The following is a 46,843-nucleotide window of genomic DNA, read 5'->3' on the forward strand; positions in this document are numbered from 1 at the left end:
AGGATCGTAGTTCTTGTACACCCGGTGGCCGAAGCCCATCAGACGGAAGGGGTCGTCCTTGTCCTTGGCCTTGTCGAGGTACTTGTCGATCTGGCTGGCGTCGCCGATCTCCTCGAGCATGCGCAGCACCGCCTCGTTGGCTCCGCCGTGCGCCGGCCCCCACAGCGAGGCCACACCCGCGGCGATGCAGGCAAAGGGGTTGGCGCCGGAGCTGCCGACCAGGCGTACCGACGAGGTGGAGGCATTCTGCTCGTGATCGGCATGCAGGATGAACAGCAGATCCAGCGCACGCTCGGCCAGCGGGTCCACGCAATAGGCCTCGCAGGGCCGGCCAAACATCATCTGCAGGAAGTTGCCGACATAGCTCAGATCGTTGCGCGGATACATCACCCGCTCACCGACGTTGTGCTTGTAGGCCGCCGCCGCGATGGTCGGCATCTTCGCCACCAGCCGGTGCGCCGCCAGCTCGCGGTGCTGCGGGTCGTTCATGTCGATCGAGTCGTGATAGAAACCGGACAGTGAACCGACCACGCCCACCATCATGGCCATGGGATGGGCGTCGTAGTGGAAGCCCTCGAAGAACCGTAGCAGCGACTCGTTGATCATGGTGTGGTGGGTGATCTTGCAGACATAGTCGTCGAGCTGCTCGCGGGTCGGCAGCTCGCCGTACATCAGCAGGTAGGACACCTCGAGAAAGGTCGATTCCGCCGCCAGCTGCTCGATGGGATAGCCGCGATAACGCAGGATGCCCTTGTCACCGTCGATGTAGGTGATGGCGCTGCTGCAACTGGCGGTGGACAGAAAGCCGGGATCGTAGGTGAACACACCGGCATCACGGTACAGACCAGCGATGTCCACCGCGTCCGGACCCACCGTGCCGGAATGTACCGCCAGCTCGATCTTGTCCTCGCGATCGCTGAAACTCAGCCAGGCTTTCTTGTCGGCCATCTCGATCCTCCACGGTTCTTTCCGGACGGCGAAGCCTATCACAGTCCCCCGTCCCCTTCCGGGCGCCCCACCCGGCAACAAAAGCGGTAAAAGGCGTGCTCCTCAGCCACCCGGCAACGGCGGCAGGCGCTCGATGTCGGCGCGCACCCCGGCGGCCGAGGCAGCAAAGGCCGCCTGCTCCTGCGCATTCAGGCCCAGGTCCACGATATAGGTCAGTCCGCTGCGATCGAGCACGCAGGGCACTCCCATGGCGATGTCGCGCTCGCCGTACTCGCCTTCCAGAATGGCCACGCAGGGCAGCAGCCGCCGGCGGTTTCGGGCGATGGCATCGACCATCTCGGCCACGGCTGCGCCGGGCGCGTCGTAGGCGCTGGAGATCTTGCGCAGGGAAAGGATCTCGGCACCGCCGTCACGGGTGCGCTGCACGATCTCCTCGAGCCGGTCCTCTTCGAGGAAATGACTCACCGGGACACCGTTGACGGTACAGAAACGTGCCACCGGCACCATGGCATCACCATGGCCGCCGAGCACGATGGTGGTGATGTCGCGCACCGAGAAACCCGTCTCCATGGCAATGAAAGCGGCCATGCGCGAGGCATCCAGTACGCCCGCCTGGCCCAGTACCCGCGCGCGCGGCCAGCCGGTGCGCGTCCAGGCACGCCAGGTGAGCACGTCCACCGGGTTGGTGACCATGATGATGACCGCCTCGGGCGCGTACCGCAGCACATCATCGACGATGCCGTCGATGACCTTGACGTTGACCTCCAGCACGTCCGAGCGTGACATGCCCGGCTTGCGCGGCACCCCGGCGGTGATCACCACCAGGTCGGCGCCGGCCATCGCGGCCGGATCGTTGCTGCCGGTCACCCGGGTATCGAAACGGAACAGGGGCGCGGTCTGCGCGATGTCCAGCGCCACCCCCTGGGGCGCGTCCTCGCGGATGTCGATCAGCACCACTTCGCGGCAGGTCTCCTGCTCGGCGAGGATCTGCGCGGTGGTCTCGCCCACGCGTCCTGCACCCACGATGGCAACCTTCTGCATGCTGACCTCCTGCTCTTCAGACCGGCGCGACGCGCCATTTCCTTCAAATCTAGCAGGCAGTCGACAGGGCGGGATGAGATTCTTCAATGCATATCCCGGCGCGGGGACACATCGACCGCGAGGTCACGAAGCCGAAAGTTCGCGGCGGGGACGCCGCTCCTGCTGGCAGAAGGCCCGTCCTCGGGCCGAACCTTCCGCCGCGGCCACAAGCAGCGGTTATAACGCCGGGTAATACGCCGGCCAGTCGCCGCGCGCCACGCCGGTTTCGATGGCGGCACGCGCCACGGCCGGCGGGACCACCTCGCGCAGGCGCGGATCGAAGGGCTTGGGCAGGATGTAGTCAGGGCCGAACGCCAGGGAATCCAGGTCGTAGGCGTCGAGCACCGCCTGCGGCACCGGCTCGTGGGTCAGCTCGCGCAGGGCCTGGGCGGCGGCAATCTGCATGGCCTCGTTGATGCGGCTGGCGCGCACATCCAGCGCTCCACGGAAGATGAAGGGGAAGCCCAGCACATTGTTGACCTGGTTCGGGTAATCGGACCGCCCGGTGGCCATCACCAGGTCGTCGCGCACCTCGCGCGCGATCTCGGGGCGGATCTCCGGCACCGGGTTGGAGAGAGCGAACACCACCGGGCGTTCGGCCATGGAGGCGAGCATGCCGCGGGTGACCAGGTCGGGGCCAGAGACCCCGATAAACACGTCCGCCCCTTCCATGGCGTCTTCCAGGGTGCGGCGGTCGGTCTCGGCAGCGACGCCGAACTTGTAGGGATTGAGATCCTCGCGCCCGGTGTGGATCACGCCCTTGCGATCGACCACCAGGATATTGTTGCGGTGCGCGCCCATGGCGATCAGCAGGCGTACCGCAGCGATGCCGGCCGCACCCGCGCCGAGCACCACCATGCGCGCTTCGCCCAGGGACTTGCCCTGCAGTTCCAGTGCATTGAGCAGGCCGGCGGCGATGATGATGGCGGTGCCGTGCTGATCGTCGTGAAACACCGGGATGTCGAGCTGCTCGATGAGCGCCTGCTCGATCTCGAAGCAGTGCGGAGCGGCGATGTCCTCGAGGTTGATGCCGCCGAAGGTCGGCGCGATGCGGCGCACCGTGTCGATGAATTCCTGCGGGGTCTCGGCCTGGACCTCGATGTCGAACACGTCGATGTCGGCGAAGTGCTTGAACAGCACCCCCTTGCCCTCCATCACCGGCTTGCCGGCCAGGGCGCCAACCCGGCCCAGGCCCAGCACCGCGGTGCCGTCGGTGATCACGGCCACCAGGTTGCCCTTGGCGGTATAGCGATAGGCATCCTCGGGATTCTCGGCGATGCGGCGCACCGGCTCGGCCACCCCCGGGGTGTAGGCCAGCGAAAGATCGCGCGCGGTCTCGGCCGGCTTGGTCACCTCGACCGAAATCTTCCCCGGGCGGGGTTCGGCGTGATAGGTCAGCGCGGCCTGGTTGATCTCGAAATCGGCGTCTTGCGGATCGGCGGAGTGGGTCATGAGCGGGCTCCCGCAACAAAGTAAGAGGTCTGGAGAAGGCTCAGAATAGCAAAAGGCGCCGCGAGGGCGCCCTTGGCTTTATCAATGCTGCGCGCCCACCGGCAGTGGCCGGCAGGTATCGGTTCAGCGGCCGAAACGCTTCTTGAACTTGTCCACGCGGCCGGCCGTGTCCATGATCTTCTGCTGGCCCGTGTAGAAGGGGTGGCAGGCCGAACACACTTCCACGTGCAGCTCGTCCTTCTCATACGTCGAGCGCGTGCCGAAGGCGTTGCCGCAGCTGCAGGTCACCTTCACATCGTGATAATCGGGATGGATGTCCGCTTTCATTTCCGTCTCCGGCCACTCGGCCAAAACTCTGTTGCTGGGGTGTTGCCGACAGCGCCACCAAACCGGCAGGCTGGGCGAAAGGCCGCGTAATCTACTACAGTGATCGATCCCTTGCAAGGGCCTCACGCCCCGAAAGCAGGGCCGGGTTCAGTAGCGCGCCCCGCGCTGCTCGGCGACGCGCGCGAACGAAAGCACCTCGGCGCGCCGACCGCCGTCCACCTCTCGGCCCTGCAGCAGGCCACTCAGGCCATCGAGCCGGTCGCGCAAGCCTCCACGACCGAGCAGGCTGTCCCACATCATGCGCGAAAGACGCAGGCAGGCGGCCATGGGAGTGCGTGCCAGCCGGCGCTCCTGGTCGATACGCCATTGCAGGCGGCGCAGGCGGGCCTGGTGTTCATCGGGGACACTCTCGATATAGGCTTCGATGGCCGCCAGGCGCAGTTTCTCGAAGGCCGCCGGGTCTTTCTCGGCCAGCGCGACCCACTCGGCGAAGTCCTTCCCCGCGATATCTGTCGTTTTCATCCCGCTCACCCTCAAGTCTTGCCCCGGGCGGCCGATACATGGCGGTTCTGCCCGATCTCAGAGGTAAAGCTAGCACAGCAAAAGGGGGCTTGTCTTCGCGAATTAAAAGACGCGCTTCGGGACGCCGATTCCCATCATTTCCTTTGTACAATCAGCCAGTTACGTCACCAGCCTCCTGGGTGTCGGTTTTCTGGCGCCAGCAGACCCGACCAGCAGGATCAACAATCTGTCGCAAGCGGTCGAGACGTACCTCGCAGCGACCTCCGGACGTATCGAGCACCAGGTATTCGACACCATCGCGCACGCGCAGGTCCAGCAGCCGTCCCTCGCAGGCAGTCTCGCCGGCGTGCCCGAGCCAGTACACCCAACCGCGGAAGCTGTGCATCACCAACTGTTCCAGCTCACTGTGCACGGCGCAGGCGATGGGCCGATATCGGTCATTCGTCGTCACGTCGCACCTCCAGTCGCCAGTCATCGCCTTCCGGTCGCCACCACAGTTCGATGGGCCGACAGCAGACCGCACAGTCCTCGATATAGCGCTGCTCGCCGGCAGAGCGGTCCACCCACAGCTCCAGCGGCTCGCCGCAATAGGGACAGCAGATACTGGTCATCTCCAGGCCACTCATTCACCGACCTCGAACAGCAACAGCAGATCGTCGAGAAAACGCCGGCCCAGCGCGGTGGGGCGCAGCACGGCCGGATCGTCCTCCAGCAGCCCGCGGGCCCGCGCCTGCGCCAGCGGTGTCTCGATCACCGCCAGCGACAGGCCTGTGCGCTCGCGGAACAGGGTTGCAGGCACCCCCGAGTGGAGCCGCAGGGCGTTCATGAGGAACTCCAGAGGCAATTCATTTGCCGATAGTATGCGCTCACTTCCTGACGCCGCGGGGGCAGCCAGGTAATCGCGCGGATGGCGAGGGCGGCTGTAGCGCCGCACCCGGCCGTCGGGCGCGCTGAGCTTCCCGTGCGCGCCAGCGCCGATGCCCAGATAGTCACCGAAGGTCCAGTAATTGCGATTGTGCCGCGCCGCCCGCCCCGGGCGCGCATGCGCCGAGATCTCGTACTGGCGGAATCCGGCCCCGGCCAGCAGCGCCAGTCCGGCCTCCATGATGTCACCAACCGTATCGCCGTCGGGCAGCGCCGGCGGCCGGGCATGAAACAGGGTGTTGGGCTCGAGGGTGAGCTGGTACCAGGACAGGTGCTCGGGCGCCAGCGCCAGCACCGCGTCCAGGTCCGCCAGCGCGGCCTGCAGATCCTGTCCCGGCAGGCCGTACATGAGATCCAGGTTGAGGTTGTCGAAACCGGCCGCCCGCGCCCAGCCCACTGCCTGGCGGGCCTCGGCGGCATCGTGCACCCGGCCGAGCGCACGCAGACGCTGGTCGTCCAGGCTCTGCACCCCGATCGACAGGCGATTCACCCCCGCCGCCCGGTAGTCGGCGAACCGCGCCGCCTCGGCCGTGCCGGGATTGGCCTCCAGCGTGATCTCGGCAGCGTCCGTCAGATCCAGCCGCGCTGCGATCCCCTCCAGCAGCCGCCCGATCGCCGCTCCCGAGAACAGACTGGGCGTACCACCACCGATGAACACTGTCTCCACCGCACGACCCGCGACCCGCGGCGCCTGCACATCCAGATCGGCGAGCAGGGCATCGACATACTCGGCCTCTGGCACCTCGCCGCTGACCGCATGCGAATTGAAATCGCAATAGGGGCACTTGCGGAGGCACCAGGGGATGTGCACGTACAGGCCCAGCGGCGGCGGGATCACGACCCCCTCCCGGCCGCCGCCAACAGGGGACGGCCGCTGAGAAGGACTCACAGCAGGCTGAGGTTGGCGTAGGCGACTACCAGCCACTTGGCGCCGACACCTTCGAAATTGACCTGAACGCGTGCGCCGTTGCCCTGACCCTCGGCATTGAGCACCACGCCCTCGCCGAACTTCGGGTGGCTGACACGCTGGCCCAGAGCGAAGCCGGTGACCTCGCGCGCCGCATCCAGCGAACCGCCGGCCGGTCTCCAGGGACGATTCACCTGCGGGCGAGCGCGCACCTCTTCGACCAGGTCCGACGGGATCTCGCGCAGAAAGCGCGAGGGCAGGGGGTAGGTGTCATCCCCATGCAGGCGCCGGCTCTCGGCGTGGGTGAGCCAGAGCTGGCGCATGGCGCGGGTCATGCCCACGTAGCACAGGCGGCGCTCTTCCTCGAGGCGTTGCGGATCCTCGGCGGACATGCTGTGCGGGAACAGGCCCTCCTCCATGCCGCCGATGAATACCAGCGGAAACTCCAGGCCCTTGGCCGAGTGCAGGGTCATCAGCTGCACCGCGTCCTCCCACTGGTCGGCCTGGTTGTCGCCGGCCTCCAGCGAGGCGTGCGCCAGGAAGGCATCCAGTTCGCCCATCTCCGCCTCGGCCTCGGGGAGCTCGAACTGGCGCGCCGCATTGATCAGTTCCTCGCGGTTCTCGATGCGGTCCGGCCCCTTGCCGTCGCGCGACTTCTCGAAGTGCTCGCGCAGGCGCACGCGTGCGAGCAGGGTCTCGACCCGTTCGGCCAGATCGAGCATCGCCGTCTCGGCGGCGATCTCCTCGATCAGTTCCAGGAAACCGCACAGGGCACCGGCGGCACGCGTGCTCATGGCGCCGCCGCGCAGCAGGTCCTCGCTGGCCACCCACAGCGAGCAGCCGAAGTCGCGGGCATGGTTGCGGATCGCCTCCAGCGTCTTGGCGCCGATGCCGCGCGGCGGCTGGTTCACCGCACGCTCGAAGGAAGGGTCGTCGTGGCGGTTGGCCAACAGACGCAGGTAGGCGAGCGCGTCCTTGATCTCGGCACGCTCGAAGAAACGCAGACCACCATAGACACGGTACGGAATGCCGGTCTGGATCAGCGCCTCTTCGAACAAGCGTGACTGCGCGGTGGTGCGGTAGAGGATGGCGATCTCGCGTCGCGCCAGCCCCTGCTCGCTCGCTTCGGCGATGCGATCCACGACGAAGCGCGCCTCGTCGGTCTCGTTGAAGGCGGCATACACGCGGATCGGCTCGCCCTCGGCGTCCTCGGTCCACAGTTCCTTGCCCAGGCGGCCGGGGTTGTTGGCGATCACCGCATTGGCCGCGCGCAGGATGTTGCCGGTCGAACGGCAGTTCTGTTCCAGGCGGACCAGCCGGGCATTGGGGTAGTGCTTCTGGAAATCGAGGATGTTCTCCACCCGCGCGCCGCGCCAGCCATAGATGGACTGATCGTCGTCACCGACCACGAACAGCCGGTCATCAGTGCCGGCGAGCAGGCGCAGCCAGGCGTACTGGATGGCGTTGGTGTCCTGGAACTCATCGACCAGCACCGCGCCAAAACGCTCGCGGTAGTGTTGCAGGATGTCCGGCCGGTCGCGCCACAGTTCGTGCGCACGCAGCAAAAGCTCGGCAAAGTCCACCACCCCGGCACGCCGGCAGGCCGCCTCGTATTCGCGGTAGATGGCGATCAACTGACGCTGGTAGGGATCGCCTCCGTCGTCGAGGTGCTCGGCGCGCAGCCCTTCGTCCTTGTTGTGATTGATGAACCACTGTACCTGGCGCGGCGGCCATTTGTGCTCGTCGAGGTTCATCTCGCGCACGAGGCGGCGCACCAGGCGGAACTGGTCGTCGGCGTCGAGGATCTGGAAACCCTGCGGCAGGCTGGCGTCTTCCCAATGTGCACGCAGCAGGCGATGCGCCAGGCCATGGAAGGTGCCGATCCACATGCCACCGGCGGGCTGGCCGAGCAGGGACTCGATACGTCCACGCATCTCGCGCGCGGCCTTGTTGGTGAAGGTCACCGCGAGGATGTTCCAGGGCGAGAAACCCTCGACCTGCAACAACCAGGCGATACGGTGCACCAGCACCCGAGTCTTGCCCGAGCCGGCACCGGCGAGCACCAGCATACTGCCAGGCGGCGCGGTGACCGCCTCGCGCTGCGCCTCGTTGAGGCCATCGATGATGGGTGTGACATCCATGGCTTCATTGTACCGGAGCTGACTGTGGCATATCGCGCCCCACCGGGAAATCACCGGCCGTGCTCCGTGCAGCCCCGGATTGCCCGGTGGCAACTTCAAGTTTCGCCTGGTCTGGCCGATACTTTGCCGAGAAGGCGCGATAACAACGACTGGAACCAACGGAATTATGAAACACCTCCTGCCCGCGCCGAGACTGTTGATGCTGGCGCTTGTCCTGTACTCGACCAATGTCCTGGCCGCACGTTGCACCGAGACTCACCCCTGCCTGTTTGGGGTGTTTCCGCATACCGGCACGGCCCAGCTGAGGGATACCTATTCAGTAGTGGCCGAGGATCTGTCCCTCACATTGGACACCCCGGTCCATCTGGCCTCGGGCCCTGTCGGTGGTGGCTTTCGCAAAATGCTGGACCAAGGGGAATGGGATATCGCCCTGGTGGGACCGGGCAACTTCATCCTGCACGCACAACCCGCTGGTTACTTGCCCATAGCCTCCACCGGACGCCAGATCATCTATCAGCTCACAACCCTGGCAGAACGACAGATCCGGACACCGAAACAGTTGCGCGGACACCGACTCGGCACCATGCTGCCGGATTCCAGCACCTGGCTGGTCACCATGGACCTACTCGAACAATACCACCTGGCACCCGCCAGGGATGTGGAGATCGTTCATTTTTCATCTCAGCGTGGTTGCCTTCACGCCCTCGTGATCGGGCGGGTCGAAGCATGCGTACTGGCCCGCCCGATCTTTCGTATCCTGCAACAGCAATATCAGGCCCGCTTTCTCATTCTTGCCGAAACACCGGAATATGCCGGACCACTCTACGTGGTGCACCCCAATCTGTCTGAATCACTGCGCCAGCGCATTGCCGACTACCTGCAGTCCCGGCCTGGCACAGGTCCGGTCAACCTGTCCGCACTCGACCCCTACCGGGAGATTGTCCGGCGACTGGGAAGGTTGTCCCCATGAAGATCCGCTGGTGGCACTCGCTGCGCCTGCGCATCGCCCTGGTCATCTTCCTGCTCGAAGCCGTGCTGCTGATCGTGGTGCTGTGGGAGACACAATCTCATGCCCTGTTCCGGGCCCGCCAGCTGATCCAGGAACAGGACGATATCGCACTGGCCCTGCTGGCCGCGGACGCTGAGCAAGCCATGATGACCCTGGCCTACGACCATCTGACCGATCTATTTCGCCAGGCCGCCGCCAAGGCACACATCGATGATATCGTGCTCACCGATGAACGTGATATCGTCCTCGCCAGCAGCGATGCAGCGCTATTGGGACGATCCTCGCTCAGCTCGCCCGACACCCCCGGTCACTACTCAAGCGCCTTGTCATTTGAAAACCCCTGGTGGTGAAACCGGTCTGCTACGGATCGTATTTTCCGACGACCGCCTGACACAGGTCTATCGTGAATCCTTGCGTCTTGGTCTTGCTATCGGCCTCTTCGGAATGCTGATCATTGCACTGGCAGGCATCGGCCTCGGACATCTGCTCACCCGGCGTCTCGACCGCCTCACCCGGCAGGCCGAAGCGATTGCTTCAGGCCACGATATCCGACCCGTGGTAATCGACGGCGCCGACGAGATCACCGCCCTGAGTCAGGCCTTCAACCACATGGTCAGAACCCTGGACCGCCACGCCCGGCGCATGAAACGCATGGCATATCAGGACCCTCTGACCGGCCTGGCCAACCGCCGGGCCTTCCGGCAGTGCCTGGAACGCGCGCTCAGCAGCGCGCAACACTATCAGATCCGGCATACCCTGATGTACCTCGATCTCGATCACTTCAAACAGGTCAATGACCGTTGCGGCCATGAAGCTGGCGATCGCCTGCTCGCGGAGCTCTCGGCGCTTCTGCGCAAGACCCTGCGCCTGCGTGACACAGTCGCCCGGCTTGGGGGCGACGAATTCGGAATACTGCTCGATCGCACGAGCCTGGAAGAAGCCCGGCAGGTCGCCGAGAAGCTGCGGCGTGCCATTGCCAACCTCCGTTTCCGCGCCTGCGGACAGGTTTTTCGTGTGGGTGTCAGTATCGGTCTGACGGAGGTCACGAGCGACATTCAAGATATCGAGCATCTGCTCAGACTGGCCGACCAGGCCTGCTATGCCGCCAAGGAAAAAGGGCGCAATGCGATCGTCGCCGCCCATCATGGGGACACCGACACTGGCGTACAGCTGACCTGACCCCCTCCAAGCCTTGTGCCGAAGGACTGCATGTGGGCCTTTGTCCCATATTCGAGATCACGACGGACCGCAACGCCCATCGTCTGTGATCGACGTCACCGGATGTCCGTTTTCAGACTGGACTTTTGCCTGACAGGCCGTCCAGAATGAGTGGATGGACTCTAGCCAAGAAGCCACCGAAAAGGATCCACCCCTGATCCTGGTGGTCGACGACGACACCGACCACCTGATCCTGGTACAGCGCTGGCTGATCCAGGCGGGCTACCTCGTCGATGGCGCCAGCCAGGGGCGGCAGGCGCTTGCACGCATCGAGCGCCAGCGGCCCGACATGGTCATCACCGACCTGTTCATGGACGAGATGGACGGCCTGGCCCTGATCGAGCAGATCCACCAGCGCGATCCACTGCTGCCCATCATCATGGTCAGCGGACAGGCCGATATCGCACATGCCGTGGAGGCCACACGGCGTGGCGTGGTGGACTTCCTGGTCAAGCCGGTAGACCGGGAAACACTACTGACGCAGGTCGCCGAGACCCTCCAGCTCGGCGCCCCTGGCTCCATTGGGCGGTCGGACTTCTGTTCTCGCTGTATTCACCGATCGACCAGCACCAGCGAACTGCTCGAACGCGCGCGGCAGGCGGCGGCCAGCGAGACCCCCGTGCTGATTACCGGCCCCACCGGAAGCGGCAAACAGATGATCGCCGAGTGCCTGCACCATGCCAGTGCACGCGCCGACAAGCCCTTCGTGGCCCTGCGCTGTGGCGCCCTGCCCGAACGCCTGCTGGAATCCGAACTGTTCGGGCATGTCACAGGCGCCTTCACCGGGGCTACCGAAGACCATCGCGGCCTGTTGCAGACGGTCCAGGGTGGAACCCTGGTCCTCAAGGACATCGACGAGTTGCCGCTGTCGGCGCAGACCCGCCTGTTGCAAACCGTGGAAGAGATGCAGGTTCGTCCGCTCGGCGGCGACCGCGCCTTCCCCACCGACGTGCGCATCATCGCCACCACCCGGGTCGATCTCGGCGAGGCCGTGCAGAACGGACAGTTCCGCGAAGACCTCTACTACCACCTCAAGGTGATCCCGCTACAAGTGCCCAGCCTGGCCGAACGGCGTGAGGACATCCCCGCGCTGGCCGAGCACTTTCTCGACGAACTGGCCCGCGAGGGCGAGACGCCCAAGCGCTTCGCCCCGGATGCCCTGCGCCTGCTCATCGGCGCCGACTGGCCCGGCAACGTGCGCCAGCTGCAGAACGTGGTGGCGCATTGTCAGGCGATGACACCGGGCGACATCATCCCCGAGACCATGGTGACCGAAGCACTCGAGGGGCTTTCCACCACGCCACCGACTTTCGATGAGGCGCGGGCAGCCTTCGACCGGCGCTATCTCTCGAGTCTGCTGCGCGCAACCAACGGCAATGTCACCAACGCCGCCCGCCTGGCGGGCCGCAACCGCACCGAGTTCTACAAACTGCTGCGTCGTCACCGACTCGAGCCAAAGGACTACCGGCAGGGCTGAGACTTCTGCGTCGTGGAAACACAACGCTCCGCGGTCATCCTCTCGGCAAGCAATTTGCGACAATACGGCGCTTACTACCGCAATGGCACAAGGACTGCTATGAAACCGCGCATACTCATTGTCGAAGATTCCCTTTCTCAGCGCCAAACCGTTTGCCGTCAGCTGGCACGCTGCCATTTCGACCCGGTGAGCGCAGAAAACGGGCTGGAGGCCCTTCGGCTGGCGCGGATGCAGCCACCAGAACTGATCCTGATGGACATCGATATGCCTGAACTCGACGGTCTTGATACCTGTCGCGAGCTGCAACGGGATCCCTTGACCCGCCATATTCCTGTCGTCATGCTGTCGTCCTGTACCGAGAAATCCTGTCAGCTTCGCGCACTGATGCGCGGCGCCATCGCCTACCTGACCAAGCCCGTGACCCGGGCGCAGCTGTGCCATACAATGACGCGTTGCCTCTTGCAACCACCGACCTGGTTTGTCAGCGAAGCCTGACGCGAAGACCAAAGACTATGGCCAGAAAAGCAGACTCATCGCAGGAAAATACCACCAGCGCACCTGCCGATACCATGCAGCAGGTGCGCGAACTGCTGTTTGGCGAATACCAGCGGCAGGTCGAGGCCCGACTGGACAAGGTCTCCTCCGACCTGGAGCGGCTGCGACAGGACACAGAACACGAGCGTTCTGCTCTCGAGCAGCTGCTGGCGCAACGTATCGAGCAACTCGACGAGCAGACCGGCACCGACCTCGAGGCACTGGAATCTTCGCTGCGTAACGAGCTGCAGACGCTCAAGACCACTCTGGAGCAACGCATCGACGATCTCCACACCCTCATGGAATCCGAACTCCAGTGTTTCAAGGAGGAAACCCGTCAACAGCTCGACCAGTTGGAGGCCGCCAAGGTGAGCCGCAAGCAACTGGCCGGACTGATGCGGCAACTGGCCGACACTCTGGAAACCTGAAAAGCGTGAGCAGGAGCCCCTCCGCGAGCAGGCGACCCGTCACGACGGCCTCGGGTGATGAGGCGTTGCAGGCCCTCAAGTCGCTGCTGCTCGACGAGGAAAAGGCCCAGATCGAGCACCTGACCGAGCGTCTGGAAAACCCGACACTGCGCACCGAGGACGTGGCCGATGTCCTTCCCGACGCCCTCCGCCAGAGCGACCAGCAAGGCCTCGAACTCACCGAAGCCCTGACCGCACCGGTCACCCGTTGCATCGAATCGTCCATCCAGCAGAACCCCGAGGGATTCGCCAATGCCCTCTACCCGGTGATGGGGCCGGCGATCCGTCAGTCGATCACCAACACCCTGCGTGGCCTGCTCGAGAACATCAACCGCACGTTCGAGCACAGCCTGTCTATCCAGGGGTTCAAGTGGCGGCTGGAGGCCATGCGCAGCGGCATCCCCTTCGGCGAGGTGGTGCTGCGACATACCCTGGTGTACCGTGTCGAACAGGTGTTCCTGATCCAGCCGGACAGCGGACTGCTGATGCAGCACCTGACCGCCGAGACGGTGGCCGACAGCGACCCCGATGCCATCTCGGGCATGCTCACCGCCATTACCCAGTTCGTGCGCGACGCCTTCCGGGCCGAGCACGACCAGGGCCTGGAAAGCGTGGAGCTGGGCGATCATACCGTGATCCTGGCGCATGGCCCCTACGCCTACCTGGCCGCCGTGGTGCGCGGCATCGCACCCTCGAGCCTGCGCGAACACTGTCAGGGCGTGCTCGAAAAACTCCATGCTCGTTACGCTTCGCTGTTGCAGAACTTCGACGGCAACGCGCTCGCACTGGAATCGGCTCGCCCGCTGCCTGCTGTCGCAACAACGCGAGGACGACAAGCCGCGACGCGGTCTCTCGCCGGCCCTGCTCGGGCTCCTGCTCCTGCTCATCGCCGCTGGGGGCTGGTGGGCCTACGGGGCCTGGCAGGACCACCAAGCCGAGGCCCGGCGCCTGGCACTGCAACAGGCTCTGGTGGAGCGCCTGCGCACCACGCCCGGGATTATCGTCACCGACGCCCGTTTCGGTCCCACGCTGTCACTGCGCGGCCTGCGTGACCCGCTGGCTCCCGCCCTGGCGCCCCTGCTGAACGGCAGCGGCCTGGCGCCGGATGCGCTGCGGACCACCTTCGCACCCTACCTCGACCTGTCTCCCTCGCTGGTGCTGGAGCGCGCCCGCCACAAGCTCCACCCTCCCGAGGGTGTAGACCTGCACCTGCGCGGCACCACCCTCGTGGTCTCTGGCGTGGCCGATGACGCCTGGATCACGCGACTGCGCCTGCAGGCCCCCCTGTTGCCCGGTATCGACACGGTCGAGGACCAACAGCTGAAGTCCTCCTCGGCCTGGCTGATGCAACAGGTCCGTGAGCGCCTCTCTCCGCTGCCCAAGGCAGTGAAACTGCGCCTGCAGGGAAAACGGCTCGAGATCACCGGGCTGGCACCACTCGCCTGGATCGATCAGGCCACCTCCCGGCTGCAGGACCTGCCGTTGCATGACATCCGCACCCAGGGACTCGAATCCCGGGAAACCCGCCGCTTCGACATACTGCAGTCCCAGATCGACGGCACCGCTGTCTACTTCGAGGAGGGCACCCGGCTTGGTGAAGAACAGCAACGGCAGTTGCAGATCCTGGCCGGTGACCTGCGGGAACTCGCCGACCTGGGCGGGAAGCTGGCACGGCGCTTCCACCTGTTGATCGTTGGACGCGCCGACGGGGTCGGCCTGCCTGCACACAACGAAGAACTGGCAATGGCCCGTGCGCGTACGATCCGACAAAACCTGATCGAGCAGGGCGTACCGGAAGCCCTGCTGCAGACAGCGACCCGAATCGCCCCCACGCCCGGCTTCGATCCGCTGTTGCGACGCGCAGAATTTCGCATCGTTACCAAACAGGGTGACTGAAGATGCTGGCACGCAAGATCTGCATGGTCGGTGACTTTGCCGTTGGCAAGACGAGCCTGGTGGCCCGTTATGTCCACAGCACCTTCTCTTCCGAGTATCACACCACCATCGGCGTCAAGGTGGACAGCAAGGTGCTGGAGCTGCCATCGGGCGATCGCTTGAAGCTCATTCTCTGGGACATTGCCGGCACCAGCGCCCTGAGCACCGTGGAAAAGACCTATCTGCGGGGCAGCAGCGGCTACCTGCTGGTCGCCGACACCACGCGGCGCAACACCCTGGATTCCGCCATTTCCTTGCAGGAAAAGGCCGAATCCATCATCGGTCAACAGCCGTTCGTCCTGTTGCTGAACAAGATCGACCTGGAAGCCCAGTGCGAACTCGATCTGGACACGGTGCGGCAACTGAAGTCACGGGGCTGGGAGTCGGTCTACAGCAGCGCGCTGTCCGGCCAGGGCGTGGAAGAGGCCTTCGGCCGACTGGGAGAACATCTGGCAGGGATGACATGAACGATAACGTGGACCCCATCGAACGCCTTCAGGGTTACCTGCAGACTGCACGGATGCAAGGAGTAAAGCCCTTCTATTTGCTGATCGATGACGACTTCCGCCTGCGCGCGCCCCGTGGCCAGGCGCGCTTCTACGGCTTCGACGGCCTTTCTCCGGACAGCGATCTCTCCGACCAGTTGCTGTTCCTGGTGGGCCAGGACCAGGATCCCGGCGCCACCCTGCACCTGCCGATGCTGGAGCTGCCCAATGGCACCTACTGTGAACTGCACGCGATCCGCCTGAAGAACGGCTGGGGCCTGGCTTTCTGCGACGCCAGCATCCAGCAGCAGCTCCAAGCCCGTTACCAGCAGATGGCGCACGAACTGGCACTGGCCCAGTACCAGCTGAAACACCAGCACCAGCAACTGCAGGAGGCCAACGAGGCCAAGTCACGTTTCATCGCGCGCATGTCGCACGAATTCCGTACCCCACTGTCGTCCATCCTCGGCTTCACCGAGCTGGCACACGAGGACATGGGCGATCCCTGGCGACTGAATGCCGATCTCGAGGCCATCTCGCGCGGCGCCAATTACCTGCTGTCGCTGGTGGACAACCTGCTCGATCATGCCGTGCTCGAACAGGGCGAGCTGATCATCCATCCCACGTCCTGCGAACCCTATCGCCTGATTGACGACCTGGAACAGCTGTTCCAGCCGGCGGCGCACCAGAAAGGTCTGTCGCTTGCCTGGTGGCTGGATGCGGGGGTGCCCGATCACCTATGGATCGACGAGGTCAGGCTACGCCAGGTCATGGTCAACCTGATCGGCAATGCCATCAAGTTCACCCAGGAGGGCGGCATTACCGTCTCCATGGAATGGCACGACGAGCGCCTCAAGGTCCAGGTGGAAGACACCGGCAGCGGCATCTCGGAGAGCGAACAGGCCCGACTGTTCGAGGCCTTCATGCAGGCCGACGCCGGCAAGAGTGCGCGCGGCGCCGGGCTGGGACTGACCATCAGCCGCGAGATCGTGCGCCGCATGGGCGGTGACCTGACCCTGCGCTCCAGGCCCGGCAGGGGCACACGGATACGTTTTGACATCAAGGCTCCGGCACGCGCGGGCAGCGAGGCCGGCAAGGTCTCGCTGGAGGGCATGCGCATCTTGCTGCTGGAGCAGGATCCGGACATCCGCAAGCTGTTGACGATCTTCCTCAAGACCGCCGGTGCGGAGCTGCTGGAGGCCGGGGGACAACAGAAGGCCCTGGAACTGCTGTCGAAAAAACCGCAGCTCGCTCTCTGTCACCTGCTTGATCCCCCGCAACACCGCCTGCTGCTGCGGGTCCTGCGACAGGCGGGATTCCAGGGACCGGTGCTTGCCATCGGCTCGCAGGACGACCAGGACCTGCTCAACGAGATCCTGCGCGCCGGCTATGCCGATCTCATTACCACGCCCATCCGCCGTACCGAACTGCTGGCCCGCCTCACCGAGGTGCACTCCAAACAGGAAGATCGGGCCTAGCCCGGATATTCACCCGTATTCCGGGAACCGGCGGAATTCGCAGCCGGTGTGACGCCGATTTGCAGCGAACGCCACACCTGCGTCATCGCTTGAGTGAACATCCAGCCACAGCGCGCGAGAAACCGCCAGAATCAGGATTGGACAGCACCGGAAACCAGCGGCAACCGGCTACTGCCGCGCGTTCCCGAAATTGTCCTTCGAGTCATCAAGCGCTTGCCATCCGGGTGTTGTTCGACGAGCGAAACACCCAGGCCCGCGCCGTCACTCCACCGTGACCGATTTGGCCAGGTTGCGAGGCTGGTCCACGTCGGTGCCCTTGAGTACCGCCACATGATAGGCCAGCAGCTGCAGGGGCACGCTGTACACGATGGGTGCGGTGCCCGGGCAGATGTCATTCAGGGTCAGGTTCTGGTAGCGGTCGAGCGGAATCTCCACATGCCGGTCGCTGAACAGGAACAGCTCGCCACCGCGCGCGCGTACCTCCTGCAGATTGGACAGCACCTTCTCCAGCAAGGGGTCGTCGGGCAACGCGCAGACCACCGGCATGCGCTCGTCCACCAGCGCCAGCGGGCCGTGCTTGAGCTCGCCGGCGGGATAGGCCTCGGCATGAATGTAGGAGATCTCCTTGAGCTTGAGCGCGCCCTCCAGGGCCACGGGATAAAAGGCCCCGCGTCCCAGGAACAGGGCATCGTCCAGGTCGGCAAAGGCGTTGGCCATCTCCGCGATGGCATCGCTCAACTCGAGCACCACCTCGACCTGGCGCGGCAAGGCCTCGAGCTCCTCGACCATTGCCCGCTCGGCCTCGGCGTCCAGATCACGGCGCCGCGCCAGGGCGATGGTCAGCAGGCGCAGTGCCACCAGCTGGGTGGTGAAGGCCTTGGTCGAGGCCACGCCAATCTCGGGGCCTGCCCGGGTCATCAGCGCAACGTCCGATTCACGCACCAGCGAGCTCTCGGGCACGTTGCACACCACCAGGCTGCCGATGTAACCCATGTCCTTCGCCGCGCGCAGTGCGGCCAGGGTGTCGGCGGTCTCGCCCGACTGCGAGATACTCACGAACAGGCAGTCCTCGGGCACCACCACCTTGCGATAGCGGTATTCGCTGGCGACCTCGACCTGTGCCGCCACGCCGATCTCTTCCAGCCAGTATTTCGCCACCAGCCCGGCATGGTAGCTGGTGCCGCAGGCGATGATGTGTACCACGCGGGTGCGATCGAGCAGCTCCGTCGCCACGTGACCAAAGCTCTCGTCGATCAGGCGGCCCTTGTACACGCGGCCTTCGAGGGTCTCGGCGATTACCGCCGGCTGCTCGAAGATCTCCTTGAGCATGTAGTGCCGGTAAGGCCCCTTGTCCGTGGTGCTGGAGGACAGCTGCGAGAGGCGTTCCTCGCGTTCCACCCGCTTGCCTGTGGCATCGTGGATGCGTATCTCGTCGCGGGTGATCTCCGCGAGATCGCCTTCTTCGAGAAAGACGAAGCGCTGGGTCACGGGCAACAGGGCGAACACATCGGAGGCGATGAAGTTTTCACCCACGCCCAGACCGATCACCAGCGGGCTGCCGGAACGCGCCACCACCAGGCATTCGGGGTCTTGCGGATCGATCACTGCCAACGCATAGGCGCCGACCAGGCGTGTGACGCCCTGGCGCACCGCCTCGCGCACCGGCAGGCCCTGCTCCAACAGGTCGGCCAGCAGGTGGGCAATGACCTCGGTGTCGGTCTCGGAATGAAACGCGTAGCCGCGTGCCTCCAACTCGGCACGCAATTCCGCGTGGTTTTCAATGATGCCGTTGTGCACGATGGCCACGCGCTCGCCGCTCATGTGTGGGTGAGCATTGCGTTCAGCGGGTATGCCGTGGGTCGCCCAGCGGGTGTGGGCGATACCGAGGTTACCGTGCATCTCGACCCCTTCGAGCAGGCGTTCGAGCTGCGCTACCTTGCCCACCGCACGCATGCGCTGCAGGCACCCACGCTCAGGACAGAGCGCCAGGCCGGCGGAATCGTAACCGCGGTACTCGAGTCGGCGCAGGCCTTCGAGCAGGATAGGGGTGACGTCACGCTGGGCGATGGCACCGACGATGCCGCACATGGTTCCCTCCGGTTCAGCGTTTCTTCTCGGGCCGCTTCCAGCCCTCGATGGTGGTCTGACGGGCCCGGGTCAGGGTCAGGCGCTCCTCGGGGGCGTCCTTGCTGATCACCGAGCCGGCGCCGATGGTCGCCCCGCGACCGACCGAGACCGGCGCCACCAGCGCGGTGTTCGAGCCGATGAAGGCCTGGTCGCCGATGCGGGTGCGATGCTTGTTGGCCCCGTCGTAGTTGCAGGTGATGGTGCCGGCCCCGATGTTGACTCCGCGCCCGATGTCGGCATCACCGACATAGCTCAGGTGATTGACCTTGCTGCCTTCGCCGATCTCCGCGTTCTTGATCTCGACGAAGTTGCCCACGTGATTGCCGCCGGTGAGTTCGGCACCGGGGCGCAGACGCGCAAAGGGGCCGACACGAGAGCCCGTGCCGATTTTCGCCTGCTCGATCACGCAATGCGCCAGCACTTCCACACCATCATCGATGTGGCAGTCACGCAACACGCAATGCGGCCCGATGCGCACACCCTCGCCGAGCGTGACCTCACCCTCGATCACCACGTCGATGTCGATCTCGCAGTCGAGGCCATGGCGCAGGCTGCCGCGCAGATCGAAGCGCGCGGGGTCACGCAGGGTGAGCCCGGCACGCATCAGGGCCTCGGCCTGGCGGCGCTGCCAGGCGCGCTCGAGCGAGGCGAGCTGGAGGCGGTCGTTCACGCCCTCGGCCTCGACCGGCTCGGCCGGCTGCGCCACTGCCACGGCCAGACCCTCGGCCACGGCCATCGCCAGCACGTCTGTCAGATAATATTCGCCCTGGGCGTTGTCCTTGCCCAGCCGCCCCAGCCAGTCGGCCAGACGACCTCCCGGCAGAACCATGATCCCGGTGTTCACCTCGCGGATGGCCAGCTGCTGCGGCGTGGCGTCCTTCTGCTCGACGATGCACTCGACCTGGCCGGCGCCGTCGCGGCAGATGCGTCCATAGCCGGTCGGGTCCTCCAGGGTGACGGTGAGCAGACCGAAACTGTCGCCAGCCGCATCCAGCAGGCCTTGCAGGGTCTCGGTGCGGATCAACGGTACATCACCATAGAGCACCAGTACCTGATCAAGCCCGGCCAGGTGAGGCAGGGCCTGGGCCAGCGCGTGTCCGGTGCCGAGCTGCTCGGCCTGCTCGGCCCAGATCAGGTCGTCACCCGTGATGGCAGCGCGCACCTGCTCGCCGCCGTGACCGTGGACAATGACGAGGCGCGCTGGCTGGAGCGCACGCGCGGTATCGATCACGTGTTGCAGGAGGGGTCGGTCGCCCAGGTGGTGCAGCACCTTGGGGAGACGAGATTTCATGCGGGTTCCCTGTCCCGCGGCCAGTATCACGATGCCCAGTGTCATCCTTGGGCCCTCGACTTGCAGTGATTCAGTTGACGGTGGGGTGAGTCGGTGCCTGCACCGCGTGGATCCCCGAGACCTTCTCCTCCCCCGGACGCGCATCGCGCACCTCGACAATCTTCACGTGGATGGTCAGGTGCTTGCCCGCCAACGGGTGGTTGCCGTCCACGGTCAGCTTTCCGTCCTCGATCCTGGAAACGTAGAAGGTCTTCACCTCGCCGGCCTCGTTCTGCATCTGCACCTCGGCACCGACGCGACGAAACTCGGGCGGGACGTTCTCGATGTCGTCAGTAAAGGTGAGCGAGGGGTCGTGCGGACCGTAGGCATCCTCGGGCGCCAGCTGGACTTCCACCTCGTCGCCGACCTTCTTGCCCAGCACGGCACGGTCGAGGCCGCCGATCAGCTCGGTGTCGCTGCCGTAGACAAAACCGATAGGCAGGTCGTGCTGCTCGACCACGCGGCCCTCATCGTCGACGATGCTGTAGGTGATGCCGACATACTTGCCGGGCTGGATGATCTCTTCGCTCATGATGTGTTCCGGTACCAGGGATTTGCCGGTGAAGGTCGCCGATTATAGCGGATGTTCGACCCGGTGACGGGCCTCCTGCCAGCGAACGGTTCGGCCCCGGGGAAGGGAGTCCGACGTTTGCTGCGAGTCGTTCAATCCCCCAACGAGCCCCCGCAGGAGCGGCGTCCCCGCCGCGAACCACCCGCAGGCAGGGCGACAGCGGAGACCGGAAACGAAAAGACCCCGCAGCGAAGGCTGCGGGGTCCTTCCGGAGGGATCGCGACGACCGCGCGCCTACTTGCCCTTGCCCTTGCGCAAACGCTCGATGGCTCGCAGCTGGGCGATGGCCTCGGCAAGCTCGGCCTGTGCGCGGGCCAGATCCATGTCCGCGGCCTGGTTGGCCAGGGCATCCTCGGCACGGCGCTTGGCTTCCAGCGCGGCGGCCTCATCGAGGTCGACGGCACGCACGCCGGTATCGGCGAGCACCGTGACCTTGAAGGGCTGCACCTCGATCAGGCCACCGGAAACATAGAAGTGCTCCATCTCCTTGCCCTGACCGGGGTCGATCCGCACCTCGCCGGGCTTGAGCGGACTGACCAGCGGCGCGTGACGCGGCGCGATGCCGATCTCGCCCATCACCGCCGGGGCGTACACCATCTCGCCCTGGCCGCTGAAGAGCTGGCCCTCGGCGCTCACGATATCGACATGTATGGTCATAGCCATGATTCTAGCTCCTGGTGCTTGAACCGTGCGGTGCGATCGCCGCTCAGCTCATCTGCTCTGCCTTGGCCACGGCCTCGTCGATGTTGCCGCACATGTAGAAGGCCTGCTCGGGCAGGTGGTCGTACTCGCCGGCCAGGATCGCCTTGAAGTTGGCGATGGTCTCGCTCAGCGGCACGTACTTGCCGGGCGCGCCGGTGAACACCTCGGCCACGAAGAAGGGCTGCGACAGGAAGCGCTGGATCTTGCGCGCGCGCTGCACGATCATCTTGTCCTCTTCGGACAGTTCGTCCATACCAAGGATGGCGATGATGTCCTTCAGCTCCTTGTAGCGCTGCAGCACGCCCTGCACCCCGCGCGCCACCTCGTAGTGCTCCTGGCCGACCACGTGCGGGTCCAGGATGCGCGAGGTGGAGTCCAGCGGGTCCACGGCCGGGTAGATACCCAGCTCGGCGACCTGGCGCGACAGTACCAGCGTGGCGTCCAGGTGCGCGAAGGTGGTGGCCGGCGAGGGGTCGGTCAGGTCGTCCGCCGGCACGTACACGGCCTGGAAGGAGGTGATGGAACCGGTCTTGGTGGAGGTAATGCGCTCCTGCAGCACGCCCATCTCTTCGGCCAGGGTCGGCTGGTAACCCACCGCGGAGGGCATGCGGCCCAGCAGTGCGGACACCTCGGTGCCGGCCAGGGTGTAACGGTAGATGTTGTCCACGAACATCAGCACGTCGCGGCCTTCGTCACGGAAGTACTCGGCCATGGTCAGGCCGGTGAGCGCCACGCGCAGACGGTTGCCGGGCGGCTCGTTCATCTGGCCGTAGACCAGGGCCACCTTGTCGAGTACGCCACCCTCGGACATCTCGTGGTAGAAGTCGTTACCCTCACGGGTCCGCTCACCGACACCGGCGAACACCGAGAAACCGGAGTGCTCTACCGCGATGTTCCGGATCAGCTCCATCAGGGTCACGGTCTTGCCCACGCCAGCACCGCCGAACAGGCCGACCTTGCCGCCCTTCTGGATGGGCATGATGAGGTCGATGACCTTGATGCCGGTTTCGAGGATCTCGGTCTGGGTGGACTGGTCCTCGAGCTTGGGCGCAGCCCGGTGAATGGGCATGCGCTCTTCGGTGGCGATGGGGCCGGCCTCGTCCACCGGATTGCCGAGCACGTCCATGATGCGGCCCAGGGTAGCCTGGCCAACCGGTACGCTGATGGGTGCGCCGGTGTTCACCACTTCCAGACCGCGCTTGAGGCCGTCGGTGGAGCCCATGGCGATGGTCCGCACCACGCCGTCGCCCAGTTGTTGCTGGACTTCCAGGGTCAGACCCGCTGATTCGATCTTCAATGCATCGTAAATCTTCGGCATGGTATCGCGTTCGAACTGAACGTCCACCACCGCGCCGATAATCTCGACGACCTTACCCGTGCTCATTGGCGTTTCCTCTCAGTCTTCAATCTTTCGCAGTCGGACTGCGACCGATAATTCAAAATCTATGTTCACGATACCGCCGCGGCGCCGCTGACGATCTCGGAGATCTCCTGGGTGATCGCGGCCTGGCGCGCCTTGTTGTAGACCAGCTGCAGCTCGTCGATGATGTTGCCGGCATTGTCGGTGGCCGACTTCATGGCCACCATGCGCGCGGCCATCTCGCAGGCCCCGTTCTCGACCACGGCCTGATACACGACCGACTCCATGTAGCGCTGCAGGAGTGCATCGAGCACCTGCTTGGCGTCCGGCTCGTAGATGTAGTCCCAGTGATGCTTGAGTTCCTCGGCATCGTCGCCCTCGGGTAGCGGCACCAGCTTCTCGATGGTCGGTTGCTGGGTCATGGTGTTGACGAACAGGTTGTAGGCCAGACGGATCTCGTCGACCTCGCCTTCCATGTAGGCATCCAGCATGACCTTGACCGGGCCGATCAGGGCCTCCAGCTCGGGGCGGTCGCCCAGATGGGTGACCTGGGCGCGCACATTGCCACCGACACGACGGAAGAAACCCAGTGCCTTATTGCCGACCAGGCAGTAGCTGATCTCGCGACCGGCCTCGCGCTCGGCGCGGATCTCGCGCACCATCTTGCGAAACAGGTTGGTATTGAGACCGCCACACAGTCCACGGTCGGATGACACGATGATATAGCCGATGCGCTTGACCTCGCGCGCCTGCATGAAGGGGTGCCGATACTCGGGATTGGCCAGGGCCACGTGCCCGATCACCTGGCGCATCTTCTCCGCGTAGGGACGCGAGGCGTCCATGCGATCCTGTGCGCGCCGCATCTTGGACGCCGCGACCATCTCCATCGCACTGGTGATCTTCTGCGTGCTCTTGATGGAGGAGATCTTGGTGCGTATCTCTTTCGCGCCTGCCATCTGTTTTCTCGCTCGTTACCTGAAGGCCCGGGAACCGGCGGCCCGTGGGCCGCCGCCCGTGATTACCAGGTGCTGTTGGCCTTGAAATCCTTCAACACGTCGTGGAAGGCCTGTTCGATCTCGTCGTTCCAGTCGGCGGTTTCATTGACCTTGGTCATCAGGTCGGCGTAGTTGGCGTGCATGTAGGCGTGCAATGCCGCCTCGAAATCCACCACCTTGGTGACCTCGATATCGTCCAGGTAGCCTTCGTTGGCAGCGAACAGCGAAATCGCCATCTCCGCCACCGACAGCGGGCTGTACTGGGGCTGTTTCATCAGTTCGGTCACGCGCTGGCCGCGTTCAAGCTGCTTGCGGGTGGCCTCGTCCAGGTCGGAGGCGAACTGCGAGAACGCCGCCAGTTCACGGTACTGGGCCAGGGCCAGACGCACACCGCCGCCGAGTTTCTTGATGATCTTGGTCTGCGCCGCACCACCCACACGCGACACCGACAGACCGGCGTTGATGGCCGGGCGGATGTTGGCGTTGAACAGGTCCGACTCGAGGAAGATCTGGCCGTCGGTGATCGAGATCACGTTGGTCGGCACGAAGGCGGACACGTCGCCGGCCTGCGTCTCGATGATCGGCAACGCGGTGAGCGAGCCGGTCTTGCCCTTGACCTCGCCGTTGGTGAACTTCTCCACGTACTCTGCATTGACCCGGGCGGCACGCTCGAGCAGGCGCGAGTGCAGGTAGAAGACGTCACCGGGATAGGCCTCGCGGCCCGGCGGGCGACGCAGCAGCAGCGACACCTGGCGATAGGCCCAGGCCTGCTTGGTCAGGTCGTCGTAGACGATCAGCGCATCTTCGCCGCGGTCGCGGAAGTATTCGCCCATGGTGCAACCAGCATACGGTGCGATGAACTGCAGCGCAGCCGACTCGGCAGCGGGAGCGGCAACGATGATGGTGTGCTCCATGGCACCATGCTCTTCGAGCTTGCGCACCAGCGCGGCAATGGTGGAGTTCTTCTGGCCCACCGCCACGTAGATGCACTTAACGCCGGTGCCCTTCTGGTTGATGATGGTATCGATGGCAATGGCGGACTTGCCGGTCTGGCGGTCACCGATGATCAGTTCGCGCTGACCACGACCGACCGGGACCATGGCGTCGATGGCCTTGATGCCGGCCTGCACCGGCTGGTCCACCGACTGGCGAGCGATGACGCCGGGCGCGATCTGCTCGATGGGCGCAGAGCACTTGGCTTCGATCGGACCCTTGCCGTCAATGGGGTTGCCCAGGGCGTCGACCACACGACCCAGCAGTTCGGGGCCGGTGGGCACTTCGAGGATCTTGCCGGTGCACTTGACCGGGTCACCTTCGGAGATACTCTTGTAGTCGCCCAGCACCACGGCACCGACCGAGTCGCGCTCGAGGTTCAGCGCCAGGCCGTACACGCCACCGGGAAACTCCAGCATCTCGTAGGACATGGCGTCGGCCAGCCCGTGGATACGGACGATACCGTCGGTCACGCTGACCACGGTACCTTCGTTGTGAGCCTCGGCAGAAACATCGAATTTCTCGATCTTCTTCTTGATCAGCTCGCTGATTTCAGAGGGGTTCAGTTGCATGGTTGCGTACCCTGTTAAAGTCCTAATTCGTGCGCCAACTGGTTGAGCTGCCCGGCCACGGAGCTGTCGATGACCATGTCACCGGCGCGCAGGCGGAAGCCGCCGATCAGTTCGGGGTCTTCGTGGCTGGCGATGCGCACCTCGCGCCCCAGCTTCGCCTTCAGCGCGTCGGCCAGCAGTTTTTCCTGCGCCGGCTTGAGCGGGTAGGCGGTGGTCAACTCGACCTCGACGGTGCCCTCGTGCTCGGCCTTGCGCTGTGCGAACAGCGCGGCGATCTCGGGGAGCACGCCCAGGCGGTTGTTCTCGGCGAGCAGGCGGACCAGGTTCTGGCCCTCCTCGCTGAGCCGGCCGCCACCGATTTCCAGTACCAGCTCGGCCTTCTGCTCGCGGCTCAGGCCGGGACCGGCAAGCACGCCGGCCAGCGTAGGATCGGCTGCGGCGGTGGCCAGCATCTCCAGCATTTCCGACCACAGGTCGAGCTTGTCGGTCTCGACCGCGCGCTGAAACACCGCTTCGGCGTAGGGGCGGGCGGTAGTTGTTGCGTCTCCAGCCATGGCTCTGCCTTAAATCTGCTTGGCGACCGCTTCGACGATGTCCTTGTGCGCGTCGGCGTCGATCTCGCGGCGCAGGATCTTCTCGGCGCCGGCCACTGCCAGCTCCGCCACCCGGCTACGCAATTCCTCGCGCGCCCGGTTCACTTCCTGCTCGATCTCGGCCTGGGCCGCGGCCAGCTGGCGCGCGCCCTCTTCCTGGGCCTTGGTCTTTGCCTCTTCGACGATCAGGGCAGCCTGCTTCTCGGCCTTGGCGGTGATCTCGGCCGCCTGCTGCTTGGCCTCGTGCAGGTATTCCTTGGCGCGCTCGCGCGCCATTTCCTGCTCGTGCTGGCCGCGCTCGGCTGCAGCCAGACCGTCGGCGATCTTTGCCTTGCGCTCGTCCATCGCCTTGACCAGCGGGGGCCATACGAACTTCATGGTGAACCATACGAACACCGCGAAGGACACCAGCTGGGCAATCAGTGTCAGGTTGATATTCATCCCGAAACCTCGTTCAGACGAGAGTGGATTACATGTACTGCGAGGGTCGTCCTTACAGCGCGAACATCACGTACATGCCCAGGCCGACCGCGATCATGGGAACGGCGTCGGTCAGACCCATGACGATGAAGAACTGGGTACGCAGCATCGGGATGAGTTCCGGCTGACGCGCGGCGCCTTCCAGGAAGCGACCGCCGAGCACGCCGATGCCGATGGCAGCGCCGACAGCGCCGAGGCCGAGCATGATTGCAGCTGCGATGATGAGCAGGGCTTGTGCCATTTCCATGATTGTCTCCTGTAAGTATCAATCAGGTGAGTAGTTGAAGATCAGTTCGAAATCAGTGGTGTTCGGCGTGCGCCATGTCGAGGTACACGATGGTCAGCGTCATGAAGATGAACGCCTGCAGCGTGATGACCAAGATGTGGAAGATGGCCCACACCAGTTGCAGGGTCCCGCCGAAAATACCCATTACCCAGCCGGCGCTGTAGATCAGCGAGATCAGGATGAAGATCATCTCGCCGGCATACATGTTGCCGAACAGACGCAGCGACAGCGAGATGGGCTTGGCGATCAGGTTTACGCCCTCCAGGATCAGGTTGATGACCGTAGTAAAGGGTTTGAGCAGGAGATTGTTGGTCTGGAACGGCATGCCGGTCAGCTCGCCCACGAAGCCACCCACGCCCTTCATCTTGATACTGTAGAAGATGATCAGGAAGAACACACCGAAGGCCATGGCAAAGGTGACGTTGGGATCGGTGCTGGGCACCACCTTCATATAATGGATGCCGAGCGCACTGCTGATCCAGGGGATCAGATCCACAGGCACCAGGTCCATGAGATTCATCAGGAACACCCAGGCGAAGATGGTCAGCGCCAACGGGGCCACCAGGTCGTTCTTGGCACTGAAGGAGCCACGCACGCTCTCGTCGACGAACTCGACGATCATCTCGACGAAGTTCTGCAGGCCACTGGGTACACCGGCACTGGCCTTCTTTGCGGCCTTGTAGAAATAGAAGGCGAACAGCGACGCCAGGCTGATGGACCAGAAGAGGGTGTCGACATGGATGGCCCAGAAACCCATTTCCTTCGCTTCCTCGGCGGTGTGCGCCAGCATCCAGCCGTGATCCGGGTGGTTGCCGAAGGTGAGGTTGGTCAGGTGGTGCTTGATGTATTCCGCAGAGGTGATTTCGTTACCAGCCATCTTCTGTCTCTCAGCGGGCGATACGATTCGCCAGCAGCGGGGGTAAAACCTGTACGATCAAAAACGCGCCGAACACGGCCACCGGGTTGATGTCTTCCAGCCAGGCCACCGCCAGGCCGAATACCGTGGCGACAGTCAGAATCTTGGCCAGCTCGCCACCATAGAAACGTGCCACCAGCCGGCCAGGCTCCTGCGCCCGGTAGGCACCAAACACCCAGAGAGCGAACACCGCGCTACCCAGCGTGGCGGCACTGCCGCCGATCAGCACGTCCCGCGCGATCCGCCATCCCAGCAGGGCGGCAGGCCCCGCGATGACCAGCATGGCGATCGCCTGGGCCACCACCAGACGGCTGGCGCGTCGGGTATCCGTGTTGTGCATGCTGTGGTCCGCCAGGTACCCGTTCCGGCACGTCAAAGCGGGGCGCAGTATAAGCAGATGATGTAATAAGGTCAAACGATAGTTTGATAAAAAATCACATGGGTTGCGCAGTCAGGGAGCAGGGGAGGCCCGACGCCGGAGAACAGGATGAGATGTTGCGGTCGTCCGCATTCCCGCCCTGAGAGGGTTGGCGACCCTGTCAGGGTGCAGCAAGAAGCACTCCGAGGCACGGCGTCATCGCCCCGAGGGGTTCGACCCGGGGAGGGGTCTCCTACTTGATGTGAGCGAGGATGCCCTCGAGCTCGTCGAGGCTGTTGTAGGCGATCTCGAGACGGCCCTTGCCGCCCTTGCCTTGCTTGAGGGTGACCCGCGCGCCCAGGCGTTCGGTGAGGTCGTCGAGCAGGCGGCGGATGTCGGGATCTTCCTTGGCCGGCGCGGCCGTGGTTTTTTTCGGCGGGTCGTTCAACCGCCGCACCAGGGCTTCGGTCTCGCGCACCGACAGGCCCTTGCACGCCACCTCACGCGCCGCCTGCAGTTGCACTGCCTCGTCCTTGAGCGCCAGCAGGGCGCGGGCATGGCCCATCTCGAGCTCGCCCTGTTCGACCAGCTCCTTGACACCGGGCGCCAACTCCAGCAGGCGAAGCAGGTTGGTCACGGTGGTGCGCGACTTGCCGACCGCCTGCGCCACCAGCTGATGGGTCAGACCGAACTCGTCGAGCAACCGGTGCAGGGCAGACGCCTCTTCCAGCGGGTTGAGATCATCGCGCTGGATGTTTTCGATCAGCGCCATGGCCATGGCGGTCTGGTCGTCCACTTCGTGCACCACGACCGGCACCTCGGCCAGACCCGCGAGCTGGGCGGCGCGCCAGCGGCGCTCGCCGGCAATGATCTCGTAACGGCCGCCATCCACCGGACGCACCACGATCGGCTGCACCATGCCCTGGGCTGTGATGGAATCGGCCAGCTCGCGCAGCTTGTCCTCGTCAAAATGCCGGCGCGGCTGGTAACGGCCTCGCTGAATCTGCTCTACCGGCAGCCGCTGGGTCGGGGTCGCCGCAGCGCGCTCGGGCGCCGGCGGGGTGTCGGATGCCGCCTCGCGGGTCGCGCCCAGCAGCGCATCCAGTCCGCGTCCGAGGCCTCTCTTCTTTGCCATGATCAGGTCTGTGCCGAAACGGGTTGGGTTCGATGCCGGCGGGTCAGCTCGGAGGCCAGCGCCATGTAGCTGACCGCACCGCGCGACTGCTTATCATACAGCATCACCGGCAGGCCATGACTGGGCGCCTCGGCCACGCGCACGTTGCGCGGAATGATGGTGCGAAACACCTTGTCGCGAAAATGCCCGATGAGCTGGTAGGAGACCTCGTTGGCCAGGTTGTTGCGTGGATCGTGCATGGTGCGCACGATACCCTCCAGCTCGAGACGGGGATTGCGATGCGCCCGGATCTGCTCGATGGTGTCGAGCAGCGCGGACAAGCCTTCGAGCGCATAGTACTCGGTCTGGATCGGCACCAGCACGCCGTCGGAGGCCACCAGTGCGTTGACCGTGAGCATGTTCAACGAAGGCGGGCAGTCGATCAGGATGTAGTCGTACTCCCGGCGCACCGGCTCCAGCGCCAGGTGCAGGCGCTTGTCGCGCATCGGCGCATCCAGCAGGCGCACCTCGGCGGCGGTCAGGTCGCTGTTCGAGGGCAGCACCGCGAACAGCCCCTCGGCGCCACGCACGATGGCCTGGCGCGCCGGTACCTCGCCCAGCAACACCTCCAGTGCCGAGACTTCCAGCGCGTGCTTGTCCACCCCGCAACCCATGGTGGCATTACCCTGGGGGTCGAGGTCGATGAGCAACACCCGCTGCCGCATGTCCGCCAGCGAGGCAGCCAGGTTGACGGCGGTGGTGGTCTTGCCCACGCCCCCCTTCTGGTTGGCGACACAGATGATTCGTCCCATGGCGGTGTACCGGTTGTGATTGTCCTGGCCGGGCCGGCCATCATAGACCAGAGAACACGGGCTTGACCATCGACGACAACCCGAACCTCAGGACGCCTCGCACACCCGCACCAGGTGCCGCCGCCCGGTGATGCCCGGCACGCGCAGCGGGATCACCTCGGCGGCCAGCCCGGGAGGCAGGGGTTCGCGTTGCAGTTCTTCCAGCCCGGCCTTCATGGCCGCCCAACAGCCGCCGGGGGCATGCAGGTGTTGGGTCAGACGCAGCATCTGGTGCAGGTCGGCAAAGGCGCGCGAAGTAATGGTGTGAAAGCCGTCCGGGTCGACCAGGCGCTCGACCCGCTCCTGCACCACCGCGACATTGTCCAGGCCCAGGTCGATCACCGCATGCTGCACGAAGCGCGTCTTCTTGCCGTTGGAGTCGAGCAGTACGAAGTCGCTGTCCGGACACGCGATCGCCAGCGGAATGCCGGGCAGGCCGGCACCGGTACCCACGTCGAGCACCCGTGGCCCACGCACCCAGGGCAGGATGGACAGGCTGTCGAGAAGGTGACGGGAGACCATCTCGTCCGGGTCGCGCACCGCGGTCAGGTTGTAGGCGCGATTCCACTTGTGCAACAGGGCGAGATAGGCGAGCAGCCGTTGGCGCGAGGAGGTGTCGAGATCCAGCTCCAGCGCCTGCAGCCCCTGGTCGAGCTGCCGGCCCCAGCGCGCGGGATCGGCGTCGGGAAGCGGTTTCATGCTGCTATTATCGAGCAAACTCCCACCGCCGGACCAGTCTCATGATCACCCTCTACGGCATTGCCGCCTCCCGCACTTTCCGCTGCCTGTGGATGCTCGAGGAACTGAGCCTCGAATACCGTCACGAGCCGATCGACTACCGCGACCACGCGGCGCTGGACGCGCCGGCCTACCGGCAACTCAACCCCAACGGCCGCATCCCCACCCTGGTCGATGGCGAGCTGGTGCTGTGGGAGTCGATGGCCATCAATCTCTACCTGGCCCGTCGCTATGGCGTCGATACCGGGCTCTGGCCCGACACGGTCGAAGACGAGGGACGCGCCTGGCAGTGGTCCTTCTGGGTGATGAGTGAAATCGAACACTCCCTGCTCACGGTGCTGATGCACCAGCGCCTGCTGCCCGAGGAACAACGCAACCCCGAACGCGCCGCGCGCCATCGCGGCATCCTGCGCCAGCCCTTTGCCGTGCTTGAGCGGGCACTGGACGAGCGCGACTGGCTGGCCGGCACACGCTTCACCGTGGCCGATCTGAACGTCGCCGCGGTGCTGAGCTGGGCGCGACCGGCTCGCCTGTCGCTCGAGGACTGGCCCGCGCTCGATGACTGGCTCGATCGCTGTCTGGACCGGCCGGCACGCAAGCGGGCGCAGCGCAAATGAGTCCTGGGTCGCTTCTTGTGCAGGCTGACTATACTCGTTCGTGAAGGAAACGCTTTCGCCCCTCATGGAGGAACCCATGCGCGTCATCCGGACCTGCACGACGAGCCTTCACCGATACCGCTGCGTGCAGCCATGCCTCGCCCGCGCTCGCTGATCATCCTCGACCAGGAACGCAAAGTGGTGTTACGAGGAGAGGGTGCCGAGCCCGACCCTGCCCACGCCACCACTTCGGGAGACGCGCCAACAGGGGCAGCCAGTCGGTATCGAGGGACGCGTCTCGGGCAAGCCGCCACGGGCACGCATCGCCGGACACATCGTGCCTCAGTACCTCGCACGGTGGTCTCGAAAGATACAAGCTCCGGCCCGGGGAAAATCTCTCGGGACAATACCCGTCACGGGTGCTAGCGTGACGGGACAGACACGTCGTGCCCGGAGTCCCGAGATGACCGAATCCGCATCCCGCACGACAACAGCCTGGCACGCGCTCCCGGTGGCAGAGGTCCTGCGTCGCCTGCATGGGAGCGAGACCGGCTTGAGTTCCGACGAGGCCCGGCGACGCACGCAACGCTACGGACCGAACCAGCTGCGCCCCCCCGGAAGGCAAGAGCCTGTGGCGACGCCTGCTGGCACAGTTCGACAATCTGCTGATCCATATCCTGCTGGTCGCAGGAGGGATCACCCTCTTTCTGGGACACCGCATCGATGCCTCGGTGATCTTCGGCATAGTCGTGATCAATGCCCTGATCGGCTTCGTGCAGGAACACCGGGCCGAACTGGCGATGCGCGCCCTCTCACGCCTGCTCTCCCCGCGCGCCACGGTACTGCGGGACGGCCATTTCCGCGAGCTGCCCGCCGAGAAGCTGGTGCCCGGCGATATCGTGCAGCTGATGGCTGGCGACCGCGTACCAGCCGATCTTCGGCTGTTGCAGGCACGCGAATTGCGCATCGACGAGTCATTGCTGACCGGCGAGTCCCAGGCCGCCGACAAACAGAGCGAGCCGGTCCTGTCGGGCATGTCCCTGGGCGATCGGTACAACATGGCACACGCAGGCACCAGCGTGGTGGCCGGGCAGGGGCTCGGGATCGTGGCAGCAACCGGAGAGCAGACCGAGATCGGGCATATCAGTGGTCTGCTGGCGAAAGTGCAGCCGCTCACCACGCCGCTGGTTCGACAGATACAACAGCTGGGACGCGTGCTCACGATCGGCATCCTCGGGGTTGCCGGACTGTTCCTTGCCCTGGGGATCTTCCTCCACGGGCAACCTCCCGGCGAGGTCTTCCTGGCGGCGGTCGCGCTGGCGGTAGCCGCCATTCCCGAGGGCCTGCCCGCGATCATCACGGCCACGCTCGCGCTGGGTGTGCAACGCATGACTCAACGCAAGGTCGTGATCCGCAACCTGCCAGCGGTGGAGACGCTCAGTGAGGTGAGTGTCATCTGCTCCGACAAGACCGGCACCCTGACCCGCAACGAGATGACGGTGCTACGCGCGGAGACGATACGCAACCGCTATCAGGTCAGTGGCACCGGCTATGTACCGCATGGCGGCTTCGAGGATGCAACCGGGCCGGTGAGCCCCCCGACACACCCGGAACTGCTCGAGCTGCTGCGTGCCGGGCTGCTGTGCAACGACGCCAGCCTCGATCACGACGCCGAGGGTTGGATCTGGCGAGGTGATCCTACCGAGATCGCCCTGCTCACCGCGGCCCTGAAGGCCGGTTTCGATCTGCACCGTGAGCGGGCAAGATGGCCACGTCTCGACGTGCTCCCCTTCGATTCGCACAACGGCCTGATGGCCACCTTGCACCAGGGCCCCGACGACCGCGCCCGGGTCTTCGTGAAAGGCGCGCCCGAGATCGTATTCCGGCGATGCACCCAGCTCGCCGACGCTACCCCTTTCGAGTCCCCGGCATGGGAGGCCCGGCTGCACGCTCTGGCGCGTAACGGATACCGCGTACTCGCCCTGGCACAACGGGCATTCGACAGCGATGAGCGACATCTCGACCTGGAGGAGTTGCAGGATCTGCAACTGCTCGGCCTGATCGGCCTCATCGACCCGCCGCGAGAGGAGGCGATCGCCGCGGTCGCCGAGTGCCGGCAGGCGGGTATTCGGGTCAAGATGATCACCGGTGATCACGCGGTGACAGCGGCAGCGATCGGCAGGACCCTGGGCATCGGCGACGGTGATCGGGCGGTCGGCGGCGAACAGATCGAACAGGCGGACCAGCATCACCTGCGTGCACTGGCACTCGATGTCGATATCTTTGCCCGTACCAGTCCCGAACAAAAGCTGCGGCTGGTGGAGGCATTGCAGGACGCACAGAAGACCGTCGCCATGACCGGCGATGGCATCAACGATGCACCGGCCCTGAAACGCGCCGACGTCGGTATCGCGATGGGTTGCAAGGGTACCGAGACGGCACGCGAAGCGGCCGACATGGTGCTGGTGGACGACAACTTCGCATCCATCGTCGCCGGCATCGAGGAGGGTCGCACCATCTATGACAATATCCGCAAGGCGATCCTGTTCATCCTCCCCACCAATGGTGCCGAAGCATTGATCCTGATCCTCGCCATGGCCCTGGGCCAGGTGCTCCCGCTGTCACCGGTGCAGATCCTGTGGGTGGACATGGTCACGGCGGTAACGCTGGCGGTGGCGCTGGCGTTCGAACCGGCAGAGCCGGATATCATGCGGCGACCACCGCGCGCACGCTCGGAACGTCTGCTCGACGCCTTTCTGCTCTGGCGGGTGCTGTTCGTCTCGACCCTGCTGCTGATCTACAGCTACGGTCTGTTCGCCTGGTGGCTGGAGCAGGGGGTCAGTCTGGAGCTCGCACGCACCATCGCCGTGAACGCGCTGGTCGGCGGCGAGATCGCCTACCTGTTCAACAGCCGCTTCCTCGCTGCTTCCAGCCTGAGCCGGAGCGGCCTGCTCGGCAGTCGTGCCGCCCTGGCCGCCGTCGCGATGGTCAGCCTCCTGCAATTCGCCTTTACCGACCTCGCACCCCTGCAACGGCTGTTCGCCAGCGTCACGCTCGACGGTGCACACTGGCTCAGCATCCTCGGGGGCGGGGTCGCGGTGTTTCTGATCGTGGAGGCGGAAAAGGCCCTGCTGCGCCGCTTTCGAGCGCCGTTCAGCCGCGGGTGAACACCCAGGTATCGTCCTTCGAGAGCTCCGGGTTGAAGGCATAACCCGCATAATCGAAGTCCTTCAACGCCTCGACGTCTTTCAGGCGGTTGACGATGGCATAGCGGCTCATCAGGCCGCGCGCCTTCTTGGCGTAGATGCCGATCATCTTGTAGCTGCCGTCGTCGCGGCGTTCCTTGAACTGGGGGGTGATGATGCGCCCGGCCAGTTTTTTCGGGCGCACGGCCTTGAAGTATTCGTTGGAGGCGAGGTTCACCAGCACGTCATCACCCTGTGCCGCCAGCGCCGCGTTGAGTCTGTCGGTGATGATCTCACCCCAGTAGTCGTAGAGATTGCGCCCGCGCGGATTGGCCAGTGCAGTGCCCATCTCCAGTCGGTAGGGCAGCATCAGGTCCAGTGGGCGCAGCACCCCGTACAGCCCGGAGAGGATACGCAGGTGGTCCTGGGCGAAGGCGATGTCGTCGTGCTCGAACTGGTCGGCATTGAGCCCGGTGTAGACATCGCCCTTGAAGGCGAACAGCGCCTGCTTGGCGTTCTCGGGGGTGATGTCCGTGGTCCAGGCCTGGTAGCGCTCGTGATTGAGGCGGGCGAGCTTGTCACTGAGCTTCATCAGGCCGGCGATCTCCTCGACCGATAGCCCGCGCAGGATGTCGATCAGCGGCTGGCTGTGCTCGAGCAGCTCGGGCAGGGTGTGGTCTTCGGTCGGCGCCGGGGTGTCGTAATCAAGCTTCTTGGCGGGCGATAGGACGATGAGCACGAGGTTCTCCTTCAGGCGGATCGTTTCTTCAGGTGGACCAGCAGCAGCGACAGCGCCGCCGGGGTGACGCCGGGGATGCGCCCGGCCTGGCCGAGCGTCTCGGGACGGTGGCGTGCCAGCTTCTCGGTGATCTCGGCCGACAGGCCCTTGACCTGGCAGTAGTCGAGGTCGGGCGGCAGGCGTACTGCCTCGGCCTGGCGCGCACGCTCCACCTCGTCGCGCTGGCGGTCGATGTAGCCGGCGTACTTGGCCTGGATCTCCACCTGCTCGGTGACCTGCTCACGCAGGTCCGGGTCGATGTCACCCTCACCAACCAGCTGGCAGACTGCCGCGTAGCTGCTCTGCGGACGGGCGATCAGCTCCAGGGCGCGGGTCTCGCGACGCAGTTCGTCGCCCAGCAGCTCGCGCGCGCGTTCCGGGGCGATCTCACCGGGGCGCACCCAGGTATCGCGCAAGCGCTGTTGCTCGCGCTCGATGGCCTCGCGCTTGCGCTCGAAGAAGGCCCAGCGGACATCGTCCACCAGCCCCAGCTCGCGGCCGATCCCGGTGAGCCGCAGATCGGCGTTGTCCTCGCGCAGCATCAGGCGATACTCGGCACGCGAGGTGAACATGCGGTAGGGCTCCTGGGTGCCGCGGGTGATGAGATCGTCCACCAGCACGCCGAGATAGGCCTGGTCGCGGCGCGGACACCAGGGCTCGCGCTCGCTCACCAGCAGCGCGGCATTGGCCCCGGCCAGCAGGCCCTGCGCCGCGGCCTCCTCGTAACCGGTGGTGCCGTTGATCTGTCCGGCGAAGAACAGGCCTTCGATGAACTTCGTCTCCAGCGAGGCCTTCAGGTCGCGCGGGTCGAAAAAGTCGTACTCGATGGCATAGCCCGGGCGGGTGATGCGCGCGTTCTCGAAGCCCTTCATCGAACGTACCAGCTCCCACTGCACATCGAAGGGCAACGAGGTAGAGATACCGTTGGGATACAGTTCGTTGCTCTCCAGGCCTTCCGGCTCGATGAAGATCTGGTGCGAATCGCGGTCGGCGAAGCGCACCACCTTGTCCTCGATGGAGGGGCAGTAGCGCGGACCCACACCCTCGATCACCCCCGCATACATGGGCGAGCGGTCCAGTGCGCCGCGGATGATCTCGTGGGTGCGCGCGGTGGTGCGTGCAATATGACAGAGCACCTGCGGCGGATGGTCCTCACGCCGACCGAGGAAGGAGAACACCGGCGCCGGGTCGTCCCCGGGCTGGACCTCCAGTACGCTGAAGTCCACCGAACGCTTGTCGATGCGCGGCGGGGTGCCGGTCTTCAGGCGCTCCACGCGGAAGGGCAGCTCACGCAGGCGTGCCGCCAGCGCATTGGCCGGCGGATCGCCGGCGCGTCCACCCGGATAGTTCTCCAGCCCGATATGGATGCGCCCGCCGAGAAAGGTGCCCACAGTGAGCACCACCGCGCGGGCGCGGAACTTCAGCCCCATGGTGGTGACCACGCCGACCACCCGGTCATACTCGACGATCAGGTCATCGACCGCCTGCTGGAACAGCGCGAGATTCGGCTGGTTCTCCAGTGCCTGGCGCACCGCCGCACGGTACAGGGTGCGGTCGGCCTGGGCGCGGGTGGCGCGCACCGCAGGACCCTTGCGCGCGTTGAGCGTGCGGAACTGGATGCCCGCGCGATCCGCCGCCTGCGCCATCAGCCCGCCCAGTGCGTCGATCTCGCGTACCAGGTGCCCTTTGCCGATGCCGCCGATCGCCGGGTTGCAGCTCATCGCCCCCAGGGTATCGATGTTGTGGGTGAGCAGCAGGGTGTGGGCACCCATGCGCGCGGACGCCAGCGCGGCCTCAGTACCGGCGTGGCCGCCACCGATGACGATCACATCGAAGGACTCGGCATGGAACATGGCTGAAAAAAGCGCTCGAAGGATGGTAAACCCTTTATTCTAGCGAAAAACCGCTGTGATCTACGGCACAGGCCGTGCGGGCTTTGGCACTGTGGCCGGCCGGCGCGCCATCGAAGCGGCGATCGAGGAACGGCTCGCGGAGTGAACGGTTTCGCATCCCCCGCGACAGCGGGTGACTGAAGGCCGACAGGAGCTGCGCTACACTGGCCGCATCTCGGTTGAACAGGGAGTTGTCCCATGAGGTCCGCTTGCGTTTTTCTGTTGTGTTTCGGCCTGCTGCTCGGCGGAGCGGTGACCGCTGCCGACCGTGAACAGGCCCTGCTTGAGGAGTTGCGGGCACTTGCGCAGAAATCCCGCGAACAGCGCGCCGCCGATCGCTGGCTGCAACGCGCGCTGGACGACCTGGTGGCGCGTTACGACCGCCCCTGGACCCGCACCCTGCTGTTCGATGACTTCCGCGATGGCGACTTCACCCGCAAGCCGGCCTGGCAGTTGATCGAGGGCCGTTTCACCGTGCGACGCAGTCGGGGCCTGGTAGCCTGGGACCGGCCGGTCGACGCGGCAAGCGACGCAGGCCGCAATGACGATGCCGCGCAGGGTCCGGCCGACCCGGCCGACCTCGGCGTGGCACTGGTGGGTGTCCTGCTCGAACAGGCACTGGGACCGACCTCGCGCGAGGCGCAGGACGATGGGCGGCCCGCCGCCGAGCAGGATCGCCTGCGCCTGGCCAGCGGGCCCGACCGACTGCGCGTCAAGGCCAGCGCGACCAATGCCTTTGCGCTCACCGCCACCCTGCGCGCCAGCAGCGAACCGCCCACCCGGCTGGCCATCGCGTTGTTGCAGGACACCCGGGGCCGCTATGGCTATCGGCTGATCGTCGAGACCGGCAAGCGTGGCTTCGTCGAGCTGCAACGCATTCGCCGTGGGCGCAGTGCGGTGGTCGAAAGTCAGCCGCTGAAGGGCCGGCTGGGCGACGGCGCGCTGCACGACCTGGTCTGGCAGCAGCGGCCCGACGGCACGGTGAGCGTGGCGATCGACGAGACCGTACTGTTCACGGTACGCGACCGTGCCTTCCGTGACGGCTATCCCTGGCTGGAGTTGCAACACGACAGCGGCGACCTGGAGATCCGTTCCATCCGGGTCGAGGGCACCGGATGAAGGGTAACGGCTCTGCGGCCTCGCGCCTGCGTGGCGTGGTCGAGGCGCTGAGCGAGATCATCGTCGGCAAGCACGAGGTCATCGAACTGGCGCTTGCCTGCCTGCTGGCGCGCGGTCACCTGCTGATCGAGGACGTGCCGGGCGTGGGCAAGACCACGCTGGCACACGCGCTGGCGCGGCTGCTGGGGCTGGAATACCAGCGCGTGCAGTTCACCAGCGACATGCTCCCGGCGGACATCCTGGGCGTATCGATCTACGACCGCGAGGACGGCAGCTTCCATTTCCACAAGGGTCCGATCTTCAGCCAACTGCTGCTGGCCGACGAGATCAATCGCGCCACGCCCAAGACCCAGAGCGCTCTGCTCGAAGCCATGGAAAAACACCAGGTCACCGCCGATGGCCACACCTGGCCGCTGCCCCATCCGTTCTTCGTGATTGCCACCCAAAACCCGCTGCACCAGGCCGGCACCTATCCACTTCCCGAGTCCCAGCTCGACCGCTTCCTGATGCGCCTGCACATCGGTTACCCCGACCCGCAGGCCGAGCGCCGCCTGCTCGCCGAGGGTGACCGACGCCGGCAGCTGGAGGAACTGCTGCCGCTGGCCGACGACCGCACCCTGCTCGCCTGGCAGGAGGAAGCCGCGCAGGTGCATGTCGCGCCGGCACTGATCGACTACGTTCAGGCCCTGCTGCAATTCAGTCGCGAGGCCGGCCCCTGGCAACCGGGACTGTCGCCGCGCGCCGGCCTCGGCCTGCTGGCGGCATCCCGTGCCTGGGCCCTGCTGCACGGTGAGACCCGGGTGCTGCCCGACCATGTGCAGGCGGTACTGGCTGCGGTGGTGGATCACCGCCTGGGTAGCATCGAGGGCGTGGACAGTGCACGCAGCCTGCTCGAAGGCGTACCGGTGCCGTGAGCGGAATCGACCGGCTGCTGCGCCGCCTGTCGCTGCGCCCGGGCCGACCACTGGCAATCGATGCCCGGCATCTCTACATCCTGCCCACCCGCTTCGGCTGGCTGTATGGCGTGACGATCCTGCTGATGCTCGTCGCCGCGACCAACTATGCCAACAATCCCGCCTATCTCCTCACCTTCCTGCTCGCTGGCTGCGGCCTGGCCGCGCTCTTTCTCACCTGGCGCAACCTGCATGGATTGCGCATTGCGCTCCTGCCGCCGGAACCGGTGTTCGCCGGCGAAGCCGTGCAACTGCACCTGCGACTGGAGGGTGGACACCGTCCCGGCGTGGTCGTGCAACTGGGCGAACAGGCCGTGCTGCACGACCTGGACGCGCGCCAGCAGAAGATCCAGCTGTCCTTTGTCACCCGGCGACGCGGCTGGGCGCTGCCGGGCGAGCTGGTGGTCGCCACCCGTCATCCGCTGGGCCTGTTCCTGGCCTGGGCGGTGATCCAGGTGAGGGCCCCGGTGCTGGTGTATCCGCGTCCCCTCGCGGTGGCGCGTCCCGACCGGGTCCGCAGCGGCCGCCAGGTCGTCGGCGACGAGGAATGGCAGGGCCTGCGCGAATTCCGTCCCGGGGACTCACTGGCACGGGTGGACTGGAAGGGCCTGGCCCGCGAACGCGGCCTGATGACCAAGCTCTTCCAGGATCCCGAGCGCAACCATCCTCTGCACATCGACTGGGCGAGCCATGCCCCGGCGGACACCGAGACCCGGCTCTCGCGCATGACCGCCGAGGTCCTCGAGGCCGCGCGCGGAGACCGGCCCTGGGTGCTGCGCCTGCCCGGCCAGACCCTGGGACCCGCGCGCGGCGTGGCGCACCGCAACGCCTGTCTGCGTGCCCTGGCCTTGCACGACCTGGCGGAGGCTCCCCCGGCATGAAGATCCTCGACCCGCTGGCCGGACGCCCACCGCCCTCGGCGCTGATGCCCGGGCTGCTGTTGACCCTGGCCGCGCTCGGCCTGCCGCACCTGTCACACGTGGGGATCTGGCCGGTGGCCTTCTTTTTCGGCACCCTGCTCTGGCGGCTGGTAGCCATTGCCGTACCCAGGATATTGCCCGGTCGTGGCTTGCTGATCATCCTGACCCTGGCCGGGCTGGGCCTGGTGCTCTGGAGCCTGCCGGTGCGCAGCGGTCATGTCGCCGGCTCTGCCCTGCTGCTGGTGATGCTCGGGCTCAAGCAACTCGAATCACGACGCCGGCGCGACCTCTACCTGAGCCTGCTGCTCGGGCACTTCGTGATCCTCACCCAGTTCCTGTTCGACCAGGGACTGGGCCTTGCCCTGTACCTGTTCGGCCTCGCGCTGGTACTGCTGGCCCTGCAGGCTGGCCTCTCCCTCGACCACCCGCAGCCGCGTGCCCTGGCGCACAACACCGCCCGGCTGGCCCTCGCAGCCGGTCCGCTGGCAGTGCTGCTGTTCCTGTTCTTCCCGCGTCTGGACGCTCCGCTGTGGCGCATCGAACTCGAAGGGGCAGGGACGCGCACCGGCATCTCCGGGGAGATGCGCATGGGCGAGATCGGTCGGCTTGCGCGCTCCGACGCGGTCGCCTTCCGGGCGCGCTTCCCCGATCGGGCACCGCCCAACAACGCGCTGTACTGGCGCGGACCGGTGCTGTGGCGCTACGACGGTCACACCTGGCGGCGCCGGGACCCGCGCGGACCGCCCCCTGCACTGCGTGTGGATCCGGCCTCGCACGTGCGTTACGAAATCACCCAGGAGCCGAGCAACCGCCGCTGGGTCTTTCCCCTCGACCTGCCAGCGCAGGTTCCGGCTCCCCTGTCACGGGATGCCGACTGGCAGACACGACTGGCGATGCCACTGCGCGAACGGCGCACTTTCACCTTCGCCTCCTGGACCCGCTATACCTTGCCCGCCCTGTCCACGGCGGAGCAGCGCGCGGGCCTGCAGCTGCCCGAGCAGGTCGGTCCACGTACCCGGGCACTGGCCACGCAGTGGCGCCGCGCCCATCCCGGCGACGATGCGGCGGTGGTCGAACAGGCCCTGCGCTTCTTCCACGAACAACCCTTCGTCTACACCCTCTCCCCCGGGGTGGCCCGGGGCGATCCCGTCGAGCATTTCCTGTTCACTTCCCGGCGCGGTTTCTGCGAGCACTATGCCGGCAGTTTTGCCGTGCTGATGCGCCTGGCGGGCATCCCGGCACGGATCGTCACCGGTTACCAGGGTGGCAGCTACAACTCCCTGGCCGATCACTGGGTGGTGCGCCAGTCCGACGCCCACGCCTGGGTGGAGGTCTGGCTGCCGGAGAAGGGCTGGACGCGGATCGACCCGACCGCTGCGGTAGCCCCGGAACGGGTGGAACGCGGCATCGACGGGGCAGCCTCGGCAACGGACGGGCAGGTGGTTTTCCTGGGAGCCAGCGGTGGGTGGTGGTCCGGGTTGACGCGCGAGGGCCGCTGGCTGCTGGATGGCGTCGACCTCGGCTGGTATCGCTGGGTGCTGGGCTTCGACACCGGGACCCAGCGCTCGCTGCTCGCCTGGCTGGGTCTGGCACAGGCCAGTGGCTACGTGTCGGCCTTGCTGGCGGCGGGTAGCGGCATCCTGTTCGGTGGCCTGTTCTGGCTGCTGGCGCGACTCCCCCGGCACAGGCCGGGCGACCCGCTGCAACGGCTATGGGCGCGGTTTCGGGAGCGGCTGCGACAAGGTGGACTGGATCTGCCCGACTGGGCCGGGCCGCTGGCGACCGGCGAACAGGCCCGGGCGCGCTGGCCGGAACAGGGTGCGAACATCGAGGCCTTCGTGCGTGGCTACATCAGCCTGCGCTACGGTCGGACATACCCTTCCCGCGAACGGCTGCGTGCCCTGCGTCGCCAGTTGCGTCAGCTGCGCCTGTCTCCACCACCGCCAGCGAGGTGACCGCGCCGCGCAGGCCCAGGCCCGTCAGGTGTGCACGCAGGGCGGCCGGATCACCCGAGGTACGGAAGCGCACGCGCGCGGACGCGGGTTGCGGCGACGGCTCCCACCCCAGCACGCGCACCAGTTGCGCGGTGACCGCCGGGGCAGGGTCGATCAGGACGGCCGATTCGCCGAGCAGCGCGCGCAGTTGCGGCAGCAGCAGCGGGAAATGGGTGCAGGCCAGCACCCAGGTATCCACGCCCGCCGCGACCAGGGGCGCGAGGTCTCGGCGCAGGCGCGCGCGGAAGGCCGGATCGTCCTGTCGCCCCTGCTCCAGGGCATCGATCCAGTGGTGGGGCGCCAGCTCGTGTACCTGCACAGAGGCCGCAAACCGAGCGCGCAGCTGGCGGTAACGGGCGCTGTGCAGGGTGCTGCGGGTCGCCAGCACGGCAATCTGGCCGCTTCGGCTCCGGGTGACGGCCGGCTTGATCGCCGGTTCCATGGCAACCACCGGGACGGGCAGGGCCGCACGCACTGCCTCGGCGGCCAGCGCATCCACGCCCTCCGCGGCCAGATGGTGGGCAATCGCCAGGCTGCGGCTACGCACCCAATCGGGATCGGCCTCGCCCCAGGGCGCGTGCCGCGAGTCGGCGACATAGACATAGTCCGCCGGCAAGTGGGCGACGGCATGCCGCAGCACACTCAGGCCGCCGATACCCGAATCGAAGATCCCGATGCGCAGCCGCCCCTTCACTTGCCAATGCAGAAACTGGAGAAGATCTCGCCGAGCAGGTCGTCAGCGCTGAACTCGCCAGTGATCTCCGACAGCGCCTGCTGGGCCAGACGCAGGTCTTCGGCCAGCAGCTCGCCGGCCAGGCCGTTCTCCAGTGCCTGCTGCCCATCGGCGAGATGGGCGGCGGCACGTTCCAGCGCCGCCAGGTGACGACGACGCGCCGTGAACTCGCCCTCGATGCCACGGTCCAGGCCCATGCAGGCGCGCAGGTGGTCGCGCAGGGCATCCATCCCCAGGCCCTGGCGTGCACTGATGCGGACCTCCACCTGGGCATCGTCCTCGACCAGCCCCGGTTGCGCACCACTGAGATCGACCTTGTTGTGCACGAAGGTCACCGGCACGCCCTCCGGCAGTTCGGCAGGATCGAAACCGGCATGTCCCGGGTCCGCCGCGCCGTCGTACACCCAGAGGATACGATCGGCCGCGGCCAGCTCGGCGCGCGCGCGTTCCACGCCGATGCGCTCGACCCGGTCGTCGGTCTCGCGCAGTCCGGCGGTGTCGACGAGATGCACCGGCATGCCGTCGATCTGGATCTGCTCGCGCAGGGTGTCGCGAGTGGTGCCCGGCACCTCGGTGACGATGGCCCGCTCGGCCCCGGCCAGGGCATTGAGGAGGCTGGATTTTCCGGCATTGGGACGGCCGGCGATCACCAGCGTCATGCCTTCGCGCATCACCCGGCCGACCTCGGCGCTCTGGCGCACCTGCGCGAGGTGATCGATCAGCGATTGCAGATCCTTCGCCACCCGGTGGTCGGCCAGGAAGTCGATTTCTTCCTCCGGGAAGTCGATGGCCGCTTCCACGTACATGCGCAACCGGATCATGGCCTCGCGCAGGGCCTCGATGCGGCGCGAGAATTCACCCGCCAGCGAACGCATGGCCAGGCGTGCCCCGGCGCGGGTCTCGGCGTCGATCAGGTCGGCGATGGCCTCGGCCTGGGCCAGGTCGATCTTGTCGTTGAGATAGGCGCGCTCGGAGAACTCCCCGGGACGGGCAAGGCGCGCGCCCAGTTGCAGGCAGCGCTCGAGCAGCAGGTCCATGATCACCGGCCCCCCATGGCCCTGGAGTTCGACCACGTCTTCGCCGGTGAACGAATGCGGTGCACGGAAGGCGAGCAGGAGGCCCTGGTCCATGGGCTGACCCTCGGCATCGCGGAAGGTGGCGAACAGCACCCGGCGAGGCTCGGGGACACGCCCGCTGACAGCCTGACCGATGGCAAGGGCCTGCGGGCCGGAGACGCGCACGATGCCGACACCACCACGCCCCGGCGGGGTGGCGATCGCAGCGATGGTGTCGGTCGCGTGCCTGGTCACGCCCTCAGGTCTTGGCGCCCTGCTCGATACGGCGGGTGATGACCCACTGCTGGGCGATCGAGAGGATGTTGTTCACCACCCAGTAGAGCACCAGGCCTGCCGGGAAGAAGGCGAACATGGCACCGAACACGATCGGCAGATACATCATGATCTTGGCCTGCATGGGATCGGGCGGCGCCGGGTTGAGCTTCTGCTGCACGAACATGGACACCGACATGATCACCGGCAGCACGAAATAGGGGTCCTTGATGGACAGGTCCTTGATCCACAGGATCCAGGGCGCCTGACGCATCTCGACGTTTTCCAGCAGTACCCAGTAGAGTGCGATGAAGAAGGGGATCTGTACCAGCATGGGCAGGCAACCGCCCAGCGGATTGATCTTCTCTTTCTTGTAGATCTCCATCATCGCCTGCTGCATGCGCTGCTTGTCGTCCCCATAGCGGTCCTTGAGGGCCTGGATGCGCGGCCCCAGCTTGCGCATCTGCGCCATGGAACGGTAGCTGGTCTCGGACAGCTTGAAGAAGGCCAGCTTGATGAGGATGGTGAAGATGATGATGGTCCAGCCCCAGTTGTCGACGAAGGCGTTGATCTCCTCGAGGATCCAGTGGATGGGCTTGGCCAGGAACACCAGCCAGCCGTAGTCCACAGTGAGTTCCAGGCCATCGGCCACGGTCTCCAGTTCGCTCATCAGCTTGGGACCCACGAAGACGGTGCCTCCGAAGGTAGCTTCCGCTCCAGGGGCCACGGTCTTCACCGGGGTATAACCGCCGATCACGTAGCGGCCTTCGCCGACACCCTTGCCATAGTAGTGCCAGGTCTCGCCGCGCGGCGGCACGAAGGCAGCCAGGAAATAGTGCTGGATCATGGCGTACCAGCCGTCCTTGACGTCCAGGTCGGGCTGTCCCTCGGCCAGTTCGCTGAACTTGACCTTGTGGTACTTGTCTTCCGGGGTCCAGATGGCGCCGCCGGTGAAGGTAACCATCAGCGCGTTGCCCTTCTTTTGCGGCTCGCCGCGCTGCAGCTGGCGGTATTCGCGGCCCTTCCATTCCTTGTCGGAGCCGTTGCGCACGATCTCCTCGAGCCGGAAAGCGTGGCGACCACGAGTAAAGATATAGCGCTTGATCACCTCGACGCCCTCGGGAGAAGACCAGGTGAAGTCCACGCTCAGGCTGTCTTCACCCTCGCCCATGCGGTACTCGGTCTGTGCGGTCTGGAAGGCCACCTTGTGCGTGGGCGCAGGCGAGCCGGCTGTGCCGATCAGGCCGCTCTGGGCGATGAAGAAATCGTCGGGATCGCGGCTCATCAGGCGGGTAGGGACATCCGGCTGGTCCACCGAGACAGGATACTTGATCAGTCGCGCCTCGGCGATGGTCGCGCCCTGGGAATCGATCAACAGATCAAGGGTGTCGGTATGCACCCGCACCAGGCGCCCGGTTGCCGCTTGCGTCCCCGCCACGACATCGCCCACTGCCGACGTGGCCACATTCTCGTCGGGCGTTTCGGGCACTGCGGTGACATCACTTCCGCCTGCGGCCTGCTGCTGGGGCAGTACGTAGTCCTCCTGCCAGGCCTCCCAGATCATCAGGGACACGAAGGCCAGGGCCATGAACAGCAACAGACGTATGTTATCCATAGGAATTGATGATCCGAAATCTCGATTAGCGGGTCGTCGCGCCCACCGCCGCGGGCCGCAAGGCGCGAAGTGTAAGCCAGCAGGCGCCCCGGTGTCACTCGGGCTGTCTGGCGAGGCGGCTTTGCAGGCGCGCGAAGTGCGCGGCCAGCGAACGGCGCAAGGTCTCGGCGCCAGTATCCCGGACGGCAGCCCGTGCCATCACCACGAAGTCCAGCGCCGGGTCTTCCTGCCCACCCGCCACGTGCAAGCGGAAATATTCGCGGATCAGACGCTTGATGCGATTGCGGTCGACCGCGCGACGTAACTGCTTGCGGGCAATCGCCAGGCCCAGCCGGGAATGGGATCGGGTTTCGCGGGCAGGGCGGGCCAACACGGTAAAATAGCGATCGGACGAACGCACCGGGTCGGCGAAGACATGACGAAAATCGGCCGCGTGCAGCAGGCGCCGGTCACGCGAAAAGGCCCGGGACGGTTGCCCGTCCCCGGCCTTCGCTGTCTGCATGTCCTAAGTGCCGTCGCTCAGGGTGCCAGGCGGGCACGACCCTTGCGGCGACGGGCATTGATGATCTTGCGGCCAGCACGGGTCGCCATGCGGGCGCGGAAGCCGTGGGTACGTGCACGCTTCAGATTGCTCGGTTGAAAGGTACGTTTCATGGCCGGTTACCCCGAATGCCTGATGACTGAACTCCGTCCGCGCGTTGGCCTCTTCGCCACCCGGAACGGGAAAGGCGCGGAAACATACGCGAAATGCCGACCCCTGTCAAACTGACCACCGACAAAAAAACGTTTCGGCCCCCGGCAAGGCAAACCAGAACGTTGTCACTGTATAAGTTATCCAGT

The 46,843-nt window shown here is 65.6% G+C and carries 47 protein-coding genes and 1 pseudogene (1 of these 48 only partly in view); 17 read left to right on the plus strand and 31 right to left on the minus strand.

Features of this window, described 5'->3' with window-relative positions; translation table 11 throughout:
* From EBS_RS12335 to uvrD, 9 genes are all read right to left on the minus strand, one after another.
* On the minus strand, positions 1-948 hold the 5' portion of the coding sequence (locus EBS_RS12335; protein WP_043108944.1) for a citrate synthase. 354 nt of this gene lie to the left of the window's left edge; 948 of the gene's 1,302 nt are visible here — the first part of the coding sequence; it begins with the start codon at positions 946-948; its stop codon lies beyond the left edge, outside the window.
* 102 nt (positions 949-1,050) lie between these two features.
* Complete coding sequence (mdh, locus tag EBS_RS12340; protein ID WP_043108945.1) at positions 1,051-1,989, minus strand: malate dehydrogenase; 939 nt, start codon at positions 1,987-1,989, stop codon at positions 1,051-1,053.
* Positions 1,990-2,205: 216 nt separating this feature from the next.
* Positions 2,206-3,480, minus strand: coding sequence for a malic enzyme-like NAD(P)-binding protein (locus EBS_RS12345; RefSeq protein WP_052199581.1), 1,275 nt, complete (start codon positions 3,478-3,480; stop codon positions 2,206-2,208).
* 123 nt (positions 3,481-3,603) lie between these two features.
* Positions 3,604-3,807, minus strand: a complete 204-nt coding sequence (rpmE, locus tag EBS_RS12350) for a 50S ribosomal protein L31 (protein WP_043108946.1) — start codon at positions 3,805-3,807, stop codon at positions 3,604-3,606.
* Positions 3,808-3,954: 147 nt separating this feature from the next.
* On the minus strand, positions 3,955-4,329 hold the full coding sequence (locus tag EBS_RS13225) for a DUF3135 domain-containing protein (protein ID WP_052199582.1): 375 nt from the start codon (positions 4,327-4,329) through the stop codon (positions 3,955-3,957).
* Positions 4,330-4,480: 151 nt separating this feature from the next.
* Positions 4,481-4,780, minus strand: coding sequence for a transcriptional antiterminator, Rof (locus EBS_RS12365; protein WP_171816254.1), 300 nt, complete (start codon positions 4,778-4,780; stop codon positions 4,481-4,483).
* Positions 4,767-4,955 (minus strand): CPXCG motif-containing cysteine-rich protein, encoded by a 189-nt coding sequence (locus EBS_RS12370; RefSeq protein WP_052199584.1) that lies wholly within the window; start codon positions 4,953-4,955, stop codon positions 4,767-4,769. The genes EBS_RS12365 and EBS_RS12370 overlap by 14 nt, the downstream gene beginning before the upstream one ends.
* Positions 4,952-6,091, minus strand: coding sequence for a radical SAM family heme chaperone HemW (gene hemW / locus EBS_RS12375; RefSeq protein ID WP_148307765.1), 1,140 nt, complete (start codon positions 6,089-6,091; stop codon positions 4,952-4,954). Before hemW ends, EBS_RS12370 begins: the two co-directional genes overlap by 4 nt.
* A gap of 47 nt (positions 6,092-6,138) precedes the next feature.
* The gene (uvrD, locus tag EBS_RS12380) at positions 6,139-8,301 is read right to left on the minus strand and encodes a DNA helicase II (protein ID WP_043108948.1); all 2,163 of its coding nucleotides are present in this window, start codon (positions 8,299-8,301) and stop codon (positions 6,139-6,141) included.
* Positions 8,302-8,467: 166 nt separating this feature from the next.
* Between uvrD and EBS_RS12385 the strand changes: the two genes are divergently transcribed.
* The 10 genes from EBS_RS12385 to EBS_RS12430 all read left to right on the plus strand — a co-directional run bounded on the left by EBS_RS12385 (position 8,468) and on the right by EBS_RS12430 (position 16,904).
* Positions 8,468-9,271, plus strand: a complete 804-nt coding sequence (locus EBS_RS12385; RefSeq protein ID WP_081999967.1) for a phosphate/phosphite/phosphonate ABC transporter substrate-binding protein — start codon at positions 8,468-8,470, stop codon at positions 9,269-9,271.
* The gene (locus tag EBS_RS14380; RefSeq protein ID WP_043108950.1) at positions 9,268-9,660 is read left to right on the plus strand and encodes a hypothetical protein; all 393 of its coding nucleotides are present in this window, start codon (positions 9,268-9,270) and stop codon (positions 9,658-9,660) included. Before EBS_RS12385 ends, EBS_RS14380 begins: the two co-directional genes overlap by 4 nt.
* On the plus strand, positions 9,641-10,489 hold the full coding sequence (locus EBS_RS12395; RefSeq protein ID WP_171816255.1) for a GGDEF domain-containing protein: 849 nt from the start codon (positions 9,641-9,643) through the stop codon (positions 10,487-10,489). Before EBS_RS14380 ends, EBS_RS12395 begins: the two co-directional genes overlap by 20 nt.
* Positions 10,490-10,643: 154 nt before the next feature.
* Complete coding sequence (locus tag EBS_RS12400; RefSeq protein ID WP_043108951.1) at positions 10,644-12,005, plus strand: sigma-54-dependent transcriptional regulator; 1,362 nt, start codon at positions 10,644-10,646, stop codon at positions 12,003-12,005.
* Between the two features lie 12 nt (positions 12,006-12,017).
* A complete protein-coding gene (locus EBS_RS12405; protein ID WP_171816256.1) occupies positions 12,018-12,500 on the plus strand; it encodes a response regulator in 483 nt (160 codons plus the stop codon).
* Between the two features lie 17 nt (positions 12,501-12,517).
* Positions 12,518-12,967: a hypothetical protein gene (locus tag EBS_RS12410; RefSeq protein ID WP_148307766.1), complete on the plus strand. Its 450-nt coding sequence runs from the start codon at positions 12,518-12,520 to the stop codon at positions 12,965-12,967.
* Between the two features lie 5 nt (positions 12,968-12,972).
* Positions 12,973-14,058 carry a hypothetical protein gene (locus tag EBS_RS14385; protein WP_171816257.1) on the plus strand — a complete coding sequence of 362 codons (1,086 nt, stop codon included), beginning with the start codon at positions 12,973-12,975 and terminating at the stop codon, positions 14,056-14,058.
* On the plus strand, positions 13,976-14,902 hold the full coding sequence (locus EBS_RS12420; RefSeq protein ID WP_043108953.1) for an OmpA family protein: 927 nt from the start codon (positions 13,976-13,978) through the stop codon (positions 14,900-14,902). The genes EBS_RS14385 and EBS_RS12420 overlap by 83 nt, the downstream gene beginning before the upstream one ends.
* A 2-nt stretch (positions 14,903-14,904) precedes the next feature.
* Positions 14,905-15,408 (plus strand): Rab family GTPase, encoded by a 504-nt coding sequence (locus EBS_RS12425; protein ID WP_043108954.1) that lies wholly within the window; start codon positions 14,905-14,907, stop codon positions 15,406-15,408.
* Positions 15,405-16,904, plus strand: coding sequence for an ATP-binding response regulator (locus EBS_RS12430; RefSeq protein WP_043108955.1), 1,500 nt, complete (start codon positions 15,405-15,407; stop codon positions 16,902-16,904). Before EBS_RS12425 ends, EBS_RS12430 begins: the two co-directional genes overlap by 4 nt.
* Positions 16,905-17,165: 261 nt before the next feature.
* Here the strand turns inward: EBS_RS12430 and glmS are convergent, their stop codons facing one another.
* The 15 genes from glmS to rsmG all read right to left on the minus strand — a co-directional run bounded on the left by glmS (position 17,166) and on the right by rsmG (position 30,851).
* Complete coding sequence (gene glmS / locus EBS_RS12435) at positions 17,166-18,992, minus strand: glutamine--fructose-6-phosphate transaminase (isomerizing) (protein WP_043108956.1); 1,827 nt, start codon at positions 18,990-18,992, stop codon at positions 17,166-17,168.
* Between the two features lie 13 nt (positions 18,993-19,005).
* Entirely contained in the window at positions 19,006-20,367 is a 1,362-nt protein-coding gene (glmU, locus tag EBS_RS12440) for a bifunctional UDP-N-acetylglucosamine diphosphorylase/glucosamine-1-phosphate N-acetyltransferase GlmU (RefSeq protein WP_043108957.1), read from the minus strand.
* Positions 20,368-20,392: 25 nt separating this feature from the next.
* The gene (locus EBS_RS12445) at positions 20,393-20,893 is read right to left on the minus strand and encodes an FKBP-type peptidyl-prolyl cis-trans isomerase (protein WP_043108958.1); all 501 of its coding nucleotides are present in this window, start codon (positions 20,891-20,893) and stop codon (positions 20,393-20,395) included.
* Between the two features lie 273 nt (positions 20,894-21,166).
* Positions 21,167-21,595 carry a F0F1 ATP synthase subunit epsilon gene (locus EBS_RS12450; RefSeq protein WP_043108959.1) on the minus strand — a complete coding sequence of 143 codons (429 nt, stop codon included), beginning with the start codon at positions 21,593-21,595 and terminating at the stop codon, positions 21,167-21,169.
* 43 nt (positions 21,596-21,638) lie between these two features.
* Positions 21,639-23,018, minus strand: a complete 1,380-nt coding sequence (atpD, locus tag EBS_RS12455; RefSeq protein WP_043108960.1) for a F0F1 ATP synthase subunit beta — start codon at positions 23,016-23,018, stop codon at positions 21,639-21,641.
* Between the two features lie 65 nt (positions 23,019-23,083).
* Entirely contained in the window at positions 23,084-23,950 is an 867-nt protein-coding gene (gene atpG, locus EBS_RS12460) for a F0F1 ATP synthase subunit gamma (RefSeq protein ID WP_043108961.1), read from the minus strand.
* Between the two features lie 62 nt (positions 23,951-24,012).
* Positions 24,013-25,554, minus strand: a complete 1,542-nt coding sequence (atpA, locus tag EBS_RS12465) for a F0F1 ATP synthase subunit alpha (RefSeq protein WP_043108962.1) — start codon at positions 25,552-25,554, stop codon at positions 24,013-24,015.
* Between the two features lie 14 nt (positions 25,555-25,568).
* On the minus strand, positions 25,569-26,108 hold the full coding sequence (locus EBS_RS12470) for a F0F1 ATP synthase subunit delta (protein WP_043108963.1): 540 nt from the start codon (positions 26,106-26,108) through the stop codon (positions 25,569-25,571).
* 9 nt (positions 26,109-26,117) lie between these two features.
* Positions 26,118-26,588 (minus strand): F0F1 ATP synthase subunit B, encoded by a 471-nt coding sequence (locus tag EBS_RS12475; RefSeq protein WP_043108964.1) that lies wholly within the window; start codon positions 26,586-26,588, stop codon positions 26,118-26,120.
* Positions 26,589-26,640: 52 nt separating this feature from the next.
* The gene (atpE, locus tag EBS_RS12480) at positions 26,641-26,874 is read right to left on the minus strand and encodes a F0F1 ATP synthase subunit C (protein ID WP_043108965.1); all 234 of its coding nucleotides are present in this window, start codon (positions 26,872-26,874) and stop codon (positions 26,641-26,643) included.
* A gap of 52 nt (positions 26,875-26,926) precedes the next feature.
* Entirely contained in the window at positions 26,927-27,790 is an 864-nt protein-coding gene (gene atpB, locus EBS_RS12485; RefSeq protein ID WP_043108966.1) for a F0F1 ATP synthase subunit A, read from the minus strand.
* Between the two features lie 10 nt (positions 27,791-27,800).
* Entirely contained in the window at positions 27,801-28,169 is a 369-nt protein-coding gene (locus EBS_RS12490; RefSeq protein WP_052199588.1) for an ATP synthase subunit I, read from the minus strand.
* A gap of 271 nt (positions 28,170-28,440) precedes the next feature.
* The gene (locus tag EBS_RS12495; RefSeq protein WP_043108967.1) at positions 28,441-29,322 is read right to left on the minus strand and encodes a ParB/RepB/Spo0J family partition protein; all 882 of its coding nucleotides are present in this window, start codon (positions 29,320-29,322) and stop codon (positions 28,441-28,443) included.
* Positions 29,323-29,324: 2 nt separating this feature from the next.
* On the minus strand, positions 29,325-30,113 hold the full coding sequence (locus EBS_RS12500; protein WP_043108968.1) for a ParA family protein: 789 nt from the start codon (positions 30,111-30,113) through the stop codon (positions 29,325-29,327).
* 87 nt (positions 30,114-30,200) lie between these two features.
* Positions 30,201-30,851, minus strand: a complete 651-nt coding sequence (gene rsmG / locus EBS_RS12505) for a 16S rRNA (guanine(527)-N(7))-methyltransferase RsmG (RefSeq protein WP_043108969.1) — start codon at positions 30,849-30,851, stop codon at positions 30,201-30,203.
* Positions 30,852-30,892: 41 nt separating this feature from the next.
* Between rsmG and EBS_RS12510 the strand changes: the two genes are divergently transcribed.
* The 3 genes and pseudogenes from EBS_RS12510 to EBS_RS12515 all read left to right on the plus strand — a co-directional run bounded on the left by EBS_RS12510 (position 30,893) and on the right by EBS_RS12515 (position 34,653).
* Positions 30,893-31,507, plus strand: a complete 615-nt coding sequence (locus tag EBS_RS12510; RefSeq protein ID WP_043108970.1) for a glutathione S-transferase family protein — start codon at positions 30,893-30,895, stop codon at positions 31,505-31,507.
* A 442-nt stretch (positions 31,508-31,949) separates the two neighbouring features.
* Positions 31,950-32,048: pseudogene (locus tag EBS_RS14705) on the plus strand (hypothetical protein); the annotation flags it as partial.
* A 169-nt stretch (positions 32,049-32,217) separates the two neighbouring features.
* Positions 32,218-34,653, plus strand: a complete 2,436-nt coding sequence (locus tag EBS_RS12515) for an HAD-IC family P-type ATPase (RefSeq protein ID WP_043108971.1) — start codon at positions 32,218-32,220, stop codon at positions 34,651-34,653.
* Here the strand turns inward: EBS_RS12515 and yaaA are convergent.
* A complete protein-coding gene (gene yaaA / locus EBS_RS12520) occupies positions 34,640-35,410 on the minus strand; it encodes a peroxide stress protein YaaA (RefSeq protein WP_043108972.1) in 771 nt (256 codons plus the stop codon). The two genes, EBS_RS12515 and yaaA, sit on opposite strands and share 14 nt — an antisense overlap.
* Before the next feature lie 11 nt (positions 35,411-35,421).
* Positions 35,422-37,302 (minus strand): tRNA uridine-5-carboxymethylaminomethyl(34) synthesis enzyme MnmG, encoded by a 1,881-nt coding sequence (gene mnmG / locus EBS_RS12525; protein WP_043108973.1) that lies wholly within the window; start codon positions 37,300-37,302, stop codon positions 35,422-35,424.
* A 237-nt stretch (positions 37,303-37,539) separates the two neighbouring features.
* On the opposite strand from mnmG, the gene EBS_RS12530 reads away from it, so the two are divergent.
* Genes EBS_RS12530 through EBS_RS12545 form a run of 4 tightly spaced genes read left to right on the plus strand, consistent with a single transcriptional unit; the run spans position 37,540 to position 42,288 of the window.
* Positions 37,540-38,460, plus strand: coding sequence for a hypothetical protein (locus EBS_RS12530; RefSeq protein WP_148307767.1), 921 nt, complete (start codon positions 37,540-37,542; stop codon positions 38,458-38,460).
* Entirely contained in the window at positions 38,457-39,374 is a 918-nt protein-coding gene (locus EBS_RS12535) for an AAA family ATPase (RefSeq protein WP_043108975.1), read from the plus strand. Before EBS_RS12530 ends, EBS_RS12535 begins: the two co-directional genes overlap by 4 nt.
* Positions 39,371-40,294, plus strand: coding sequence for a DUF58 domain-containing protein (locus EBS_RS12540; RefSeq protein ID WP_043108976.1), 924 nt, complete (start codon positions 39,371-39,373; stop codon positions 40,292-40,294). Before EBS_RS12535 ends, EBS_RS12540 begins: the two co-directional genes overlap by 4 nt.
* Positions 40,291-42,288 carry a transglutaminase family protein gene (locus EBS_RS12545; protein WP_043108977.1) on the plus strand — a complete coding sequence of 666 codons (1,998 nt, stop codon included), beginning with the start codon at positions 40,291-40,293 and terminating at the stop codon, positions 42,286-42,288. The genes EBS_RS12540 and EBS_RS12545 overlap by 4 nt, the downstream gene beginning before the upstream one ends.
* Here the strand turns inward: EBS_RS12545 and EBS_RS13780 are convergent.
* The 5 genes from EBS_RS13780 to rpmH form a co-directional block, all read right to left on the minus strand.
* The gene (locus EBS_RS13780; protein ID WP_148307768.1) at positions 42,185-43,021 is read right to left on the minus strand and encodes a glutamate racemase; all 837 of its coding nucleotides are present in this window, start codon (positions 43,019-43,021) and stop codon (positions 42,185-42,187) included. The genes EBS_RS12545 and EBS_RS13780 overlap by 104 nt on opposite strands.
* Positions 43,018-44,370, minus strand: a complete 1,353-nt coding sequence (mnmE, locus tag EBS_RS12550) for a tRNA uridine-5-carboxymethylaminomethyl(34) synthesis GTPase MnmE (protein ID WP_043108978.1) — start codon at positions 44,368-44,370, stop codon at positions 43,018-43,020. Before mnmE ends, EBS_RS13780 begins: the two co-directional genes overlap by 4 nt.
* A 4-nt stretch (positions 44,371-44,374) precedes the next feature.
* The gene (gene yidC, locus EBS_RS12555) at positions 44,375-46,003 is read right to left on the minus strand and encodes a membrane protein insertase YidC (protein ID WP_043108979.1); all 1,629 of its coding nucleotides are present in this window, start codon (positions 46,001-46,003) and stop codon (positions 44,375-44,377) included.
* Positions 46,004-46,097: 94 nt separating this feature from the next.
* Positions 46,098-46,505, minus strand: a complete 408-nt coding sequence (gene rnpA / locus EBS_RS12560; protein ID WP_070104742.1) for a ribonuclease P protein component — start codon at positions 46,503-46,505, stop codon at positions 46,098-46,100.
* 17 nt (positions 46,506-46,522) lie between these two features.
* Complete coding sequence (rpmH, locus tag EBS_RS12565; RefSeq protein WP_043108980.1) at positions 46,523-46,657, minus strand: 50S ribosomal protein L34; 135 nt, start codon at positions 46,655-46,657, stop codon at positions 46,523-46,525.
* Positions 46,658-46,843 lie beyond the last annotated feature (186 nt).

Origin of the sequence: endosymbiont of unidentified scaly snail isolate Monju (genome assembly GCF_000801295.1) — a bacterium.
In the GTDB taxonomy this organism is placed as follows: Bacteria; Pseudomonadota; Gammaproteobacteria; order Chromatiales; family Chromatiaceae; genus MONJU.

Excerpts from the sequence above, each read along its gene's own strand:
- mdh (WP_043108945.1), bottom strand. The coding sequence starts at position 1,989 with ATGCAGAAGGTTGCCATCGTGGGTGCAGGACGCGTGGGCGAGACCACC.
- EBS_RS12345 (WP_052199581.1), bottom strand. The coding sequence starts at position 3,480 with ATGACCCACTCCGCCGATCCGCAAGACGCCGATTTCGAGATCAACCAG.
- rpmE (WP_043108946.1), bottom strand. The coding sequence starts at position 3,807 with ATGAAAGCGGACATCCATCCCGATTATCACGATGTGAAGGTGACCTGC.
- EBS_RS13225 (WP_052199582.1), bottom strand. The coding sequence starts at position 4,329 with ATGAAAACGACAGATATCGCGGGGAAGGACTTCGCCGAGTGGGTCGCG.
- EBS_RS12370 (WP_052199584.1), bottom strand. The coding sequence starts at position 4,955 with ATGAGTGGCCTGGAGATGACCAGTATCTGCTGTCCCTATTGCGGCGAG.
- uvrD (WP_043108948.1), bottom strand. The coding sequence starts at position 8,301 with ATGGATGTCACACCCATCATCGATGGCCTCAACGAGGCGCAGCGCGAG.
- EBS_RS12385 (WP_081999967.1), top strand. The coding sequence starts at position 8,468 with ATGAAACACCTCCTGCCCGCGCCGAGACTGTTGATGCTGGCGCTTGTC.
- EBS_RS14380 (WP_043108950.1), top strand. The coding sequence starts at position 9,268 with ATGAAGATCCGCTGGTGGCACTCGCTGCGCCTGCGCATCGCCCTGGTC.
- EBS_RS12400 (WP_043108951.1), top strand. The coding sequence starts at position 10,644 with ATGGACTCTAGCCAAGAAGCCACCGAAAAGGATCCACCCCTGATCCTG.
- EBS_RS12410 (WP_148307766.1), top strand. The coding sequence starts at position 12,518 with ATGGCCAGAAAAGCAGACTCATCGCAGGAAAATACCACCAGCGCACCT.
- EBS_RS12425 (WP_043108954.1), top strand. The coding sequence starts at position 14,905 with ATGCTGGCACGCAAGATCTGCATGGTCGGTGACTTTGCCGTTGGCAAG.
- EBS_RS12430 (WP_043108955.1), top strand. The coding sequence starts at position 15,405 with ATGAACGATAACGTGGACCCCATCGAACGCCTTCAGGGTTACCTGCAG.
- glmS (WP_043108956.1), bottom strand. The coding sequence starts at position 18,992 with ATGTGCGGCATCGTCGGTGCCATCGCCCAGCGTGACGTCACCCCTATC.
- glmU (WP_043108957.1), bottom strand. The coding sequence starts at position 20,367 with ATGACACTGGGCATCGTGATACTGGCCGCGGGACAGGGAACCCGCATG.
- EBS_RS12445 (WP_043108958.1), bottom strand. The coding sequence starts at position 20,893 with ATGAGCGAAGAGATCATCCAGCCCGGCAAGTATGTCGGCATCACCTAC.
- EBS_RS12450 (WP_043108959.1), bottom strand. The coding sequence starts at position 21,595 with ATGGCTATGACCATACATGTCGATATCGTGAGCGCCGAGGGCCAGCTC.
- atpD (WP_043108960.1), bottom strand. The coding sequence starts at position 23,018 with ATGAGCACGGGTAAGGTCGTCGAGATTATCGGCGCGGTGGTGGACGTT.
- atpG (WP_043108961.1), bottom strand. The coding sequence starts at position 23,950 with ATGGCAGGCGCGAAAGAGATACGCACCAAGATCTCCTCCATCAAGAGC.
- atpA (WP_043108962.1), bottom strand. The coding sequence starts at position 25,554 with ATGCAACTGAACCCCTCTGAAATCAGCGAGCTGATCAAGAAGAAGATC.
- EBS_RS12470 (WP_043108963.1), bottom strand. The coding sequence starts at position 26,108 with ATGGCTGGAGACGCAACAACTACCGCCCGCCCCTACGCCGAAGCGGTG.
- EBS_RS12475 (WP_043108964.1), bottom strand. The coding sequence starts at position 26,588 with ATGAATATCAACCTGACACTGATTGCCCAGCTGGTGTCCTTCGCGGTG.
- atpE (WP_043108965.1), bottom strand. The coding sequence starts at position 26,874 with ATGGAAATGGCACAAGCCCTGCTCATCATCGCAGCTGCAATCATGCTC.
- atpB (WP_043108966.1), bottom strand. The coding sequence starts at position 27,790 with ATGGCTGGTAACGAAATCACCTCTGCGGAATACATCAAGCACCACCTG.
- EBS_RS12490 (WP_052199588.1), bottom strand. The coding sequence starts at position 28,169 with ATGCACAACACGGATACCCGACGCGCCAGCCGTCTGGTGGTGGCCCAG.
- EBS_RS12495 (WP_043108967.1), bottom strand. The coding sequence starts at position 29,322 with ATGGCAAAGAAGAGAGGCCTCGGACGCGGACTGGATGCGCTGCTGGGC.
- EBS_RS12500 (WP_043108968.1), bottom strand. The coding sequence starts at position 30,113 with ATGGGACGAATCATCTGTGTCGCCAACCAGAAGGGGGGCGTGGGCAAG.
- rsmG (WP_043108969.1), bottom strand. The coding sequence starts at position 30,851 with ATGAAACCGCTTCCCGACGCCGATCCCGCGCGCTGGGGCCGGCAGCTC.
- EBS_RS12510 (WP_043108970.1), top strand. The coding sequence starts at position 30,893 with ATGATCACCCTCTACGGCATTGCCGCCTCCCGCACTTTCCGCTGCCTG.
- mnmG (WP_043108973.1), bottom strand. The coding sequence starts at position 37,302 with ATGTTCCATGCCGAGTCCTTCGATGTGATCGTCATCGGTGGCGGCCAC.
- EBS_RS12530 (WP_148307767.1), top strand. The coding sequence starts at position 37,540 with ATGAGGTCCGCTTGCGTTTTTCTGTTGTGTTTCGGCCTGCTGCTCGGC.
- EBS_RS12535 (WP_043108975.1), top strand. The coding sequence starts at position 38,457 with ATGAAGGGTAACGGCTCTGCGGCCTCGCGCCTGCGTGGCGTGGTCGAG.
- EBS_RS12545 (WP_043108977.1), top strand. The coding sequence starts at position 40,291 with ATGAAGATCCTCGACCCGCTGGCCGGACGCCCACCGCCCTCGGCGCTG.
- yidC (WP_043108979.1), bottom strand. The coding sequence starts at position 46,003 with ATGGATAACATACGTCTGTTGCTGTTCATGGCCCTGGCCTTCGTGTCC.
- rnpA (WP_070104742.1), bottom strand. The coding sequence starts at position 46,505 with ATGCAGACAGCGAAGGCCGGGGACGGGCAACCGTCCCGGGCCTTTTCG.
- rpmH (WP_043108980.1), bottom strand. The coding sequence starts at position 46,657 with ATGAAACGTACCTTTCAACCGAGCAATCTGAAGCGTGCACGTACCCAC.